Consider the following 57,151-nt stretch of genomic DNA (forward strand, 5'->3'; position numbering starts at 1 on the left):
AGCAACCTTCCTGGTAGAAATTTTCGACAACGCTCCAGACATTTCCCACAATTTGGGAGCGAGGAAAGCTTTCTCTCTGTACATCGAGTGCCTCTTTTTGAATCTTGAGTTCTTGGCGTTTCCGCTGAAGCTCCGCAGGAGGGTTGCGACCATATTCTTCTTGTGCTGCATGCAGCAAACTTGTTCTTTCCTCTACCGGAAGGTGGGCGTATAGCTTGTCGAAATCGTTCGTTTTCGGATATCCAGCCCAATCTAGTTTTTGTATCTCGTGTTCGAGATCACCAACTATCTGTGCGATTTCTTTCATGGCAGCAGATGCCTTGGTCTGTTGCTCCATTTCTTCTATGAGCTGTTGCTTTTTATCGCTCAAGATCTTTGGATCCTTGACCTTGAGACTGTAGGTGAATTCAACGGCGTAGTAGTCATTTTCTTCATAGCCATTTTTTTTTGCGACGTCCTTGACCACGATGTTTTTGCAGGATGCAAATGCTGCTTGCATGAAGTCTTCGACATCTCCTTCGCTAGGAGCGGAGCTGCAACCAGCCAAAAAAATGGCACAACAAAGAGTTAATTGCTTTTTCATAGTTGATTTCTTTAGGGTAGGCCTTCAGCGACGGTCGTTCACCACCTCAGCGATGGTGTTTGTATGCGTACGTGGGGGTTAAGGTGTGTGCTTGGTGAGCCCCGGCTGGAAGTAGGGTGCGAACCCATTCAAATGGAGATTGCCGCGCTGCACAGTGATATCTCGGAAGTGCTCATCCAAGGCGAGGAAGAACTCTGACGGTTTTATGTGCAGTGCGGCGATGATGCGTTCGATGTTGGCTAAAGTGATATTGCGTTCACCACGCTCCACGCTGCCCAGATAGCTGCGGTCTAAGCCGCAGTATTGGGCGAAGGTCTCCTGAGAGAAACCTCGCGCTTTGCGTAATTCCCGCACCGCTTGCCCAAAGGCCTGTAGCACAGGCTCAGAGCTGCATTGGGATGTCTTTTTATCCATGCCTGCTATGGTTACAAGAGCGATTGAACTTGGCTACAGACCATGAGCACACGGGCTATTGCCCCACTGGCTGCATGACCACGGACTGCGTGTCCACTGCCTATGTATTCACTGCCTTTGTGCACACGGACTATGCACACCATTACGTCGGCGATCACTGGCTGCCAAGCCTGATGTATCGGCTTTTGTCAGCGTAGGAGCTGTCGTAGATTCGGCCTCTTCTGGATAGAGCTCCTCGACGATCTGGGCCGCTTCCTCGGGCGCATCTTCGAAACAGCCATTCGTATAGCCTTTGCGTGCCGTCGCATCCAATGCTGTCTGATTGAACCCCGCCGCCAAGCGCTGTGCTGCCACATCCTTGGCGTGGACGATGGCTTCGTTTAGAGACATGCCACTGCGCACCACCAGATCGGCATAGTAGATTGCAGCCCTGTGTGATTGCATGGTGGATTTACCCCGCAGCTTGAGCTCCAGCGGCATGCCGGCTAGATGGTTGCCCGAGACGGCAGCAAAATAATGCAGTCGAGCCGTCAGCGTTCGAATGCTGTTGAAGCCCGTTGTTCTGAAGATAAAGCTGCCCAACTCATCGTTGTCACCAATCACTAGGTTCAAACGTCCGTAGGGCTTGCATGCCTGCTGGCCGAAGCCACAGGCGTTAGGGCCAGAGCAGGGCAATGATTCCAATCCCTGATCAGTAATCCGTTTGCAGCGCTCTCCATCACCAACGCACACCGGTTTAGCTGTTGTGCGGTCGAACAAGGTGTAGTGCGCCCGCAGATTCAAATCGGGCTCGTTGAACAGAACCCGCACAGGGATGCTGCGCAGCTTACGTCGAGCAGGTGTTCCTGGAGCTATTGCCTTGCTATCCGCAGCTTGCATTGCGTCCGTGGACACACCCATCTTTTCCTTCAGGGTGCGCTTGCTGGTTGGACGAGAGGAGACCGGTTTGGATGACGACTTCGACGGCGCAGTAGTTGCCGATACAGATACCGAATTGCCAACCACAGCACTATCCTCTGAGGGAGGCGACATGCCTTCTTTTATGCCGCTATGGATCGCTTGACGCAAGGCTTCATCCAAAGGGTGAAGCACCCACTGCCCACGCGATCGCACTTGCGTGGTGATGGTAAATTCATCGTCCTTTTCGGGAAGGCGCTTGCCATTGCGCTCGACCACCTTGCCGATGGCAATGCGGCCAATCACCGGTGGCGTGATCATCAAGCCCTTGATCATTGAATGCTCCAATAAAAATGTCCTCCAGGGCTAGGCCCCAGAGGACAAGGAGAGAAAGAGGTAAAACAAAGGAGGGGAGAGATCCTAGGACGGGCTGCGATGTTGCAAGCAGCCTGTTTTTTTCTGCTAGATTGGACTGGTAGCCAACTCATCAGGTCGAGATGAAACCCAAGATCAACTTCATTGAGAGGGGGCGTCTTTTCAGGCGCGAGCTCAAACGACGTCGTGTAAGGTTCTTGCCGATGCAGGTCTTACGCCGGATGTTTGCAGAAGCCGGCGTTTAACGCCTCTCTGATGAGGAAAGCACCTCCTGCTGCTTAATCCTCGGTTTCGGGCGGATAGACGCAAAAGCGCCGTGAGCCTGTGCGTGCGTTCAGGTAGCGCTGGGCCAACGTAGGATGGTCCTTGACAAACTGACTGGTGTTGAAGGTCTGGCTGTCTTTGGTGCGCTTCCAGGTGATGGAGCCACCGCTGGCAAACACCGCTTTGCTGGCTTCACCCATGTGGATCTGGATGTGCTGGCGCAAACATGCTTCCCGCTTTTGCGCAATGTCCAATTCGGAACGGGCATGCAGTAGCTCTTCGAAGCTGGCGTTCAGACCCACGTCATCGCTGAAATCTACTTGATCACCGGTATCTATGGGGTAGAGACAACGCAATGCCTTCTCGCTGCTCTCGGAACCATCGCCAGGTGGTGCTGTGCTGCTTTGGACCATGTCCCAGAAAGCCTGCTCCAAGGTAATTAGCCGGGCAATCATGGCCTCGTCTCGCTCGATGCGAAAAATCCGTAGCTCCTGCCCAGCCACTAGCACAGCTACATCGGCAGCGCGGTGGCCTGTGACTGCCAACTGGTGCATCACTTGCAATTGAACATACTCCGGCACGCCATCGCGCCAAAGCCGGGCACCATGGATGCCGGCGGTCTTGCATTCCAGCAATTGCACGTCGGAGTTTGCAATGACCTCCCGGTCTACATTCGCCAACATCCAATGATGCTTGGGGTGTTGCAATACCGCATTCACTCGACGCACTTTATTGCCCGTACGCCTGGTGTAATGGGCTGCCACGATGGGCTCCAGCAGCGTGCCCCAGAACATGGGGCTGGTGTCGTCGCTGGGATCGACCGCAGGCAATAGATCAGCCTTGCCGGTCTTGTGCATCCAGAGTTCCAACTGCGACAGATACGGATTCAGGCCCACGGCCGCAGCGGCATCTGAGCTGCCAATACCGGTGCGGCGCACTTCCAGCCAGTCCTCACGCCGCAGGTCTTTGGTGGACACCAGACGCAAGGCTGCGCCCTTGCGGGACGAACGACTCAGGGGCGCAGGTGCTGCTGAAGCAGCATGCCCCGAAGGACTTACCAAGTGCAAAGACATATCAGACTCCTTGGCCCGCCAGTATTGCGGGCATAAAAAAGCCGCCTCAGAAGGCGGCCCGTGGTGTTGGAGAAAAGTGAAGAGTGGGTGGGTGCAAAAAGACGCATTTGCTCCAAGTTGTCCAAAGGCTGAAGCGATCCGCCATGGTCAGGCCACCAGCTGCAAGGCATGGTCCAAAGCCCGTTGCTTGATTACAGAACCCTGGCCGAACCAAGCACTGTCCAGGCGGTTGTCCTGGCTGCGAGCCTGCTTCTCGTGATCCACGAACTCAGTCACGGCGCACAGCAGGCCCCAGGCGGTGTCCTTGGCGGCATGCATCTCGGCCCCACGGCCATGGCCCTCGTAGAGCATCTGTACCTTTTTGAGCGCCCGTTCGTTGGTCAGGCCCACCGACAGATCGGTGTGGCTGTCCGCATTGCAGATCACTTTCAGGAAATAGTTCATCGCCTCATGGGTCTTGACCTTGCGCTCAGACAGCGTCTTCATGCGGTACATGAAGCTGTCCCACTGGCCCACAGCCACCCCCAACTGGCGCTTGACTGCCTGGGCATCGAAAGTCGTGCTGTGCGGCACCTTGACGGCACCGACGCCATCTTTGAGGGCAATCGAGAGCGTGTTGTTGCACACCACCCGCACCGTCGTCGGCATTGCCACTGTGGCCAGGGTTCCATCGCAGGACGTGGCCAGCAGCAAGTAGCCGTTGACCACATCCTTGCCTTTGAGCGCTGCCGACTTGCCGGTACGAGCCAGAGCCCAGAACTTGCGGCCTGCCTTGAGCACGCCCGCGGTTTCCAACTCGAAACCAGCGACTTCCGTGAGATCACGATAGAACTCCAACACCTCCCTGGGCTGCACCACCTGGTAACGGTTGCTCACCACCGACAGAGGGGCCTGTGTGTCGCTGCGGTACAGCACCTTTTGCTCGGGGAACTCCTTGGGCTCGCCATATAGGCCGGAGAGCCCCAACTCCATATTTGCAGCCAGATACCGCACTGGTGCTTCTTGGATACGCCAGTCCATACCTGCGGCCTGGGCCCAGACGTCAATGCCTTGCTTGGCGGGCAGTGCGTGACCTAGTTCATGCCAGGGGGTTTGGCCGGTGTAGGCCATGGTTTCGATGAGGTGTGCCATCAAATCTCCACGAGAAATAAATGAGTCTTATTCAAATAAAAGTACCCGAAAGCACTGCAAAAGAACGATCGATTACAGGCAGATAAAGCTTCGCTTGCAGTTCGTACAAAAGCGATTTCCCAAGAGCATGCGGTCGAGTTGTGCACCGGCTTTGCAGCCAAGCTCACAACCCACGGCGCTGGCGCTAAGGGCTGCCAGTACTGCAACGGCAACCTTAGACAGTGCCAAGTCTGGTAGTGAGGTACCCCCTGTGGGCAGGTGTTTGAGCGAGGTTTTCAAAGCGCCTGCAGCACCAGCAAGCAGGCCTATGGCGCCAAACAGCTTGAGGCCCATAGTTCGAGGCACCACCTCATGGCTTTGGCAAAAAGGACACGTAGTAATACAGTTCATCAAGAGCTCCAGTCGAAAGCAAGATGCAAAAAGCCCGGGCAAAAGCCCAGGCTTGCATGGCTGGCTAAAGGCCCGATAGGTAGGCCAAGCTAGTGATGTGTGATTGAAAAGAAATGGAGTTGACCTGCAGCGGTGTTCCACAACCGTCCGAAGGAGTCCGATCCCGCTGGAACCAATCAGAAAAATAATGGTAGATAGGATGGTGGATGAAATAAAAAAGCGCCCCGAGAGGCGCTTGTTTTATAGTCATCTGGCGGAGGCTGTGAGATTCGAACTCACGGAAGGATCACTCCTTCGGCAGTTTTCAAGACTGCTGGTTTAAACCACTCACCCAAACCTCCGAAGGCGTCGATTCTACACAAAGCGCGGCGGCCTCCGGGGCCGCGCGGCGCAATCAGGCGGTCTGCAGCAGGCCCTGGCGTTCGATGAACTGCACCACCTCATCCAGTCCATCCAGGGTCTTGAGGTTGGTCATCACAAAAGGCTTCAGCCCCTTGGGGGTGGTGCGCTGTTTCACGGTGTCGCTGCGCATGATGTCCAGGTTGGCGCCCACATGCGGGGCCAGGTCGGTCTTGTTGATGACGAACAGGTCGCTCTTGGTGATGCCGGGGCCGCCCTTGCGCGGGATTTTTTCGCCGGCGGCCACATCAATCACATAGATCGTCAGATCCGACAGCTCGGGGCTGAAGGTCGCCGCCAGGTTGTCACCGCCGGATTCGATGAAGACGATGTCGGCGTCGGGGAAGTCCTTGAGCATGCGGTCAATGGCTTCCAGGTTGATGGACGCGTCTTCACGGATGGCCGTGTGGGGGCAGCCTCCGGTCTCCACGCCCATGATGCGCTCGGCCGGCAGCGCGCCGCTGATGGTCAGCAGGCGCTGGTCTTCCTTGGTGTAGATGTCGTTGGTGATGGCGACCAGGTCCCATTTGTCGCGCATGGCCTTGCAGAGCATCTCCAGGATCGTGGTCTTGCCCGAGCCCACGGGCCCGCCAATGCCCACGCGCAGCGGCGGCAGTTTCTTGGTGCGGTGGGGGATGTGGTGCAGTGCAGAGGTGGTCATGATCTGAAAAGGCGTGAATACAGGTGTTCATGCTGGGCCGACAGAATCGCCAGCATGGGGGAAAAGGCTTGCCGACCATGGTCTGGCAGGGCCAGGGCATGGTCAACCGCCTGCGGTATGTCCTGGGTCAGCTGCGCCAGGATGCGCTGGCCCGCGCTCTGGCCCAGCGGCACGGCCTTGATGGCGGCCTGCACCATGTTCTCGGCCCAGCCGAAGGCATAGGCCAGCAGCGCGTCGCGGCCTGTGGCGCCGGTGCAGTGTGCGGCGAATGAGAACGCAATCGGGTAGCTGGCATCCTGCGTGCCCAGCCAGGCGATGGCGGGCTGCAGCGCCGCATCACCGGCATGGCGGTTGCGCAGCCAATCCACCAGCGACCGGCCCATCTGCTCGGTCTGCAGCCGCAGCTCGCTGGTTTCGCGTGTGGTGCGCACCCACTGGTTGAGTGCGGCAATGCGCTCGCGGTCATCGCTCTGCCAGGCCGCTGCAGCCTGCGCAATCACCGCCATGTCGCCGCGGGACTGGGTCAGGTGCAGCTGCTGCACCAGCCAGTGTGCGGCTTCGCTTTCGTTCGTGACCAGCTCTGCCTGGATGGCGGATTCCAGGCCTTCCGAATAGGAAAATCCGCCGATCGGCAGGGCGGGCGAGGCCAGCCACATCAGCTGCAGAAAGCTGGCGGGCGCAAGCTGCAAAGGGGCGCTGCTGGTCATGCCGGCTCTCCGCGCAGGCTCAGGAATTTGAGGCCCACAATGCCCATCACGATCATGCCGAAACAGGCCATGCGGGCCAGACTGCGGTCTTCGTCCAGAAACAGCATGCCGTAGACGGCAGTGCCCACGGCGCCAATGCCCACCCAGACGGCGTAGGCCGTGCCCACGGGAATGCTGCGCGTGGCCAGCGACAGCAGGTACATGCTGGCCGCGATGAAGGCCACGCAGAACAGGCTGGGTCCCAGGCGGGTGAACCCTTCGGTGCGCGGCATGGTGGCTGCGTAGAAGATCTCGCACAGGCCGGCGGCGATCAGGAACAGCCAGTTCATTCGTGGTTGCACTTTCCATGGTCATGCCCGTGGCCATGATCGTGACCGTGCGCATGGCCGTGGTCATGGCTGTGCCCATGGGCGTGTTCATGCGCATGGCCATGGTGGTGGTGGCTGTGGCCGTCATTGGTCACATGGCCGCCGTAGGCTCCGCCTTCGGGTTCGAACGGCTGATCGGCTTCCACCACGGTCATGTGCATGCTGCGCAGCATGTCGGCCAGCACATGGTCGGGCTCGATCTTCAGATGGTCGGGTTGCAGCTCGATCGGCACATGGCGGTTGCCCAGGTGGTAGGCGGCGCGCATCAGGTCGAAGGGCGATCCGTGTACTGCGCAGGCGGTGATGTGCAGCACTTTCTGCGGCGCCGCCAGCACGCGGACCAGGGAGCCATCCTCGGCCACCAGCACGTCGCCGCCGCGCACGGCCTGGCCGCGTGGCAGAAAGATCGCCAGTTCGCGGCCCTGGCTGTCGGTGGCGGCAAAGCGGCTCTTCTGGCGCACATCCCAGTCCAGCTCCACGGTCGCAGCGCGTTTGAGCAGGGGGGCAGACAGGCCTTGGCCTTGGGGCAGCAGTTTGTTGGCGGTCAACATGGTGAATTCAGGTGCAAAAAGGACTTTGAAAGCGATAGCATGACATGCATGTCAAGAGACGATTTCCAGCCTTTTCCTGCGGCGATGCCGCCCTGGCACAGCTGCGGCGCAGACCATGTGGCGGTGTACGGCACGCTGCGTGAAGGCGGCAGCAATGACATCCGGCGCTTTCAGCCCGGCATCGCGCAGGTGGGCTCGACCTGGCTGCAGGGCAGCCTGTGGGACATGGGCCAGTGGCCCGGCCTGCAGCTGGATGGCAGTGGCCCGGTGCTGGCCGAGGTCTACCCCCTGCACGCCGCGCTGGAGCAGCAGCTGGACCGGCTGGAAGACATCTGGCCGCAGGATCTGGGCCAGTACCGCAAGCGGCTGCTGACCCAGGCCGTGCAGCACGGGGATGGACTGGTCGTGACCTGCCGCATGCTGGTGTACGAAGCCCTGCCGCAGGCCCTGGCCCACTGCCCGCGCGTGCCCGCCAACGACTGGCTGGCGTGGTTCAGGGCGGGCAAGCCGCAGGGCTAGGCAGGGCATGCGCGGCCCTCAAAACAGGAAATAGCGCTGCGCCATCGGCAGGCTGTGCGCAGGTTCGCAGGTCAGCAGGTCCCCGTTGGCACGCACGGCATAGGTCTGTGCGTCCACTTCCATGTGGGGGGCCAGATCGTTGTGGACCATGTGCTGCTTTTGCACGCCGCGAATGCCCTTGACGGCCGACAGCGTCTTGTGCAGGCCGAAGCGCTGGCCAATGCCTGCGGCCAGACCGGCCTGGGAGACAAAGGTGAGCGAGGTCCTGGCGATGGCGCCGCCAAAGCTGCCGAACATGGGCCGGTAGTGCACCGGCTGCGGCGTCGGGATGGACGCATTGGGGTCGCCCATGGCGGCCATGGCAATGAAGCCGCCTTTCAGGATGCAGGCGGGTTTGACCCCAAAGAAAGCGGGCTTCCACAGCACTATGTCGGCCCATTTGCCCACTTCGATGCTGCCCACTTCGTGGCTGATGCCGTGGGCAATCGCGGGGTTGATCGTGTACTTGGCAATGTAGCGCTTGACGCGGAAGTTGTCGTTGCGCGCGCCGTCACCTTGCAGTGCACCGCGCTGCAGCTTCATCTTGTGCGCGGTCTGCCAGGTGCGCAGGATCACCTCTCCCACACGGCCCATGGCCTGGCTGTCGGAGCTGAACATGCTGATTGCGCCGATGTCGTGCAGGATGTCCTCGGCCGCAATCGTTTCCTTGCGGATGCGGCTCTCGGCAAAGGCCAGGTCTTCGGCAATGCCCGCGTCCAGGTGGTGGCAGACCATCAGCATGTCGACGTGTTCGTCCAGCGTGTTGATGGTGTAGGGGCGCGTGGGGTTGGTGGAGCTGGGCAGCACATTGGCTTCGCCCACCACTTTCAGGATGTCGGGCGCATGGCCGCCGCCCGCGCCTTCGGTGTGGAAGGTGTGGATGGTGCGGCCCTTGAAGGCGGCCACGGTGTCTTCCACAAAGCCGGACTCGTTCAGCGTGTCGGTGTGGATGGCCACCTGCGTGTCGGTCTCCTCGGCCACGGTCAGGCAGTTGTCGATGGCTGCGGGCGTGCTGCCCCAGTCTTCGTGCAGCTTCAGGCCGATGGCGCCGGCGCTGATCTGCTCGTGTAGGCCCTGCGGCAGGCTGGCATTGCCCTTGCCCAGAAAGCCCAGGTTCATGGGAAAGGCATCGGCGGCCTGCAGCATGCGTTCCATGTTCCAGGGGCCGGGCGTGCAGGTGGTGGCAAAGGTGCCGGTGGCCGGGCCCGTGCCGCCGCCGATCATGGTGGTCACACCGCTGGTCAGCGCCTCTTCGATCTGCTGCGGCGCGATGAAGTGGATGTGGGTGTCGATGCCGCCTGCGGTGACGATCAGCCCCTCGCAGCTGATGATCTCGGTCCCCGGGCCGATGATGATGTCCACCCCGGGTTGCGTGTCGGGGTTGCCCGCCTTGCCGATGGCGGCAATGCGGCCGCCCAGCAGGCCGATGTCGGCCTTGACGATGCCCCAGTGCTCGATGATCAGCGCATTCGTCAGCACCGTGTCCATGGCGCCCTGCGCGCGGCTGCGCTGGCTTTGCGCCATGCCGTCGCGGATGGTCTTGCCGCCACCGAATTTCACCTCTTCGCCATAGCCGCCCGCGGCCAGCGTGAAGTCCTTCTCGACTTCAATCAGCAGCGCGGTGTCGGCCAGGCGCACACGGTCGCCCACGGTGGGGCCAAAGGTTTCGGCGTAGGCGCGTCGGTCCATCTGTGCCATCACAAGTCTCCCTGTACCAGGCCGCGAAAGCCGTAGATTTTGCGGTCGCCGCCCATGTCCACCAGCTCCACCGTGCGTTGCTGGCCCGGCTCGAAGCGCACGGCCATGCCGCTGGCGATGTTCAGACGCATGCCGTGTGCAGCGTCGCGGTCGAAGGACAGTCCCGCATTGGTTTCGGCAAAGTGGTAGTGCGATCCGACCTGGATCGGCCGGTCGCTTGCATTGCGCACCACCAGGGCCACGGTGCGGCGGCCGGGGTTGAGAGGGTGGGCACCTTCATCCAGTAGCAGTTCTCCAGGGATCATACGGGCCTCCGGTTTATGCCAGCTTGGTCAGCATGAAGGCACCCAGGGCCGCAGTGGCCCCGCCGCCGAGCTTGGCAGCCCACTGGTGGCGCTGCATCACGGCCTTGCCCAGCACCATGCCGCAGACATGCAGCAGGCCCGATCCCAGCGCAATCCCGGTCAGGGCGCCAACAGCAGCCCAGCCCGTGTCACCCGCCAGCTCAAAGCCATGGGCGGCGCCATGGAAGAAGGCGAACACGCCGGCCAGCGCAGCGGCCAGCACCCAGGGCATCTTCTTTTGTACCGCCACCAGCAGGCCCAGCACCAGCACGGAGGCGGCAATCATCGGCTCCACGCCCGGCACCCACAGGCCGGCAAAGCCGGCCAACGCGCCGGCCAGCAGCAGCGCGACAAAAGCCGCCGGCGCGCGCCATGCGGGCGTGACGGTCAGCGCGCTCCAGGCACCCACCGCCAGCATGGCAGCCAGGTGGTCGGCGCCGGTGAACGGGTGGGCAAAGGCATGGGTCAGGCTGTCCAGGAAATTGTGGTGACCGCCGCCGTCCGAGCCCACATGGGCCAGGGCGGACAGGGGCAGGGCAGCCGCTGCAGCGGTCAGGGTGGTGAGGAGGTGTTTGGTTTTCATGGCAGTCCGGGCAAGGAGGAGGGAGGCGGCAGGCGAAAGGGCATGGGGCTTAGCAATGTGCGGTGCAATGGGGGAGGCTGCGGCGACGCTCAGACGATGGGGTCGTGCACCGTGACCAGCTTGGTGCCATCGGGGAAGGTGGCTTCGATCTGGATGTCGGGAATCATTTCCGGCACCCCTTCCATCACATCGTCGCGCGTCAGCACCGTGCGGCCTTCGCTCATCAGCTGGGCCACGGTCTTGCCGTCGCGCGCGCCTTCCAGTACATAGGCGCTGATCAGGGCCACGGACTCGGGGTAGTTCAGCTTGAGTCCCCGTGCACGGCGCCGCTCCGCCAGAAACGACGCAGTGAAGATGAGCAGCTTGTCTTTTTCGCGAGGTGTGAGTTCCATGCCCACAGGCGATGCAAGCGCTGTGCCAAGTGCTGCACCGCTTTGGTCAGGCCTTTGTGCACAGAAAAGGTGCAGGCAAGGGGTTGCCTGTTTTTGGTGCATGCCTGTTTGTGGTGCATGCATGGGGTCGGGCATGCCGGGCGGGGCGTACTGCAGCGGCGCCAGAGAGCGGAGGCGGGCGTAAGCGGGCGCGCCTCTGCTGGGCGCCACGGCAGCAGCGGCGTGCGGTGCGGCATGAAAGCTGCAAGCGTGGGCTTTCATGGCCCGTCCCCCGCCGATCCCCGTTGCCGACAACCCCTCCGCAGCCGCCGCAGAGCAGGTAGTGGGGACGCCTGCCGCGCAGCAGGTGGTCAAGGTGCGCCGCGACTACAACACCTGGGTGGCCACGGAGACCCTGGAAGACTACGCGCTGCGCTACACCCCCCAGCGCTTTCGCAAATGGTCCCATGCGCGGGTGGCGCACACGGCCTTCGGTGCCGCCTCGTTCCTGATTCTGGAGGCCGTGGGGGCCACGCTGCTGGTGCAGTACGGCTGGGCCAATGCCTTCTGGGCCATCCTGGCCACGGGGCTGATCATTTTTGCGGCGGGCCTGCCCATTAGCATCTACGCCGCGCGCTACGGGCTGGACATGGACCTGCTTACGCGCGGTGCGGGGTTTGGCTACATCGGCTCCACCATCACCTCGCTGATCTACGCCAGCTTCACCTTCATCTTTTTTGCGCTGGAGGCGGCGGTCATGGCCTATGCGCTGGACCTGGCGCTGGACATCCCGCCCGCCTGGGGCTACCTGGTCTGTGCGCTGCTGGTGATTCCGCTGGTCACCCACGGGGTGTCCATCATCAGCCGGCTGCAGGTGTGGACCCAGCCGCTGTGGCTGGTGATGCTGGTGGTGCCGTTTGTCTATGTGGCGATCAAACAGCCCCAGGTGTTCAGCGAGGTGCTGCACTACGGCGGCGAGCGCAATGCCGGCGCCGGCTTCAGCCTGCCGCTGTTCGGCGCCGCGCTGACCGTGGGCATTGCGCTGATCACGCAGATGGGCGAGCAGGCCGATTACCTGCGCTTCATGCCCCAGCCCGTGCGGGGCCAGCGTGGGCGCTGGTGGGCGGGGGTGCTGCTGGGTGGGCCGGGCTGGGTGGTGCTGGGCGTGGCCAAGATGCTGGGTGGGGCGCTGCTGGCCTACCTGGCTATTTCCCATGCCGTGCCGGCCGAGCATGCGGTGGACCCGAACCAGATGTACCTGGCCGCCTACGAGAACGTGTTTCCCCATTACAGCTGGGCGGTGGCGGCCACGGCGCTGTTTGTGGTGATCTCCCAGCTCAAGATCAATGTGACCAATGCCTATGCCGGTTCGCTGGCGTGGAGCAATTTCTTCTCGCGCCTCACGCACAGCCATCCGGGCCGGGTGGTGTGGGTGGTGTTCAATACCTTCATCGCCTTCATGCTGATGGAGATGAATGTCTTTCGTGCGCTGGGCGAGGTGCTGGGCCTGTATTCCAACCTGGCCATCGCCTGGATCATGGCCGTGGTGGCGGATCTGGTGATCAACAAGCCGCTGGGCCTGTCGCCGCCGGGGATCGAATTCAAGCGCGCCCATCTGTACGACATCAACCCCGTGGGAGTGGGCGCCATGGCGCTGGCCTCCTGCCTGTCGATCGCCGCGCACCTGGGGGCGTTTGGTCCGCTGGCGCAGGCCTTCTCGGCCGTGATCGCCATGGTCGTGGCCCTGGTCAGCGCACCGTTGATCGCGTGGGCCACCAAAGGCCGCTACTACATCGCACGCAGCGCGCAGTCGGGTTGCGTCAGCTGCGCGCAGTGCAGCGCTGGCGGTACCGCCGCGGCCACGACCACCCTGCGCTGCACGGTCTGCGACCGCAGCTACGAAGCACCGGACATGGCGCACTGCCCGGCCTATGGTGGCTATATCTGCTCGCTGTGCTGCACGCTGGATGCGCGCTGCGGCGATGTCTGCAAGCCGCAGGCCCACCTGGCCGTGCAGTGGCGCAGCGCCTTGCGCTGGCTGCTGCCCCGGCCGCTGTGGCAGCTGCTGGACAAAGGCCTGGGCCATTTCCTGCTGTTGATGCTGGTGATCGCCCCGGTGTTGGCCGCCGTGCTGGGGCTGCTCTACCACCAGGAGCTGCAGACGCTGGAGCGCGCGGCATCGCCCGCCACGGTGCAGGCGGCGGCGGCTTCGGTGCGGGCCACCTTGCTCAAGGCCTATCTGGGCCTGCTGCTGATTGCTGGCATCGTGGCCTGGTGGCTGGTGCTGGCCCAGAAAAGCCGGCGCGTGGCGCAGGAAGAGTCCAATCGGCAGACCGGCCTGCTGGTGCGGGAAATCGCCCTGCACCAGCAGACCGATGCCGAACTGCAGGCCGCCCGTAAGCTGGCCGAAGAGGCGCGCGCCATTGCCGAAGCCGCACGCGAAACCGCTGACCAGGCCAACCAGGCCAAAAGCCGGTATCTGAGCGCCATCAGCCATGAGCTGCGCACGCCGCTCAACAGCATCCTGGGGTACGCGCAGCTGATGGGGGCGGACAACAGCGTGCCGCCGCACCGCCAGCATGCGGTGCAGGTGATCCGCCGGGGGGGCGAGCACCTGCTGTCGCTGATCGAAGGCACGCTGGACATCGCCCGCATCGAATCCGGCAAGCTGGCGCTGCAGGTCGCGCCCATGCGTTTTGCCGAAGGCATGCAGTCGCTGGCCGACCTGTTTGCGCTGCAGGCCCAGGCCAAGGGGCTGGAATTCCACTACGACGTGCAAGGCAGCCTTCCGTCGGTGGTGCGGGCAGATGAAAAGCGCCTGCGCCAGATCGCCATCAACCTGCTGGGCAATGCCATCAAATTCACCACGCAGGGCAGCGTGACGCTGCAGGTGCGCTATGCGCGCCAGATGGCCACGCTGCGTGTGATCGACACCGGCCCCGGCATGGAACAGGACGAGCTGGTACACATCTTCGAGCCCTTTGCCCGCGGCAGCAGCGCCGGTGGCACGGGTGGCGCCGGCCTGGGCCTGACCATGGCCAAGATGCTGACGGAGCTTATGGGTGGCGCGCTGACGGTCGAAAGCCGGGCCGGCGCCGGGGCCTGCTTCCAGGTGAGTTGGTTTCTGCCCTCAATCGACGATGTGGCCGCAGTCGCCGTGGCGCCCTTGCGGGTTCCGGTGGGCTATGTGGGGGAGCGCCGGCGCGTGCTGGTGGTGGACAACGAAGAAGCCGACCGGGGCGTGTTGCTGCAACTGCTGGCCCCTTTGGGGCTGGAGGTGCAACTGGCCGCCAGCGGCCATGCGGCGCTGGCCCTGGTGGCCGAGGGCTGGGTGCCGCATGCCGTGTTCATGGACCTGGCCATGCCCGGCATCGACGGCTGGGAAACGCTGCGCCGCCTGCGTGCCATGCACGGCAGCGCCATGGCCTGGGCCGTGGTCTCGGCCAACGCCTTCGACCGGGAACTGCCCAACGATGTGGGCATCACCCCGCAGGACTTTCACACCAAGCCGGTGCGCCACAGCGAACTGCTGCTGTGGCTGGGCCGCAGGCTGCAGCTGTCCTGGCTGTACGCAGATGAAACACAGCTTGCGCAGGCTGCTCCGGTTTCTGCCCCGGAAGGGGGCCGGACAGGCGGGGCGCCGACGGCCATGCCCCTGCCGGCTGCGGAACTGGGCATGGATATGGAAATCGGCATGAACGTGGACCTGTCTGCACTGCGCCAGGCTGTGGAACTGGGCTATGTGCGCGGGGTGCGCCAGGCCTTGCAGGCCCTGGACGCTGCCCACCCCCAGCATGCGGTGCTGTGGGCGCAGTTGCGCGGCATGGCCCGGCAATTCGATCTGGAAGGCATGGCGCAGCTGCTGGTGCAGCCGCCTCTGCAACGGAGGGCCGCCGCATGAATGCGCAGGACGATGTGGTGCTGATCGTGGACGATGTGCCGGACAACCTGGCCATGCTGCACGATGCGCTGGACGAAGCCGGCTACACCGTGCTGGTGGCCCTTTCTGGCGAGCAGGCGCTGCAGCGTGCCGTGCAGGCGCAGCCGGACATCGTCTTGCTGGACGCCATGATGCCGGGCATGGACGGCTTTGAGGTGGCCCGCCGCCTGAAGGCGGATGCGCGCACCGCACCGATCCCCGTGGTCTTCATGACCGGGTTGACGGAGACCGAGCATGTGGTGGCCGCCCTGGCCGCCGGAGGCGTGGACTATGTCACCAAGCCCCTGAAGCCGGCCGAGGTGCTGGCGCGCATGGGCGTGCACCTGGCCACCGCCCGCCGCGCACGGCAGCAGACACAGCAGGCCCTGCAGGCCCGCAGTGCCCTGGATGCCTTTGGCTATGCCAGCATGACGGTGCGCGTGGGCGACGGGCGGGTGCTGTGGCACACCCCGCTGGCGCGCACGCTGCTCCAGCGCTACGGCGGCCTGGGCCTGCCTGTGGTGCCGGCGGCCGTGCAGGAATGGATGGCGCGCCAGCATGCCGCCGTGGTGGCCGGCGGTGGCGAGCCGCCGCGCATGGCGCTGACCGCGGTACAGCCCGCGGCGGAGGGTGGGGCCGACGGCCGTCTGCTGCTGCACCTGCACCCGCCGATGGAAGAGGGCGAGGCGGGGGAACTGCTGGTGGTGATGCGCGAGGAATCCGGCAGCGCCGCCATCACCCTGCTGCGCGACGCCTTTGCCCTGACCGGCAAGGAAGCCGAGGTGCTGTACTGGGTGGCGCAGGGCAAGATCAACCGCGACATTGCCGACATCCTGGGCAGCAGCCCGGCCACGGTGAAAAAGCACCTGGAACGCATCCACACCAAACTGGGGGTGGAAACACGCACCGCGGCGGCGGCATCGGCGCTGGGACGGTTGCGCCAGGGCGGCTAGGCGGGCGAAGGGTCGTTGGGCGGCTATGGCGTACGCCATCCGGCGTATATACGCCAGCCGGGCGGATTTTTAGCATGCAGGTCATGGTGATTGCACTGGCCGCTGGCACAGGCAACACCACCCCCTTATCCAAGAGAGGAGTTCCTTCATGCCCCGTCGTTTCACCCTCAAGACCCTGGCCGCTGCCGCAGCAGTCGCCGGCATCGGCTTCACGGCCCTGTCCGCCCAGGCCGCCGACACCATCAAGGTGGGCGTGCTGCACGCGCTCTCGGGCACCATGGCGATTTCGGAAACCGCGCTGAAAGACATGGCCCTGATGACCATCGAGGACATCAATGCCAAGGGCGGCGTGCTGGGCAAGAAGCTGGAGCCGGTGGTGATCGACACCGCCTCCAACTGGCCGCTGGCAGCGGAGAAGGCAAAGCAACTGGTCAGCCAGGACAAGGTGGCGGTCACGTTCGGCTGCTGGACCTCGGTGTGCCGCAAGTCGGTGCTGCCGGTCTATGAAGAAACCAACTCCCTGCTGTTCTACCCCGTGCAGTACGAAGGCGAGGAACTCTCCAAGAACGTGTTCTACACCGGCGCAGCGCCCAACCAACAGGCCATTCCCGCAGTGGAATACCTGATGGGGGACGACGGCGGCAACGCCAAGCGCTGGGTGCTGCTGGGGACCGACTATGTCTACCCGCGTACGGCCAACAAGATCCTGCGTGCTTTCCTGAAGGCCAAGGGCGTGGCCGACAAGGACATCATGGAGGCCTACACCCCCTTCGGCCACAGCGACTACCAGACCATCGTGGCGGACATCAAGAAGTTCGCTGCCGGCGGCAAGACGGCGGTGGTCTCCACCATCAACGGCGACTCCAACGTGCCTTTCTACAAGGAGCTGGGCAACGCCGGCATCAAGGCCACCGATGTGCCCGTGGTGGCCTTCTCGGTGGGTGAGGAAGAGCTGCGCGGCCTGGACCCCAAGCCCCTGGTGGGCCACCTGGCTTCGTGGAACTACTTCATGAGCGTGAAGAACCCCACCAACGACGCCTGGATCAAGCAGTGGTCGGCCTACGCCAAGGCCAAGAAGCTGCCCGGCCAGTCCACCAAGCCGCTGACCAATGACCCGATGGAAGCCACCTATGTCGGCATCCACATGTGGAAGCAGGCCGTCGAGAAAGCCAAATCCACCGATGCGGACAAGGTGATCGCCGCCATGGCCGGCCAGACCTTCAAGGCACCCAGCGGCTTCACGCTGACCATGGACCCCAAGAACCACCACCTGCACAAGCCTGTGCTGATCGGTGAGATCAAGGCCGACGGCCAGTTCAACGTGGTGTGGAAGACCAAGGGCCCCATCAAGGCCCAGCCCTGGAGCCCCTACATCGACGGCAACGACAAGAAGAAGGACGAGCCCGAGAAGAAATAACGCGGCCGCCGCAGGGGTGCGTGCCTGGTGTGCACCCCCGGCGGACATGGCGCGGTTTCCTCCACGGCCCGTCCTGTGCGACGGGCCGTTGTCACAACCAGACAGGCAAGAGTTTCTATGCTGTTCAGAATTTTGCGCACGATCCGGCCCTTGCTGGCAGCCGCTGTGGCCTGCGGCGCGCTGTGGCAGGCACCGGCCCAGGCCCTGACGGCCGAGCAGGCGCTGGCCATGGCCGACGGCGACAACGCCGCGCGCGTGGCCGCCATGGCCGATGCCGTGGCCCATGGCGACGGCCAGCGCACTGCAGATTTTCTGCAGGCCATGCAGGACGGTGACGTCCAGATTGCCGTAGGCCGCGCATTCATCGTGCGTGCCGGGCAGGGCGTGGACCCTGTCACCGGCCAGCCCGTGCCCGTGCCCGAAGGGTCCGAAGACGTGGGCACCAACAACCGCATCCGCCGCGAAATCGGCAATGCACTGGCCTCCCTGAATCTGCTGGTGGGCGACGAGGCCACGCGCCTGGACGCGGCGCGCGCCATGCTCAAGGGCGCCACCCCCGACCGCCTGCCGCTGCTGGACAAGGCCATGGCCCAGGAGCGCAGCGCGGCCGTCAAGGCCGAGCTGGAGCTGGCCCGCTCGGCCGCCCAGCTGGGCAGCCAAGACCCCGCCCAGCGCATCAAGGCAGCGGCCCAGCTGGCGCAGCGTGCCACCCCGGCCACACGCCTGCTGCTGAACGAGCGGCAGGCCCAGGAAACCGATGAGAAGGTGCAGGCCGCGCTGCAGCGCGCACAGGCCGAAGTGGCCGACAAGCTGGCCTGGGGCGAACGCCTGGGCGTGGCCTTCACCGGCGTGAGTCTGGGCACCATCCTGCTGCTGGTGGCCCTGGGCCTGGCCATCACCTACGGCCTGATGGGCGTGATCAACATGGCCCACGGCGAGCTGATGATGATCGGCGCCTACGCCACCTACCTGGTGCAGGGCGTGTTCCGCAGCTACCTGCCTGAATTCTTTGACTGGTATCTGCTGGCCGCCGTGCCGGCGGCCTTTCTGGCATCGGCCCTGGTGGGCGCCATCATGGAACGCGGCGTGCTGCGCTTTCTGTACGGCCGTCCGCTGGAGACCTTGCTGGCCACCTGGGGCATCTCGCTGGTGCTGATGCAGCTGGTGCGCTCCACCTTCGGCGCACAGAACGTGGCCGTGGAAAACCCGGTGTGGATGAGCGGCGGCCTGCAGGTGCTGCCCAACCTCACCCTGCCGTGGAACCGGCTGGTCATCATCGTGTTCGCGTTTGCGGTGCTGGCCGGCGTGGCCTACCTGATCGCCCGAACCCGCATGGGCCTGTTCGTGCGCGGCGTCACGCAGAACCGTCCGATTGCATCGTGCATGGGCGTGAACACCGCACGGGTGGACACCATGGCGTTTGCCCTGGGCAGCGGCATCGCCGGGCTGGCCGGCTGCGCCCTCAGCCAGGTGGGCAATGTGGGGCCGGACCTGGGGCAGAGCTACATCGTGGACTCGTTCATGGTGGTGGTGCTCGGCGGTGTGGGCCAGTTGGCCGGCACCGTCTACGCCGCACTGGGCCTGGGCCTGCTGAACAAGTTCCTGGAAGGCTGGACCGGTGCGGTGCTGGCCAAGATTGCGGTGCTGGTGTTCATCATCGCCTTCATCCAGAAGCGTCCGCAGGGCATCTTCGCCATGAAAGGCCGCAGCGCGGAATGACCATGCAGCCATCTCCTGTACCGCTGTGCCGCTTCCCATGCTCCGCCAAGGACCACTGATATGACGACATCTTCCTTGAAAACGAATGTGCTGCTGCCGGCCTCGTCCCTGCCGGGGCGCAGACCGTTGCTGAGCAAGGCCGGCTGGTCGGCCTTCCTGCTGGCGCTGATCGCCGTGTGTGCGCTGGCGCCGGTGCTCAACCTGTGGGTGCCCGAAGGCAGCACCCTGCACCTGTCGGATTACGCCGTGCGCCTGCTGGGAAAGATCATGTGCTACGCGATCTGCGCCCTGGCCATGGACCTGATCTGGGGCTATACCGGCATCCTGAGCTTGGGACACGGCCTGTTCTTTGCGCTGGGCGGCTATGTGATGGGCATGTACCTGATGCGCCAGATCGGCACCGATGGCAGCTACCAGAGCAGCCTGCCCGACTTCATGGTGTTCCTGGACTGGAAGGAATTCCCCTGGCACTGGGCGCTGTCGGACAGCTTTGTGGCCACGGTGATCCTGGTGCTGGCCGTGCCCGGCGTGCTGGCCTTCGTGTTCGGCTGGTTCGCCTTCCGCTCGCGCATCAAGGGCGTGTATTTCTCCATCATCACGCAGGCCATGACTTATGCGGCCATGCTGCTGTTCTTCCGCAACGAAACAGGTTTTGGCGGCAACAACGGCTTCACCGACTTCAAGCGCATCCTGGGCATGCCGCTGGCCACGCAGGAAATGCGCATGGCACTGTTCGTCATCACCGGCTGCACCTTGCTGGGCTTCTTCCTGCTGGCGCGCTGGCTGGTGGGCAGCAAGTTCGGCAGGGTGCTGCAGGCCATCCGCGATGCGGAGACGCGGGTGATGTTCTCGGGCTACTCGCCGCTGCAGTACAAACTCACCATCTGGGTCATCAGCGCCATGATGTGCGGCGTGGCCGGTGCCTTGTATGTGCCGCAGGTGGGCATCATCAACCCCGGCGAAATGTCGGCCGCCAGCTCGATCGAGATCGCCATCTGGGCGGCCGTGGGCGGGCGCGGCACCCTGGTCGGCCCCATTGCCGGCGCGTTCGTGGTCAACGGTGCCAAGAGCTGGCTCACCGTGGTGGCGCCGGAATTCTGGCTGTACTTTCTGGGCGGCCTGTTCATTGTGGTGACGCTGTTCCTGCCCGATGGTATTGCCGGACTGGTGCGCAAGCTGCGCCGCCGCAAGCTGGCGGACAGCAGCAAAGAGGAGGGCCGCGCATGACGCCCGACCTGATGGAAGAAGGCACGCGCCGCATGCAAGCGGTCGCGGTCAAGGCGGCGCAGGACACGGAGTCCGGCGGGCGCAAGGCGGGCTATTCGCGCATCGCCACGCCGGGCGAGGTGGACACCACGCACGGCCGCATCCTGTACCTGGAAGACGTGCATGTCAGCTTTGACGGTTTCAAGGCCATCAACGGCCTGAACCTGGACATCGCCCCGGGCGAGCTGCGCTGCATCATTGGTCCCAATGGTGCGGGCAAGACCACGATGATGGACATCATCACCGGCAAGACCCGGCCCGACAGCGGCACCGTGTTCTTCGGCTCCACCATCGACCTGCTGCGCCACAACGAGCCCCAGATCGCCCAGCTGGGCATCGGCCGCAAGTTCCAGAAGCCCACGGTCTTCGAACAGCTGACGGTGTTCGAGAACCTGGAGCTGGCGCTCAAAACCCACAAGGGGGTCAAGCACAGCATGTTCTTCCGGCTCGACAGCGCGCAGAGCGACCGCCTGGCCGAGGTGCTGCACACCATCCACCTGGCGGGCAGCGTGCACCGCATGGCCGGCGAGCTCAGCCATGGGCAGAAGCAGTGGCTGGAGATCGGCATGCTGCTGATGCAGGACCCCAAGCTGCTGCTGCTCGATGAACCGGTGGCGGGCATGACGGACGACGAAACCGCGCGCACGGCTGAGCTGTTTCTGCGCCTCAAGGGCCAGCATTCGCTGATGGTGGTGGAACACGACATGTCGTTCATTGCCACCATCAGCGAAAAAGTGACCGTGCTGTGTGACGGCTGCGTGCTGGCCGAAGGTACCTTGGCCCAGGTGCAGGCCGATGAGCGCGTGATCGAGGTCTACCTGGGGCGCTGAGACGCTGCTATGAATATGGAGAGCGTGCAGACGCTCCGGAAATGGATGGAACCCGATGCTTGAAGTTCGCAACCTGCACCAGTACTACGGCGGCTCCCACATCCTGCGCGATGTGAGCGTGCAGGCCGTGCCCGGCAGCATCACCGTGCTGCTGGGGCGCAACGGCGTGGGCAAGACCACGCTGCTCAAGAGCCTGATGGGCCTGGTGCCGATCAAGAGCGGCACCATCAGCTGGAACGGCAAGCCCATCCAGGGCCTGACGCCGTATGAGCGCGCGCGCAGCGGCATCGGCTTCGTGCCCCAGGGGCGCGAGATCTTCGGCCGCCTGAGCGTGGAGGACAACCTGCGCATGGGCCTGGCCTACAAAAGCGGCCGTACGCCGATTCCGCAGGATCTGTATGCGCTGTTCCCGGTGCTCCAGCAGATGCTGCACCGCCGCGGCGGCGACCTGTCCGGCGGCCAGCAGCAGCAGCTGGCCATTGCCCGTGCGCTGGCGCCTGCGCCGGGGCTGCTGATTCTGGACGAGCCCACCGAAGGCATACAGCCCAGCATCATCAAGGACATCGGCCGCGTGATCCGCATGCTGGCCAAGGAGCGGGGCATGGCCGTGCTGCTGTGCGAGCAGTACTACGACTTTGCCGAGGAACTGGCCGACCACTACCTGGTGATGGAGCGCGGCGAGGTGATCGCCAGCGGGCCGGGCAGCGAGATGCAGGAAAAAGGCATCCAGAAGCTGGTGGCGATCTGATTGCCTGGCGCCGGGGAGCCCGCCGCGCCATGAAAAAAACGACCTCCATAGGAGGTCGTTTTTTGTCGGTCCGGGGTGCGGAGGAGGGTCAGTCCGCCGTGGCGCCCGAGGCCTTGACGGCGGCGCCCCACTTCTTGATGTCGGCGCTGATCAGCTTGGCGAACTCGCCGGTGGACATGCCAAACGCGTCGGCACCCAGCTCGGAGATCTTCTGCTTGACGCTGTCCTGCGCCAGTATGTCCTGCACGTACTTGTTCATGCGCTCGGCCAGATCCTTGGGCAGGCCCTTGGAGCCGATCATGCCGTACCAGGGTTCCACTTCGAAGTTGGTGAAGCCCAGCTCATGCAGGCTCTTGACACCGGGGAACTTGGGCGAGGCGTGTTTGCTGGTGATGGCCAGGGCCTTGAGCTTGCCGCTGTCGATCTGGGGCTTGAGCGGCACGGGATTGTCGATGGCGTACTGCACCTCGTTGGCCATCACTGCCACTACCAGCGGGGCCGAGCCCTTGTAAGGCACATGGGGCACCTTGATCTTGGCTTCGGTGTTGAACATCTCGGCAATCATGTGCTGGGGCGAACCGGCGCCGGCCGAGCCGAAGTTGATCTTGCCCGCCTTGGCCTGGGCCATCAGTTCCGGCACGCTGTGGATGCCCGACTTGGGGCTGGTCACCAGCAGGAACGGGGCCTTGGCGATGGTGGTGATGGGCGTCAGATCCTTCTCGGGGTGGTAGGGCACGCTCTTGTACAGCGAGGGCGAGATCACCACCGGGCTGCTAGATCCGACCAGGAAGGTGCCGCCATCGGGCTTGGCACGGCTGACATAGGCGGTGGCGATGTTGCCATTGGCGCCGGCCTTGCTTTCCACGATCACATTGGCGGTGATGCGCTTTTCCAGTTCGATGGCGATGATGCGCGCCAGCATGTCGCTGGTGCCGCCGGGGGCATAGGGTTGCACCAGGGTGATGGTCTTGACGGGCCAGGCGTCCTTGGCGTGGGCCAGGGGAGCCAGGGCGGCAGTCAGGCTCAGGGCGACCGTGGTGGCCAGGATGGTTCGGCGGAACATGTCCACTCCTTCTCACTCTGCCCGCAGAGGCGGGCGTTTTTTGGAAGCGCGGTGGCACCGCACAGGCCGCGTGGCAGGCTGGCACAGGGGCTGGCAGTGCGCCAGCCGGGAGTCAGTCGCCACAGCGGACAGGGGCAGCAGGCACCGCTCTGTCGGGGATCCCCAGAATGGGGCGGGCGCTTAACGCCAGTTTCATTTGGTTGTTATATGGTTATCCCTTAATTGTTAACCCTTGAGTTACCACTTTTCTGACAGAAACATGAAAGCGCTTGAAAAAAGGTGCTGCCGCGGAGTGAGTGCTTCGGTGGGCTTCGACGGGTGCTGTTGGAACGTGGGCGCCAGCGTGTGGCAGGGCGCTGCAGGGCTGGGCGCACTGCGCACCGCCGTGGGGAGCACGCAGGCATGCTCCAGCGCATCGGGCCGTGGGAGCGCAGCCGCCGTGGTGGTGGCCAGCCTGCAGCCGGTGTTGGATTCCGGTTTCAATGCTCCAGTCTTGCCTTGCATCAATTTCTATTCAGATGGAAATTCCATAGAATTTACAAATCGAAACTTTTGCGGATCAGCGCGCGTCCACCCGCCTTGGCGGCGGTGGGGCCGGGTGAGGAAGTGTGATGGAGTATTTCAGGGCACCCGCGTTCTGCCACCGTACCAGGGTGATGACGGACCCGGGAGGGATTGTGTGCCTGTGTGGCAAATCGCTGGACCTGCACCGTGCCTGGCAGCAGGGCATGCCGGGCGCAGATTCGCAATGCGTGCATTGCCGGCGCTGCTATGACAGCCGCGCGCAGCTGATTTCGGCCCGTCGCCAGCCTGGCTGCCAGCAGCTGCCCCAGGCGCCGCAGCAGCTGCAGGGGGCGGTGGCTGCCGGTGTGCGTTCGCGCCAGCTGTGGCGTGAGCGCGGCGCTGAGCTCCCAGGCCCTGCTGCACCGGTGTGCAGCCCTTTCGATACCGATTCCTCTTCTGCAGATCCCATGCAGCGCGCGTCCTGAAAGCTCTCTTTCCTTTTTTCCTCCCGCTGCTTCGCCTTCTTCTCTTCCCTGACACCATCCGGCGGGCTTTGCCGCGCCACTCTCTTTGCCATGCGCCAGAACCTGCCTGTCACCCTCCACGAGTTCCAGTTTCCCGATGACGAGCTGCTGATGTCCACCACGGACAGCCAGGGCAACATCACCCACTGCAATGCCGCCTTCGTGCGTGTCAGCGGCTTCAGCATGGAAGAGCTGATGGGCCAGCCCCACAGCCTGGTGCGCCACCCCGACATGCCGGCCGAAGCCTTCCGCGATATGTGGGCCACCATCGGCCATGGCCGCAGCTGGAAGGGCATCGTCAAGAACCGCCGCAAGGATGGCGGCTTCTACTGGGTCCAAGCCCACGTGACGCCCATCATGCAAGGCGGCAAGCCCGTGGGCTATATGTCGGTGCGGGCCAAACCCACGCGCGAACAGGTGCAGGCGGCCGAGCAACTCTATGCCCGCCTGGCGCAGGAGCGGGCCAAGGGCCAACCCGGCATGGTGCTGCATGCCGGCCATGCGCGCCTGCTGGGGCTGCGCAATCTGTTCGGAAAAATGCAGCGCGCCAACTTCACGCTGCGCATCGCCGCCGTGGTTCTGCCGCTGTTGCTGATGGGCAGCCTGCCCGCCGTGCTGGGCTGGACCGGCGCGTGGCAGGTGGGGCTGCAGGCCGCAGCCATGGTGCTGTGGAGTGCGCTGGGGCTGGGCTGGCTGCACCGCACCCTGACGCAGCCCTTTGCGCTGACCCACCGCTTTGCCAAGCAGCTGGCCAGTTGCGAGCTGGACCGCCAACTGCCACTGGTACCGGGCCGCCATCCGATGGCGCTGCTGATGGAGCACCTGCACCAGGTGCATTTCAATCTGCGGGCCATCGTGGGCGATGCGCGCCATGAGATCGACAGCTTCAGCCACCTCTCGCGCGATCTGTCCGGCAACGCCCGCAGCCTGTCCGAGCGCACCGAGCTCCAGGCCGAGCGCCTGCAGCAGACGGCCGCCGCCATGACGCAACTGGCCGGCAGCGTGGAGCAATCCCAGCAGACCACCGAAGAAGTGCTGCAGCAAAGCGGCAAGAGCGCCCAACTGGCGGAACGGGGCGGCCAGGCCATGCAGAAGGTGGAGGACATGGTGCACCAGCTGCGTGATTCGTCGCAGCAGATGGGCCAGATCATCACCACCATCGAAAGCATTGCCTTCCAGACCAATATCCTGGCGCTGAATGCGGCGGTCGAAGCCGCGCGCGCCGGCGAACAGGGGCGTGGCTTTGCCGTGGTGGCCGGCGAGGTGCGCACGCTGGCACAGCGCAGCGCCGAAGCGGCCAAAGAAATCAAGCGGCTGATCTCCGGCTCCAATGACCGCATCCACCAGGGGGCGGAGCGCATGCAGGAAGCCAGCGCCACCATCTCCCAGGCGGTGCAGTCGGTGGCACAGGTGAGCCAGCTGGTGCAGGAAATTGTGGAAACCTCGCGCGAACAGGCTCTGGGCATTGCACAGGTGGACCGTGCGATTGGCGAGCTGGATGCGGTCACGCAGGAAAACGCCCGCATGTCCGAGGTGTCGGCCCATTCCGCCGGCCACATGAGCAGCAACGCCGGCGTGTTGCACCGCACACTGGAAGTGTTCCGCATGCGTTGACGGCGGGCGGGCGGTGGCGTGGGACCATGCCGTCCCCCCTGTTTTTCTGCCGCCGTGCCCTGTCTGCGGCCGCTTCCTCCGATGTGTTGCGCCTTTCCTGTTGGACGACGGATGTTGTCGTCCAGGGGTTGCCGCACCGGGCACTGCCGAGGGCTGAAAACGTTTCGCTTCTTACATGGACCAGATGCGGGGCAGCGGCGCTTCCTGCTCCCACAGCAGCCGGCGCCACAGCGCCCAGACCTGCTGCCACAGCTGCATCAGCGGCTCCACCAATGGGGCCAGGCCGCGCAGCACCAGTACATGGTCGTTGGGGCTGGTGACCCCGCACCACGGGCCCTGGGGGTGGCTGGCCAGCAAGGCGTGTGTGGCTTCCTGCACCTGTTCCCGGCGGGCACGGGACAGGGCGCTGCCGCAGGCAAACACCAGGCTGCCCAGGCAGCGCTGGCCGGCCAGACCCAGCGGGCCATCCAGCAAGGGGGCATCGTTGGCGCGGATCAACCCGCGTTCCAGCCAGCGGCCGGGCCATTCCATGTGCTGCAGGAATTCACCGCGCAACCAGGGCGCATCGGCATGGGGCAGGCCCAGGGCCGTGATGTCCCAGGCCAGCAGTTCGGCGTCGGGGGCCAGGTCCAGTTCCAGCTGGTTGCGGGCCAGACAGCCGTTGTAGGCAATGGCTTCCAGCGGCAGCCATTCCAGGCGGGCACCGGCCTCCAGCCGCAGGCGCGTGCGTTGCAGTGCCGGTTCACCTTCGCTGCGGTAAAAGCGCGTGGCGCCCGGGGTGGTGACCAGGGCGTGGGCTCCCGGGCCGGCGTGCACCTGGATGTCCAGGGTGTCCCCGCCCACCAGCCCGCCAGGCGGATGGACCAGCACATGGTGGCAGATGGCAGGGCCTTCGGGGTAGAGGCTGCGCAGCACGCGCAGCGGGCCGTCGTGGGTGAAATGCGCGGCCGTGCGGCCGGCGCGGTGGTGGTAGTCGAGGGAGAGGTGGGCGTGCCAGGGCATGGTCAAGCTGCAAGCAGACACTGTGCCAACTTGGTGCGTATGCCCGTCAGCGCTGCACCATGGCGGCTGGACTGCTCACCGAAGCAGAGCATGGCCAGCTAGTGTGGATATCAGGAGGAGGGCGGGAACCAGCTGTCCTCGTACACCGCCAGGGCTTCGTTGACCAGGGCCGGGCCGATGCAGGTGATGGCATAGGTGGCGTTGTCGAACACAGTGTGGCAGTCCAGCGTGCTGCCGCGCAGGTCGGGCCGGATCTGCAGCAGCCGCGTATCGTCCAGGCCGAACACCACGCGGCCGATGCCGGCGTTGCAGATGGCGCCGGCGCACATGGCACAGGGCTGGGCCGACGCATAGAGCGTGGCGCCCGCCAGCAGTTCGGGTGCCACACGGGGGTTGCCCAGCTGGCGCACGGCGTTCATTTCCGCGTGGCCGGTGCAGTCGCCCGTCTCGCGGGTGTTGCTGAAGGCCTCGGCCAGGATGCGCCCATCGGCGGCCACCACCACGGCTCCGAAAGGCCGGTTGCCGCGGGTGCGGGCCGCATTCGCCCAGACAAAGGCCTGCCGCAGGTACTTGGCATCGGTCGCGGACAGAGGCTGTCCTTCGGGGGGGCGGTCATCCATCATGGGTGCTGCGAGCATGCGCGCCTCCTGGGCGGGTGCGGGTAACAAGGCCGCCTGGGCGCAGGCGGGGGTAGCAGAGCTATTGCATGTCGCATGCCAGAAACGACTTCTTACATCCGCGCCAGGAAGGGCGGCGGGACAGGAGGCGGGTGGCGGCCTTGGATGGGAGAGAGGGTGCGCCGTCGACGCAGTGCAGATACGCTGCGCCTGCTATGCAAATCAAAGCGTTAGCTGCGCCGGAGCGCGCTGCCGGCACACCGGCCGCACGCGGGCCTCATGCCGCTGCAGGCGCATCGACCTCGGTGGTGACAAACACTTTCTTCACGCGTTCGTCCACTTCCCAGTGGCCGCTGAAGCCGTCGGGCAAGACGAAGCTGTCACCCGCCTGGAAATGGTGCACGCTGCCATCCGGGTCCACCAGGCGGCAGCTGCCTTCGATGATGTGGCAGAACTCGATATAGCCCTGGATATGGGAGCGGAAGGCGCCGGCCGTGGCTTCCCAGACGCCGGCATTGGCTTTGCCGCCGTTGCCGCTGAACACGTCCAGTGTCTTGTAGGTGGTGTGACCGCGCAGCGGGCGGCTGGGCTGGCCGCTGCGGGCCTGGGACAGGTCGCTGGGGTCGATGCGCACCAGTTTGACGGGAGCGGTGGGGGCGGCGGAAAAGGGGGCAGAGACAGTCACGGCAGGCATCCAGAGCGGGGCAAGCTGCGCATGGTACAGAGTGCCGGGGGCACCCAAGACCGCCTGCCATGTGGGGGCATGCGGCTTTTGCCGTGCCCATGCAAAAAAGGCCTGCCACCGGGGCAGGCCTTTGCACGCGGCACGGGGCCGCTCAGTGGTTGTTGGCGCCGCGGTGGGCCCAGCCGGTGGTGCGCTTTTCCACCAGGCTGAACAGCTCGTACATCACCATGGCCATGGCCCCCACCACCAGCAGGCCGGCAAATGCCAGACCCATCTGCATGGACGAGCCGGCCGAGATCAGCAGGTAGCCAATGCCTTCGTTGGCCGCCGTCATCTCCGACACCGTGGTGCCCACAAAGGCCAGCGTGATGGCGACCTTGAGCGAGCCGTAGAAGTAGGGCAGCGAGCGCGGCATGCCCACCTTGATCAGCACATCCCAGCGTTTGGCCCCCAGCACGCGCAGCACGTCTTCCAGCTCGGGCTCCAGCGTAGCCAGGCCGGTGGCGATGTTGACCATGATCGGGAAGAAGCTGATCAGGAAGGCCGTCAGGATGGCCGGGCCGATGCCGATGCCGAACCACACCACCAGAATCGGCACGAAAGCCGCCTTGGGCAGGGCGTTGAAAGCGGTCATCAGCGGGTAGACGGCGGCATAGGCCAGGCGCGAGCTGCCGATGAGAAAGCCCAGCAGCACACCCACCACGATGGCGATGCCAAAGCCGGCCATCGTCACCCAGAAGGTGCGCCAGGCATGGCCGGCGATCACGGCGTGGAATTCCAGGAATTGCTGCAGGATCAGCCAGGGGCTGGGGAAGATGAATTCCGACACCTGGAAGGCCGAGCAGACCACCTGCCACAGCACGATCACGGCGAGCAGCAGCAGCCAGGGGGACCAGCGTTCCAGCAGTTTGTTGTTCAGTTTGTTCATGGCAATGTCCTGGGCGCTTATTGGTTGATCACGGCGCCGTCTTTGCGCAGCGCGCCGATGTGGCCACGCAGCTCCAGCACGATGTCGGTGAATTCCTTGGTGTAGGTCAGCTCTAGGTCGCGCGGGCGGGGAAAGTCGATATCGCGGCGCACCACAAAGCGGCCGGGGCTCTTGCTCATCACATACACGGTATCGGCCAGGAAGACCGATTCGCGCAGGTCGTGCGTCACCAGAATCACGTTGAACTGCTGTTCGGCATGCAGGTCGCGCAGAATGCACCACAGCTCTTCGCGGGTGAAGGCATCCAGCGCGCCGAACGGCTCGTCCAGCAGCAGCATCTTGGGTTCGTGGATCAGCGCACGGCAGATGCTGGCGCGCTGCTGCATGCCGCCCGACAGCTGCCAGGGGAACTTGTCTTCATAGCCGCCCAGACCCACTTTCTTCAGCAGGTTGCGGGCGCGTTCTTCGTATTCCTTGCGCTTGGCCTTGAACTGGCTGCGGTGGGGTTCCACGATCTCCAGCGGCAGCAGCACGTTGTCCACCGTGGTGCGCCAGGGCAGCAGCGAGGGCGACTGGAAGGCCATGCCCGAAATCTTCAGCGGACCGGTGACGGGCTGGCTGTCGATCAGGATCTTGCCCATGCTGGGCATGCGCAGGCCGGTGGCCAGCTTCATGAACGTCGATTTGCCGCAGCCCGAGGGGCCGACGATGGCGATGAACTCGCCACGGCGCACTTGCAGGTCAATGGCCTCCACCGCGAAATGGTTCTGTGCCAGCAACTCGTCGTTGTAGGCCAGCCAGACGTCACGGAAATCAACAAAGGCGGGGTCTTGGGAGGAAGCCGTCATAGGGGTCATTTCAAAGGGCGGTGCAGGGCGGCGCACGCATGGCCGCCCTGCATCCGGGTTTAGCGCTTGGGCAGCACGTCCAGTTCGGCGGCAGAGGGCAGGAAGCTGCCGTTCCACACCGCGTTGGCGGGCACCGGGTTCTTGGTGGCATAGGCCTTGGACACCTGCTCGGCCATCTGGGCCAGGCGTTCCTTGCGCAACTGGCCAAAGCCTTCGTCGCGTGCGCCCTTGCTGTCGATGGCGGTATCAATCGTCAGCTTCAGGCGCTTGACCTCGAGTGCGGTATTCACCAGACCGTCCTTGGCCTTCATCGAGGCGATGGCGGCTTCGGGGCTGGCAATGGCTTCCTTGGCGCCCTTCGCAAAGGCTTTCAGGAAGGCGCGCACGGCCTCGGGCTTTTCGGCGATCAGCTTGGGGCTGGCGATGATCACATTGCCGTAGAGCTGCACGCCATGGGTGGCATAGGGCAGCACCACAATGTCTTCGCGCTTGACGCCACGGGTCTCCAGATTCAGCAGGCTGGTGAAGGTGTAGCCGGTGACCGCATCCAGGTCGCCGCGCGCCAGCATGGTCTCGCGCAGCGGCGGGTCCATGGTGGTCCACTGCACCTCGCCCACGCCATTGGCCTGGGCGAAGATGGGGAAGGTGCGGCGGCCGGCGTCAAAGATGGGGGCGCCCAGCTTCTTGCCGGTCAGGTCGGCGGCCTTGGTGATGCCGGATTTCTTCAGCGCCATCACCGACGCCGGCGTGGTGTTGTAGATCACCATGATGGCCACGGGCTTGATGGGCGCGTCCGGGTTGTTGGCGTGGAACTCCATCAGCGCGGCCAGGTCGGCAAAACCCAGGTCGTGGGTGCCGGAGGCCACGCGCTGGATGGCGCCTGCACCGCTGGCGGCCTCGACGTTCACATCCAGGCCGGTCTCCTTGAAATAGCCTTTCTGTTCGGGGTGCACGAACAGGGCGGCCGGGCCTTCGAAGCGCCAGTCCAGCTGGAACTTGAGCGGGGTCAGCGCCGGGCTGGCGACAGCCCAGGTGGTGGCGGTGGTGGCCAGAACGGCCATGGCGCTACGCAGAAAGGAACGTTTGTTCACGGTGCAGATTCCAATGAGGGAGAGTCATTGCCCCTGGGCTGGCACCGCAGTGGCGCAGGCCCAGGGGGGCGTGGTTTACTTCTTGGGCAGCACGTCCAGGACGGCGGCGGAGGGCAGGAAGCTGCCGTTCCACACGTCTTCGGCCTTCACGCGGGTCTTGGTGGCGTAGGCGTCGGACACTTGCGAGGCCATCAGTGTCAGGCGGCTGTTGTCCAGGCGGCCAAAGCCTTCCTTGCGGGCGTCGGGGCTGTTGACCACGGTGTCGATGGCCAGCTGCAGGCGGCGGGTTTCCAGTGCCACATTGGCGATGCCGTCACGGGCCTTGACGGACTGGATGGCCTCGGCAGGGTGGGCCATCACGTCCTTGGCGCCTTGGGAAAAGCCGGTCAGGAATTTCTTGATGGCTTCGGGGTTTTCCTTGATCAGCTTGGGGCTGGCGATGATCACGTTGCCGTACAGCTTCACGCCGAAGTCGGCGTAGGGCATGACCACCACATCCTGGGCCTTGGCGCCACGCGCTTCCAGATTCAGCAGGCTGGTGAAGGTGAAGCCGGTGATGGCGTCCACATCACCGCGCACCAGCATGGTTTCGCGCAGCGGAGGGTCCATGGCCGTCCAGGCCACATTGCCCACCTTGTTGGCCTTCTCGAAGATGGGGAAGGCCTTGCGACCGGCGTCGAACACCGGAGCGCCCAGCTTCTTGCCCTTCAGATCGGCGGGGGTCTTGATGCCGCTCTTCTTGAGCGCCATGACGGACGACGGCGTGTTGTTGTAGACCACCATCACGGCCACGGGCTTGTTGGGCGCATCGGGGTTGTTGGCGTGGAATTCCATCACCGAGGCCAGGTCGGCAAAGCCCATGTCGTAGGTGCCCGAAGCCACGCGCTGCACGGCACCACCGGAGCCATTGCCTGCATCCACCGTCACATCCAGGCCCTGGCCCTTGAAGTAGCCCTTGGCCACCGGCTGCAGGAAGAAAGCGGCCGGGCCTTCAAAGCGCCAGTCCAGCTGGAACTTGATGGGCGTGTCGGCGGCATGGGCTGCGCCCCAGGCCAGGGTCACAGCAGCTGCGGCGGCTTTCAGGAAAGAACGTTGGTGCATGGATGCTCCTCACTTCATCGGTTGCAAAAGGGGTCTGCAGCCTTCAGTGCAAGATCGGTGCCATGTGTATACAAAATCGCCGAATGCGTTCTGCGGGGTGTGGTGCACGGATCTGGTGCCGGGTGGACCGAGGAAAACCTGGCCGTGGTGCACGCTTGCAAGTTCTTGGTGCGCCGGGCGACGAACGGCATCCCAGGCCTTTTGGCCCGCCCCGGCTCTGCACCAGCGCTGGGCATGGCATTTGCAAGAAAACAGGCCGACATGCGCCGTATGCCGCGCAGCCTGCTATCCCCCCTACCGGTGCCCGCAACGGCACAGAGAAACTGCAATGACCGAAATTGATTTTGCGCAGCTGGACACCTATGCCCGCTACAAGCTGATGGCCAGTCTGATCGTGCCGCGCCCGATTGCGCTGGTGACCACGCTGGGTGCCGACGGCACCGTGAATGCCGCCCCCTTCAGCATGTTCAACATGATGGGCGAGGACCCGCCCGTGGTGATGCTGAGCGTGAACAAGCTGCAGGATGCCGCGCAGAAAGACACCGCCACCAACATCCTGCGTGACCGGGAGTTTGTGGTGCACATCACCGACGAAGCCATGGCCGCCGCCATGCACCGCTGTGGCGACCGTCTGCCGCCGCACCACAGCGAACTGCTGCACACCGGGCTGACCGCCACGGCATCGCAGAGCGTGAAGCCGCCGCGCATTGCGGAGGCCCCGGTGGCCTTCGAGTGCGTGCTGCACGAGACGCTGGAGACGGAGAGCCGCTATGTCTTCATCGGCCGCGTGCAGTGGCTGGCGGTGCGCGATGGTCTGGTGGATACCGAGAAATGGCGGGTGCGCCTGCAGGACTTCTTCCCGGTGGGCCGCTTCGGTGCCAGCTTCTACGTTAACTGCCGCGACCGCTTTGCCATCGAAGCCCATGAAGGGCTGGCGCAGGCGCGGGACGGGGCCGCAAGCACGGCCATCGACGAAATGTGAGGCGCAGGCCTGCCGCTCTGCGGTGCGGCAGTGGCAATGACGGTGGATACCTGCCGGATTCCACGCTGAAGATCTGCAGCCCGGTGACAGACCGGGTATGCGCTGGGCATTGAAATGCCGGGCCTGCCGCCGGTCTGCCGGCGGCAGGGCTGCTGCGGCCACCGGCTCTGCACCGGCCCATGAAAAAAGCCCCCGGCCGGTGGCAGGGGGCTTGGCGGCAGTCCGCCAGGGACTGCAGGTGCGCGGAGGCTCAGGCCTTGCGGGTCTGGGCCTGTGCGGCGGCCAGGGCGGTCATGTTGACCACGCGGCGCACGGTGCTGGAAGGTGTCAGCACATGGGCTGCTGCGGCGCCGCCCAGCAGCATGGGGCCAATGGTGGTGCCGTGGGCTGCCGTGGTCTTGAGCACGTTGAACAGGATGTTCGCGGCGTCCAGGTTGGGGCAGATCAGCACATTGGCTTCGCCGCTGAGGGTGGCGTCCTGCACGGTGCGGCTGCGCACCACGGGATCCAGTGCCGAGTCGCCGTGCATTTCGCCATCGCATTCGATGCCGGGGTTGGCCGCGGCAAACAGGTTGCGGGCGGCGCGCATCTTCAGTGCCGACTTGCGGGTGGACGAGCCGTAGTTGCTGTGCGACAGGAAGGCGACCTTGGGCGGCAGACCGAAGCGGGCCACTTCGTCGGCGGCCATCTTGGCGATCTGGGCCAGCTCTTCGGCGGTCGGGTCTTCGTTGATGTAGGTGTCCGCGATGAACAGGGTGCGGTTGTCCAGCATCAGCGCGTTCACGGTGGCCATGCGGTCGGCGCCGGCCTGGTGGCCCAGCACTTCCTCGATGTGGGCCAGGTGCTTGTCGAACTTGCCGACCAGGCCGCACAGCATGGCATCCGCATCGCCCAGGTGCACCATCAGTGCGGCGATCACGGTGTTGGAGCGGCGCACGGTGGACTTGGCACCTTCCAGGGTGATGCCGTCACGGCCCATCAGCTGGTGGTAGGCCTCCCAGTACTGGCGGAAGCGGGGATCGTCCTCGGGGTCGCAGATTTCCACATCCACGCCGGGCTGGATGCGCAGGCCGGCCTTGGCAATGCGGGCTTCGATCACGGCAGGGCGGCCGATCAGGATGGGCTTGGCCAGGTTGTCGTCCACGGCCACCTGCACGGCGCGCAGCACGCGCTCGTCTTCACCTTCGGCATAGGCCACGCGCTGGACCTTGCTCTTGGCTGCGGCGAACACCGGGCGCATGAACATGCTGGTCTGGTAGACGAAGCGGCTCAGGCTTTCGCGGTAGGCCTCGATGTCCTCGATGGGGCGGGTGGCCACACCGGATTCGGCGGCGGCCTGGGCCACGGCCGGGGCGATGCGCAGAATCAGGCGCACGTCGAAAGGCGTGGGGATCAGGTAGTCGGGGCCGAACTTCAGTTCCTTGCCCTGGTAGGCGGCGGCCACTTCATCGCTCACATCCTGCTTGGCCAGGGCGGCGATTTCGCGCACGCAGGCCAGCTTCATGGCTTCGGTGATCTTGGTGGCGCCGCAGTCCAGCGCGCCACGGAAGATGTAGGGGAAGCACAGGACGTTGTTGACCTGGTTGGGGTAGTCCGAGCGGCCGGTGGCCATGATGCAGTCCGGGCGAACGGCCTTGGCCAGTTCGGGGCGGATTTCGGGCTCGGGGTTGGCCAGGGCCAGGATGATGGGCTTGTCGGCCATGGTCTTGACCATGTCGGCCGTCAGCACGCCAGGGGCCGAGCAGCCCAGGAACACGTCGGCACCGTTGACCACATCGGCCAGCGTACGGGCTTCGGTCTTCTGTGCGTACTGGGCCTTGGAGGCGTCCAGGCCGCCGGGGCGGCCTTCGTAGATCACGCCCTTGGAGTCGACCATGAAGACGTTCTCGCGCTTCACGCCCAGACCCACCATCACGTTCACGCAGGCAATGGCGGCCGCGCCGGCGCCGGAAACAGCGACCTTGACCTTGCCGATTTCCTTGCCCACCAGTTCCAGACCGTTGAGCAGGGCGGCGCTGGAGATGATGGCCGTGCCGTGCTGGTCATCGTGGAACACCGGAATGTTCATGCGCTTGGAGAGTTCCTGCTCGATGTAGAAGCACTCGGGCGCCTTGATGTCTTCCAGGTTGATGCCGCCCAGCGTGGGCTCCATCGACGCGATGATATCGATCAGCTTGTCCGGATCGCGCTCGGCCAGTTCGATGTCGAACACATCCACGCCGGCAAACTTCTTGAACAGGCAGCCCTTGCCTTCCATCACCGGCTTGGCGGCCAGCGGGCCGATATCGCCCAGACCCAGCACGGCGGTGCCGTTGGTGATCACGCCCACCAGATTGCCACGGGCAGTGAACTCGGCCGCCTGCGAGGGGTCGGCTTCGATGTCCAGGCAGGGGTAGGCCACGCCCGGCGAGTACGCCAGCGACAGGTCGCGCTGGTTGGACAGGGGCTTGGTGGGGGTGACGGAAATCTTGCCCTTGTTGGGGCTGCGGTGGTATTCACGGGCCGCGTCGCGCAAGGCTTGTTCAGCGGTGGACAGGTTTTGTGTCATAGAAAAAATCTCAACGAAAAAGCTCGGAGCTGTCTGGAAGCTTACCTGATGGCCGCGTTCCGTGGAGGGAAGTCGAACCCCGTGATCAGGCAAGGGATATCGGGTGCAGAGCGCTTTCAGAATGCCAAAGCCCCCTGGGAACGATTCGGCCAGGGGGCGCTAGCCCGGCGGTAGCCGGGACAGAGGCTGCAGGCAGGCGGGATGCCTTAGTGGGCATCGGCCTGGCGTGCGGCCCGGACGGCGGCTTCGGTATCACCCTTGGTGCCGTTGAAGAAAACGTTCAGCAGCACGGCGCAGAGCGAGGCGAGGAGGATACCGGATTCGATCAGGGGATGGATGGCGTGCGGCATCCATTGGCGGAAATTCGGTGCCACCAGGGGAATCATGCCCACGCCGATGGACACCGCCACGATCATGGCGTTGTTGCGGTTGCGCTGGAAATCCACGTTCGAGAGGATCCGGATGCCGGTGGCGGCCACCATGCCGAACATCACCAGGCCCGCGCCGCCCAGCACCACGGTGGGCAGGGATTCGATCAGGGCTGCCATCTTGGGCAGCACCCCCAGCACCACCAGGATGACGCCGCCGGCCACGCACACCCAGCGGCTCTTGACGCCGGTCACCGCCACCAGCCCCACGTTCTGGGAGAAGCTGGTGTAGGGGAAGGTGTTGAAGATGCCGCCAATCAGCGTACCCAGGCCGTCGGTGCGCAGACCGCGGGTCAGCTCGTCCTGCGAGATCTTCTTGTCCGTCATGTCGCCCAGGGCCAGGAACATGCCGGTGGACTCGATCATCACCACCACCATCACCAGCGACATGGTCAGGATCAGCACGGGGTCGAAGATGGGCGTGGCGATCTCGAACGGCAGGATCACGTCGAACCACTTGGCTTCGCTGACCTTGTGGAAGTCCATCAGGCCCATGGCGGCGGTGATGACGCCGCCCACCAGAATGCCCATCAGCACCGAGATATTGGCCAGAAAGCCTTTGCCGAAACGGGCGATCAGCAGGATGGTCAGCAGCACGATGCCGGAAATGCCCACACCGGTGAGGTCACCGTACTTGGGGTTGGGGATGGTGGGCACCACAGCAAAGCCCTTGGGCACGGGCGGCAGCGAGGTGCCGGGTGCGCCGGCCATTGCCTGGGCTTCGGACAGCCACTTCAGGTGCTCGGGGTTGGGCACGCTGGGGGCAGTGGGGCCCACGGGGTTGCCGAAGATCCAGTTGATGCCCACGCGCATCAGGCTGATGCCGATCACGGCAATGATGGTGCCGGTCACCACGGGCGGGAAAAAGCGCAGCATGCGGCTGATGACCGGGGCGATCAGGATGGAAATCACCCCCGCCCCGATGACCGAGCCGAAGATCAGCCCCGCACCGGCATGGCCGCCGGTGGACTGGGCCATGGAGATCATCGGACCCACGGCGGCAAAGGTCACGCCCATCATCACCGGCAGCTTGATGCCGAACCACTGCGTGGCGCCCATGGCCTGGATCAGGGTGACGATGCCGCAGACGAACAGGTCGGCGGAAATCAGGTGCGCCACCTGCTCCGGCGGCAGATTGAGTGCGCGGCCGATGATCAGCGGCACGGCCACAGCGCCGGCATACATCACCAGCACATGCTGCAGGCCGAGGGCACTGGCGCGCCCCCAGGGCAGTTTTTCGTCAACAGGGTGGACTGTCGTGGACATGGGGTCTTCCTTGAATCCTTGTGGTCTATCTGTACGGAGCGTGGCCGTGTGCGCAGCTGATTGCGCACAGCGATCCATACAAAAAGTGTATACAAAGTGCGTGCCAGTTTCTGCCCCGTGTTTGTCCGGGTTTGGGCCGGTTTGGCTAGGGATTTGCCCTTGATTGGTGCGTGTTGCGGCAAAAACGGTGCAATGCATTTTTGTGGTGCAAAAGCATTTTTTGCACTGTGAAATGCGCTGCCGCAGAAATGCGACCGGGCCTGCGCGGGCAGGACTCCATGGCGTGGCGTCTCCCGGGCCCGCAGCACTGCCGTCCCGGCTTTCGTTTGGGGCAACGGGCAGCGCAACGGGCAGCGCAACGGGCAGCGCGATGGGCGGGGCAACAGGGGTGCAGAGGGAATGGGGAAGAGGGCGGGTGCGCCACGCCACAAAAAACCCGGCCAAGGCCGGGTTCTGTGGGGGAGGTGTTGAGCCGCTCAGGCCAGCAGGTCCACCAGGCTGCGGGCAATCACCTGGGTGGCACGGCGCAGGTCTTCCAGCACCAGGCGTTCGTCGGAACGCTTGGCGTGGCTTTCCAGCACCGTGCGGGGGCCGGCGCCGTAGATCACGCCGGGAATGCCGCGCTCCACATACAGGCGCACGTCGGTGTACAGCGGCGTGCCCACGGCCGGGGGCTTCTCGCCGAACACGGCCAGTCCATGGGTCTGGATGGCATCCACCAGCGGCTGGTTGCCCGCCAGCGGCGTCATGGCACGGGCCAGCAGCAGGCGCTTGATGTCCACGCGCACGGCATCTTCACCGGCGTAGCCGCGCTGGCCGTTGAAGCCTTCCACCGCCTGTGCGATCACGGCGCGGATGCTGGCTTCCACCTCGACGGGGTTTTCCTCCGGAATCATGCGGCGGTCGAGCTTGAGCACCACCTTGCCGGGGATCACATTGGTGTTGGTGCCGCCTTCGATGCGGCCGATGTTCAGATAAGGGTGCTTGATGCCCGGCACCTGGGACGTCACCTGCTGGTACTTGGTGTTCTCGGCATACAGCGCCTGCATGATGGCCACGGCGGCCTGCAGCGCGTCCACGCCGGTGTGGGGCACGGCGGCGTGGGCCATCTTGCCGTGCACGGTCACTTCCATCTGCAGGCAGCCGTTGTGGGCGGTCACCACCTCGTAGCTGAAGCCGGCGGCCACCATCAGGTCGGGCTGGGTCAGCCCCTTCTTCAACAGCCAGCCCGGGCCCAGTTCACCGCCAAACTCTTCGTCGTAGGTGAAGTGCAGTTCCACATTGCCCTTGGCGGGTTTGGCCACGGCTTCCAGCGCGCGCACGGCAAAGGTGAAGGTGGAGAAGTCGCTCTTGCTCACGGCCGTGGCACGGCCGTACATCTTGCCGTCTTCGATCTCGGCGCCGTAGGGGTCCTTGCTCCAGCCTTCGCCGGGCGGCACCACATCGCCGTGTGCATTCAGCGCAATGGTCTTGCCGCCGCTGCCGTAGGGGCGGCGCACGATCAGGTTGGTGATGGACTCCATGCCGTAGTCCTGCACTTCCTGGGGCGGCACCACATGTTTTTCGGCGGTGAAACCAAAGGCCTGGATCAGATCGGCCGTGCGCTCGGCGTGGGGCGCGTTGTTGCCCGGTGGCGTATCGGTGGGCACCTGCACCAGGGCCTGCAGAAACTGCACCTGCTCGTCGAAATGCTGGTCGATCCAGGCGTCCAGGGCGGCGTAGGTGGCTTGGCGGTCTTGGGTCATGGTCTTGTCTCGGTGGTCGTGGACGTTATTCGGAGGCCAGTTGCTGCAGCACATGGCCGAAGGCGTCGACGGCCAGTTGCATGTCGTCGCTGGTGGTGGATTCGCGCGGGTTGTGGCTGATGCCGCCGTTCAGGCCGCGCGTGAACAGCATGGCCTGGGGCATGATTTCGTGCAGCTTCATCGCGTCATGGCCGGCGCCGCTGGGCATGCGCCAGACCGGAACGCCCAGCGCCGCCACAGCCTGTTCCCAGCGGGCCTGCCATTGCGGGGCGCTGGGGGCGGCGGCAGCCTGCATGGCCAACTCGGTCTTGTACTGCAGGCCGCGGCGCCGGGCGATCTCTTCCAGCTTGGCCAGCACGTCCTTGGCCATGGCGTCGCGCTGTGGGTCGGTGGGCGCGCGCATGTCCAGGCTGAACAGGCAGCGGCCGGGCACCACGTTGATGGAGCCGTTGGGCACCTGCAGCATGCCGATGGTGGCCACGCTGTCGCCGTCCTGCAGCGCGCGCTGCTCCATGTACAGGCCCAGCTCGGCCACGCCCAGGGCCGCGTCGTGGCGGCGGTCCATCGGCGTGGTGCCGGCGTGGCTGGCCGTGCCAAACATCTCGCAGGCATAGCGCACGCCGCCGTTGATGGAGGTGACCACGCCCAGCGGAATGTCCAGCTCGTTGAGCACCGGGCCTTGCTCGATGTGCACCTCAATGAAGCCCAGGTAGTCGGCGGCATCGCGCCGCAGCTTGGGGATGTCGTCGATGCACAGGCCGGCGTGCTGCATGGCTTCGCGCATGGTGATGCCGTCGGCATCCTTCTGGTCCAGCCATGCGGGCTGGAAGTCGCCGATCAGGGCGCCCGAGCCCAGGAAGGTTGCCTTGTAGCGCTGGCCTTCTTCCTCGGCAAAGCCCACCACCTCGATGCCGAAGGGCAGGCGCTTGCCGGCGCGGTGCAGTGCACGCACGCAGGCCATGGGCACAAAGATGCCCAGGCGCCCGTCGTACTTGCCGCCGTTGCGCACGGTGTCGTAATGGCTGCCGGTCAGCAGGTATTTGCCTTCGGGGGTGGCGGGCCTGTAGCGGCCGACGACATTGCCCACGGCATCGATCTCGACCTCGTCGAATCCGCAGTCGCGCATCCAGTGGCTGATGCGCTGGGCGCAGGCACGGTGGGCGTCGGTGAGGTAGGTGACGGTGAGCTGGCCTTTTTCGGCGTAACCCGGCTCGCTGTGCTGGGCCAGCTTTTCCTGCCAGTCCCAGACATCGTTGCCTTCGGTGGGTTCATAGCCGAACTTGTCGTTCAGGCGGATTTCGGCGATGCGGTGGATGTTGCGAATGGCCTCGGCCCGCTCGTAGTCCGGGAGGTTGAGGCTGCGGCGCGCGAAGGTCTCGATAATCTCCGCCTTGCCCAGGCCCAGGCCGCGCGGGCCTCGCACGGCCAGAATGAAGGGGAAGCCGAAGCGCGCGTTGTAGTCGGCATTGAGTTGCTGGATGCGTGCAAACTCTTCGGGCGTGCAGGCGGTCAGACCGGCCTTGTTCTGCTCGTTGGTGGATTCGGCGGTGAGCGACTTGGCCACCATGGCCTTGCCGGCCAGCTCCGGGTGGGCGCGGATCAGGTCCAGCTGGGGCTGCACGCCGGCCTGTGCCAGCACCTGCACCATGGCGTGCTTGAGGTGGGCCAGCGAGGTGAAGGGGCGCTGCGCCAGGGCGGCTTCGGCAATCCAGGGCGAGTGCTCGTACAGCCCGTCCAGCAGGGCGACGGCTTCGGCAACCGAAGCGGTGTTGAGTTGTTCCAGTGTCAGAGCCATGGTGCTTCTTTCAAAAAAGTGCGCAGCCCGACGCGGGCAGGGCGTTCGGGCGGCAGGACGGCTGCGATCCTCTTACAGGGCGGGCGCGGGAAAGCGCTGCGCCCAGTGGCGGGCCAGGTCGATGCGGCGGCACACCCAGACATCGCTGTGGCTTTGGACATGGTCCAGAAAGCGCTGCAGCGCGGTGATGCGGCCGGGGCGACCCAGCAGGCGGCAGTGCATGCCGATGCTCATCATCTTGGGCGCGTTCTCGCCGGCCGGATCACCCTCGGCGTACAGGGTGTCGAAGCTGTCCTTCATGTACTGGAAGAAGGGATCGGCGTGCGAGTAGCCCTGGGGCAGGGCAAAGCGCATGTCGTTCACGTCCAGCGTGTAGGGCACGATCAGCTGGTTGTGCTTGGCACCATCGGTCTTCTCGATCGTCATCCAGAACGGCAGGTCGTCGCCGTAGTAATCGCTGTCATAGCTGAAGCGGCCGGCGTCGGCCACCAGGCGGTGGCTGTTGGGGCTGTCGCGGCCGGTGTACCAGCCCAGGCCGTGGTCGCCGTCGTGGCCGTAGAGCTCTTCGAAAATCTCCAGGCACTGCACCATGTGGGCGCGCTCGACCTCGTCGGGAACGTTCTGGTAGTGGATCCACTTCAGGCCGTGGCAGGCCACTTCATGGCCCAGATCGGCAAAGGCCTGGGCCAGTTCGCGGTGCTTTTGCAGTGCGGTGGCCACGCCGAACACGGTCAGCGGCAGGCCGCGTTTTTCGAATTCGCGCAGGATGCGCCAGACACCGGCACGCGAGCCGTATTCGTAGATGCCATCCATGCTCATGTGGCGCGCCGGGTAGGCGGCCGGGTTGAACATTTCGGACAGGAACTGCTCGCTGGCCGGGTCGCCATGCAGCACGTGGTTCTCGCCACCTTCCTCGTAGTTCAGCACGAACTGCACGGCCACGCGCGCCTTGCCGGGCCACTGGGGCTGGGGCAGGTGGCGGCCGTAGCCGACCAGGTCGCGGGGATAGGGGGAGGTGGCGTCGTAAGTCATGGAAGGTTCCTGGATCAATCAGAGGGCAACGGAGGACAGTGCCATCGACAGGTCGCTGGTGGGCAGCTCGCGGTCGAAGGTCAGACCGGCTTCCACGTGCAAAAGATGTTCCTGCATCAGCCGCACGGCCGTGGTTTCATCTTTTTCAGCCAGGGCGGCGACGATGGCGGCATGCTCCTCGTGCGAGTGTTCGGCGGCGCTGGTGCTCTGGTACATCAGCGTGATCAGCGCGCAGCGCGAGATCAGATCGCCCAGCAGCTGGGCCAGCACCTGGTTGCCCATCAGTTCGGCCATGACCACGTGAAAGTCGCCCAGCAACTCGGTGCGCTGGCCCACGTCGTTGCGGTCCATGGCTTTTTTCTCGGCGGCGATATGGGCCTGCAGCGACTGGATCTGCCCGGGCGTGACCTGCTGCACAAAGGCGCGGGTCATCTCGCTCTCCAGCATGGCGCGCACGGCGAAGACCTGCTTGGCCTCGTCCACCGAAGGGGTGGCCACAAAGGCGCCGCGTGCCGGCTCCAGCGTGACCAGGCGGTTTTGCGACAGCTGGAACAGCGCCTGGCGCACCAGCGTGCGCGAGACACCGAAGTGGTCGGCCAGCTTCTGCTCGGCCAGCTTGGTGCCTGGCAGCAGCTTGTGTTCGACGATGGCGCGGGTCAGCGCGTCGGCAATGGTGCTGGTGGAAGAGGATTGCATGGGGTTCATCTCGATGCGATCTGGTGCAAAAATTGTATACACTTTTGGTGGACAGGAGATGGCGCGTTGCCACCCGCTTTTAAGGAGTTATCCCTATGGGCCTGAGTACCCACGTTCTGGACACCATGCATGGCGGCCCGGCTGCCGGCATGCAGGTCAAGCTGTTTGCCACACAGGGCGACAGCGCCACCTTGCTCAAGACGCTGACGCTGAACCACGATGGCCGCACGGATGCGCCGCTGTTCGACAACGCCAGCCTGCAGGTCGGGACTTACCGCCTGACGTTCGATGTGGCCGGCTACTTCAAGGCCAGGGGCGTGCAGCTGCCCGAGCCCAATTTCCTGAACCAGGTCAGCCTGGACTTCGGTGTGGCCCATGCCGACCAGCACTACCACGTGCCGCTGCTGGTCAGCCCCTGGAGCTACTCCACCTACCGCGGCTCCTGATCGGGAGCCTGCGGGGCCGCAGCAGTTGCGACTGCGCAGCGCGGCGGCATGCACCAGGGGAAAGGGCAGGCCGCCTTCGGGGAATTATTCTCCCCGCTGGCCTTCACTGAGCGTGTCCAGCTGGAAGCGCCCGGACTTGTCCCACAGCCAGGTGTCGGTGTAGCTGAGCTTGCCGCGCATGCCGGTGGGGTTGGGGAAAGGTGCTGCGGCGCGCACGGTGCGCTCGATCTCGGCCACCACCTCGGGCGCATGGGTGGGCGCGCGCAGCCAGTGCAGGCGGCGCACGCCGCCATTGCGGTCCAGCTCGACTTCCAGCACGCCGATCGCATACAGCATCGGGGGCAGCTTGCCCTGGTAGATGCGGTGCTGGTTGCGGGCATAGATATGCCGGGCCGCGTCCTGGCGGTATTCGCGCACCGCCGTGGGGCTGGAGGCTCCCGCACCCGAGGGCGTGGACGGTGGGGTGGAGCCGCAGGCGGCCAGCAGCGCCGTCACGGCGGCGGCCATGCCGCGCCACAACCAGTGGCGGCCGGGGCGGGCAGAAGAGGGGTTGGAGGAAGAGGATTCAGCCATGGTGCCAAGCGTATCCTGAAACCGCAGCCCCTGCTGGCAAGCAATGTGCATGGGTGCAGGGCGCACGAATGGCGCACACGGTGCCGATTCGCTGGCACCATGGCATTCCCATCACACAGGCAGACAAGGGCAGATTCTTTATGACGGTGCGCGATGCATGGACACAGCTGCAGGCCGCAGTGGCCCACGGCCCGGTGTGCCTGGTGCAGGTGCAGCAGGTGCAGGGTTCCGCCCCGCGCGAGGTGGGGGCCTGGATGGCCGTGCCTGTCGGACTGGCGCCGGGCAGCCTGCACGGCCTGGTGGGCAGCATTGGCGGCGGCCACCTGGAATACCAGGCCATGGCCCATGCCCAGCAGGTGCTGGCCGGGCGGCAGCCGCCCGGTGTGCAGCGCTATGCGCTGGGCCCCAGCCTGGGCCAGTGCTGCGGTGGTGTGGTGCACCTGGCGTACCGGGTGGTCGGGGTGCAGGATCTACCGTCGCTGCAACTGTGCCAGGCCCAGCGCCTGCCGGTGGCGGTGTTCGGTGCCGGCCATGTGGGCCAGGCGCTGGTGGCGGCGCTGCAGCGCCTGCCCTGCAGCATGGTCTGGGTGGACAGCCGCCCCGGTCTGTGGCCGGACAGCGCGGTGGCCGATGACTGCACCACGCTGGTGCAGTCCGACCCGGTGCAGGATGCCGTGGCCGACCTGCCCGCTGACAGCCGGGTGGTCATCCTTACCCACAGCCATGTGGAAGACTGGGACATCACCGCCGCCTGCCTGGCACGCCAGCGCGACGCGGGCGACCTGCCTTTTGTGGGCCTGATCGGCAGCGCCAGCAAATGGGCCAGTTTCCGCCGCCGGCTGCTGGAGCGCGGCTTCGATGCCGCGGCCGTGGACGCCGTGCAGTGCCCGGTGGGCATCCCCGGCATCGCCGGCAAGGAGCCCGAAGTGATTGCCGTGGCGATTGCCGCGCAGCTGATGCAGACCCGCGCCCTGGAGCCGAGCTGAGGCGCGGGCGGGCCGGGCATGGACTGTGCATCGGTAGTGCCGTGCTGCATTCAGGGTTTGCACGGGGGGCTGCGGCGGTGTTTTTTCGCAAGGCGGCGCAGAAATTGCATACACTTTGTGTTCACAAAAACTGGTCGCAGCGGTGCTCCGGCGTTCTGCCATGGTGCGCGACCATTTCTTCTGCCCAGAGCCTCCGCAGTGGTGGGCAGGTTGATCACACAAGGCGGCCCCCACGCCGCCAGGGTTGAGAGCTATGGAAAGCTACATTCTCGACTGGGCCAACCTGCTGCTGCGGTGGCTGCACGTCATCACCGCAATTGCCTGGGTCGGTTCCTCGTTTTACTTTGTCTTCCTCGACAGCAGCCTGACGCCGCCGGTCGATGAGGACCTGAAGAAGCAGGGCGTCAGCGGCGAACTCTGGGCCGTGCACGGCGGAGGCTTCTACCACCCGGTAAAGTTCGCGGTGTCCCCGCCCAAGCTGCCTGACCACTTGCACTGGTTCTTCTGGGAGAGCTACACCACCTGGCTTTCGGGCTTTGCGCTGCTGACGGTGTCCTATCTGTGGAACGCCAACATCTACCTAGTGAACCCGGCCAACCCCATCATGTCCAGCAACATGGCCATCGTGGCGGCGCTGGCCTTTCTGGTGGTGTTCTGGCTGCTGTATGACGGCATCTGCCGCATCTTCGGCCAGAAGCCCAATGGCGATGCCATCGTCGGCGGCCTGGTGCTGGTGCTGGTGTGCATTGCGGCCTATCTGGCCTGCCACATCTTCCCCGGTCAGGCGGCCTTCCTGCTGATGGGGGCGATGATTGCCACCTCGATGAGCGCCAACGTGTTCTTCTGGATCATTCCCGGCCAGCGCACCGTGGTGGCCGACCTGAAGGCCGGCAAGCCCGTGGACCCCATCCACGGCAAGCGCGGCAAGCAGCGCAGCGTGCACAACACCTATTTCACGCTGCCGGTGCTGTTCGCCATGCTGTCCAACCACTATGGCTGGCTGCACAGCCACCCGCAGAACTGGCTGGTGCTGATTCTGATGATGTTCGCCGGTGCAGCCATCCGCCAGTTCTTCGTGATGCGCCACGGCTACAAGCTGGGCCGCAACCCCCATCCCTGGAAGTACGCTGCCGTGGGCGTGGCGGTGCTGATCGGCACCGCCATCTGGCTCAAGCCCGCACCGCAGCCTGCGCCCGCCGCCGCCAACATCGCGCCGGTTGGCCAGGTGGTGATGCAGGGCGAGCAGCCGGCGGCACCGGCTGCGGCCGATCCGTCCCCCGCCGCCAGCGCAGCGCCCCAGGCCCCGGTGGGCAGCTATGAGAATGTGCACGCCATCATGCAAAAGCACTGCATGGTCTGCCACAGCGCCAACACCATCGCGCAGAAGAACGTGAAGTTCGACACGGCCGAAGAGATCAAGAGCCACGCCCAGCAGATCTACACCCAGGTGGTGCAGCTGCGCAAAATGCCGTTCGGCAACCCGGGTGCCCTGAGCGACGAAGAGCGCAGCAGCTTCAAGCAGTGGTTTGAAAGCGGTGCCGCCGTCCGGTAAGCGCTTCTTCGATTCCCCCCCAGCCCGCAGCCCGCAAGGCCTGCGGGCTTTTTCATGGCCGGCTGTGGAGGCCGGGGGGCTGGACCCTGGAAATTGCCGCCGGACGGCTTTCGCTACAGACTGCACCGGGATGAAGCCAGGGGGAGGCCTGCAGGGCATACCGCCGGGACGGCATTCCGCGCAGGCGCACACATCATTTGACCTTCCTCAACACCCGCAGCAGCCGGCCACGGCACAGTCCGGGCCATGTTCCACATTCCGACTTTCGACCCGTTCGCCCAGGCCGAGGTGGTCTCTGCAGGGCAGCTGCTGCGCCAGCGGCACGAACACCCCAATGAGGTCCTGTACATCGACAGCGGCCGGGTCCTGCTGGGCGTGCGCGATGAGGGACAGATGCGCCACCAGCTCGGGGTGGTCGAAGGCCCGGCCTGGCTGGATGCCGCCTTCGTGCTGACCGGACAGCCCTGCTGTGTGGACATGGTGGCCGACTCCCGGGTGCGGCTGCGGCGCGTGTCGCTGCTGGAGTTCCGCCAGGGGATCTCGGCGCTGCCCGGTTCGGTGCAGTCGCTGGTGCGGGACATGGCCCAGGGCTATTGCCAGCAGACGGAAACTGCGGTCAGCCGTCTGGCCCAGGATGCCGAAGCCCGTTGCGCCCAGTGGCTGCTGCGCCATGCCCAGCATGCCGACAACGGCACCATGCGCGTCACCTTGCACCAGCGCAAGCGCCTGATTGCCGCCCAGCTGGGCATTGCACCCGAGACCTTCTCGCGCGTGCTGCGCCACCTGCGCGAGCACGGCCTGATTGCGGGCACCGGTAATGTGCTGAACCTGCCCCATCCCACGGCCTTGCAGGTGGTGGCGGGCGGCTGAGGTCTGACCCTCTCAGGGTAAACCGGTCGCATACCAAGGGTTCCTCCTGCAATCGGGGGCGCCGTGGCTTTCCTATAGTGGGTGCTCTGTTGCAGCGAACGCCCATGTCTACATTGCCACCATCTTCTGGCGGCGGTTGGCGCTGGCCAACTATGCGCCGTACGACAGCGACCGAGCCTCTGGCCTGGTGGCCGGGTCCGCTGGTGCGCTCCTGGGGGCTGGTGGCGGTGGCCAGTCTGCTGCTGGCCTGCATGCTGTGCCTGGGGCTGCTGGCCCATTATTCCGATGCCCAGACCCTGCGCGACGAGCGCCGACAACAGGAAATGGTGGCCGGCTTCACCGCGCGCACGCTGGGGGTGCGCATCGAGTCCTACCAGCGCGTGCTGCAGTCCATGGGCCAGGGCATCCATTCCAGCATGCTCGACACCCCCTATCTGCTGGAGCTGCTGCTGCGGGAAGACGCGGGCTATGCCGGCATCTTCGACACCCTGGTGATGACGGCCAGCGACGGCAGCATGGTGTCCTATGCTCCCTCGGGCGGCACGCCGGCGGGCGGCAGTGCGCTGCGCGATGCGCTGCGCCGCACGTTGTCGGACGGCAAACCCCAGGTCACCCACATCACGGTGGAGGCAGCGGTCGAAGGCGCCACGCCCCAGCTGGGCCTGGTGCTGACCGTGCCGCTGCGCCAGGCCGGCGGTGCCGTGCGGGGTGCACTGGCCGGCCTGGTGCGCATGGGCCTGCCCAGTCTGCTGCCCCAGCCCGAGGAAGACGCGCCGACGCAGCGCTGGCTGCTGGTGGACCAGGAGGGCCTGCTGCTGGCCGATTCCCGGTGGGCACCGCAGAAGCGGGGCGACACGGCGGCCTCCCTGGACGCCGCAGCCCCGGCCGTACCCGCAGCGGGCCGCGTCCAGGCTGCGCTGGGGGTGAGCGACGCGCAATGGGCGGCCCTGTCTTCCAGCAGCACCGCCAATGCCGACAGCCAGCAGTGGGGCCACCTGCTGGTCACGCGGGTGGGCATGCCGCTGCCACGCTGGCAGGTGGTGGCGGTGCGTGATCTGTCCCCGCGCCTGCTGGGCATGCAGCGGCTCTCGCCCTGGCAATGGCTGGCGCTGGTGGCCACGGCGGTGGCCGTGGCGCTGGCCTTGCTGGGGGTGCTGTGGTGGCTCAGCCGCCCGCTGGTGGGCCTGCTGCGCCAGGGCACGCGACGGCGGGCCGAGGTGCAGGCCTTGCGCCCCCTGGCCGCGCCGGTCCAGCCCGGTGGACGCATGCCGGACAGCGCTGTGCCGGTGCCGCCGCTTGCAGCGCAGGAGGCGCTGTCACCGCTGGCGCTGGATGAGGCCTCGCACCTGCGGGAACACTGGCAGGCGCTGGAGCAGGATCTGCACCGCAGCCAGCAGCAGGCCGGCAGCATGGAAGCCGCTGTGGTCCAGCTGTTGGAGGCCATGCCCGGTGGCGCCGTGTGGGAGCAGGGGGAAGTGCTGCTCTACGTTTCGCGTCGTGCGGCGGCGCTGCTGGGGCGCGACGCCAAATCGTTGCAAGGCCTGCACCTGCACCAGCTGCTGCACAACCAGCCGGGGCTGCGGCAATGGGTTGTGCGGGCGAGCGACAGCCTGGCCAGCTTCGGCCATGTCCAGGGCGAGGTGCCGTGGAAGCTCCAGCCCGGCCTTACGCGCTGGCTGCAGGTGCAAGGCCAGTCCATGCAGCTGCCTGCCCTGGGCAATCTGTGGCTGCTGGACGATGCCGAAGTGCCACGCCAGCAGCGGCGGCTGGCACGCTGGCAGGATGCGTACGATGCGGGAACCGGTCTGGCCAACCAGTACACGCTCCAGATGCAGCTGCAGTCCTGGTGTGCAGCACCGCCCCAGGAGCCACAGGGCCAGGCGCTGCTGTGGCTGGATGTGGACTATTTCACCATCCTCAATGCCACGGCCGGGCGGGCGGCAGGGGACGAGGTGCTGCGGCAGGTGGCGTGGCTGCTGCAGCGCGAACAGGGCGCCCACGGCCTGGCGGCGCGGGTGGGGGCCGATGCCTTTGTGCTGTGGCTGCACCCGGCCGACACCGAAGCGGCCGTGCAAACCCTGGCCTGGCGCCTGTGCGCGGCGGTGCAGGAATGGGCCCCCCACTATGCCGGCCAGCGTTTTGTGCTGGGGCTGAGCGTGGGCTGGCTGTGGACCGATGCCGCCGATCTGGAGTCCGACCAGCTGCTGCGCACTGTGGAAGCTGCCTGCCGCGAGGCCAAGCGCAGCGGCCAGGGGCGGGCGGTGCAGGCCCGCCTGCCGCAGGGTGTTCCGGCAGTGAAGCCCCCTCAGGCAGGAGAGCGCGGTCTGTCGATTGACATCAGCTGACCGGTTGCCCTGGCGCCCAGGCGCTTCCGCAGCGCCTGGGGTGCACGTGCCGCGCTCAGGTGGACCGGGATTGGAGTGCGTTCAGCACATGCTCCGCCGTGGCCGGTGCTTCCAGCTGCACCGGTGCATGGGCATGGCCCTGCTTGGCATGGTGGCTGCCGATGGCGTGGCGCAGCGCCTCGTACACGCTGATGGCCAGCATGAAGGGCGGCTCGCCCACGGCCTTGCTGCCGCCCACGTTGTCCTCGTGGTTGGGTTCCTCGAACAGTTCCACCTTGAAATGGGCTGGCACATCGCCGGTCGCCGGAATCTTGTAGGTGCTGGGCGCATGCGTGGTCAGCTGGCCCTTGTCGTTCCACACCAGCTGCTCGGTGGTCAGCCAGCCCATGCCCTGGATGAAGCCGCCTTCCACCTGGCCGATGTCGATGGCCGGGTTGATGCTGCGACCGGCGTCGTACAGCACGTCGATGGCCAGCACCTTGGATTCGCCGGTCAGCGTGTCGACGGCCACTTCGGTGCAGGCCGCGCCATAGGCAAAGTAGTAGAAGGGTCGGCCGGTCAGCGTGGTCTTGTCGTAATGGATCTTGGGCGTGCGGTAGAAACCATCGCTCCACAGCTGGATGCGGTTGGCATAGGCGGCCTGCACCACGTCGGTGAAGGCGCGCTCGCCCTTGGGCGTGCGGACCACGCCGCCGGCAAAGCCGACGGCGCCCGCGCCGCAGTGGTCCAGCCCGGCCACGAAGGCGGCCAGGTTGTCGCGCACGCTCCGCGCGGCGTACTGGGCGGCACGGCCGTTCAGGTCGGTGCCGCTGCTGGCGGCGGTCGCGCTGGCATTGGGCACCTTGCTGGTGTCGCTGGCGGTCACCTTGACCTGGGCCAGCGGCACGCCCAGCTCGTCGGCCACGATCTGGGCCACCTTGGTGTGCAGGCCCTGTCCCATTTCGGTGCCGCCATGGTTCACCTGCACCGTGCCGTCGGTGTAGACATGGACCAGGGCCCCAGCCTGGTTGAACAGCGTGGCGGTGAAGCTGATGCCGAACTTGACCGGTGTGATGGCAATGCCGCGCTGGATCACGTCGTTGCTTGCATTCCAGTCCGCAATCGCTTCCAGCCTTTGCTGGTAGCGCGCAGACTGCTCCAGCTTGTGGGTGATGGGTAGCAGGATGTTGTCTTCCACCCGCATCTGGTAGTGCGTCACGTCACGGCCGGCGGCGGGGTTCGCGTCGTAGTAATTGCGGCGGCGCACGGCCAGGGCATCCAGGCCCAGGGTACGGGCAATGTCGCCGAGGATGGTTTCGATGACGATCACCCCCTGCGGCCCACCAAACCCGCGAAACGCCGTGTGGCTTTGCGTGTGGAGCTTGCAGCGGTAGGAACTGATGGATACGTCCGACAGGAAATAGGCGTTGTCCGCGTGAAAGATGGCGCGGTCAGCCACGGGGCCGGACAGGTCGGCGGAAAAGCCGCAGTTGGCCAGCATCTCCAGCTGCAGGCCGGTGATGCGGCCCGTATCGTCAAAGCCCACATCCCAGTGGTAGGCAAACGGGTGGCGCTTGCCGGTGACCATGAAGTCGTCGTCCCGGTCCAGCCGCAGCTTGACCGGGGCGTTGAACTTGCGTGCCGCCAGCGTGGCCCACACGGCCAGATGGCCGGACTGGGTCTCCTTGCCGCCAAAGCCGCCGCCCATGCGCCGGCACTGCACGGTGACGGCGTGGTTGCCGATGTCCAGGGCATGGGCCACCCAGTGCTGCACCTCGCCCGGGTGCTGGGTGCTGGAGTAGATCCACCACTGATCCTGCTCCATCGGCAGGGCGTAGGCGATCTGGCCTTCCAGATAGAAATGCTCCTGCCCCCCGACTTCCAGCGCACCTTGCAGCCGGTGACCGGCACGGGCCAGGCCGGCCGCCGCATCGCCACGCTTCACATGTACCGGGGGCAGCACATAGCTTTGGGCCCGGTGGGCGTCGTGCACGTTCAGGAGGGCGGGCAGGGGTGTGATATCGCACTGCACCTTGCGCGCGGCGCGGCGGGCGGCCATCACGCTGTCGGCCACGACCAGGCCGATCACCTGGCCGATATGCTGCACCGTGTCCTGGGCAAAGATGGGCTCGTCATGGCCGAAGGCTGCCAGGATGGGGTCGCCAGGAATGTCGGCGGCCAGCACCACGCCGCGCACCCCGGGCAGGGCCAGGGCAGCGCTGGCATCCACCCCGTGCAGCTGGCCGTGGGCGACCTGACTCAGGATGGGGGCCGCATAGAGCGTGCCGCGCACTTCGGGCACATCGTCCACATACTGGGCTTCGCCCTTCATCTGGGCGACGGCACTTTCGTGGAAGGCGGACTGGCCCACGGCCTGGGCGGTGGCTGCCGTCAGTGCGGCTTCATGGGGGGCGTTCATGGCAGAACCTCCACGGCAATCTGTTCCAGGGTGGTGGCGCGGTGGCCTTGGCTTTCGTTCCAGAAACGCGTCACCAGGCTGGCCAGCAGCTGGCGGCGGTAGGCGCCGCTGGCGCGCATGTCGGAAATCGGGCTGAACTGGGCCTGCAGCGCAGCGGCCGCAGCCTGCGCCGTGGCGGCATTCCAGGGCTGGCCGTGCAGTGCGGCTTCGGCCTGGGTGGCGCGCACCGGGGTGGCGGCCACCCCACCGGCGCCGATCGTGGCTTCGGTGACGATGCCGCCTTGCACGGCCACGCGCAGCACCAGGCAGACCGCGGAAATGTCATCGTCCTGGCGTTTGCTGACCTTGTAGGCGCGCAGCAGGTGCAGGTCTCCCGCCTGTGCCGTGGCCTGGGTGGCGTGCAGGGGCACGTCAATGCGCACCAGCAGCTCGTCCGCCGCCATCACGTTCTGGCGGTAGCCGGTGTACAGGTTTTCCAGCGGCAGGCTGCGTTCGCCCCGCACGCTGGCCAGCACGACCTGGGCGTTCAGTGCGATCAGCAGCGGCATGGAGTCGCCAATGGGCGAGCCATTGGCCACATTGCCGCCCAGCGTGCCGCTGTTGCGCACCGGCAGGCCGGCAAAGCGGGCGGCAAAGCGGTGCAGCTCGGGGTAGTGCTGTTCCAGGGCGGCAAAGGCCTCGGTCAGTGTGGCGGCGGCGCCAATCTGCAGCAGGCCGTCTTGCCGTGTGATCTGGCGCAGGGTGGTCACCCGGGTCAGGTCCAGCACGGCGGGGAAGCGCTTGTGCTGCTTGGTCACCCACAGGCCCACGTCGGTACAGCCCGCCACCACCTGGGCCTGCGGCTGGGCGGCGCGCAGCCGGAGCAGTTCCTGCACATCGGTCGGGGACTGGTAGGCGGAATCACTGTCTGCGGCTGTGCGCGCGCGCTGCAGCTGTTCCAGCTTTTGCAGCACCGCGGACTGGTTCAAGGGGGCCGGGGGCAGATCCCCCATCTGCTGGGCTGCCTCCAGGATGGGGCGGTAGCCGGTGCAGCGGCACAGATTGCCGGACAGTGCCTCCTGCGCCTGGGTGCGGTCCACCGGGGCACCCTGCAGGGTGTGGTTCTCGTACAGACCGAACAGGCTCATCACGAAGCCGGGGGTGCAGAAGCCGCATTGCGAGCCATGGCACTGCACCATGGCCTCTTGCGCCGGGTGCAGCGGGTGGCCGGCTGCATGGGCTATCAGCGGATCGCGGGCCAGGTCTTCCACCGTCCACAGGGCCAGGCCGTCCACGGAGTGCGCCAGGCGGATGCAGCTGTTGATGGCGCGCAGCTGCAGCACCGGGTCTTCCCCGGCCTGCTGCATGCGCTCGCCCAGCACCACGGTGCAGGCACCGCAGTCGCCTTCGCCGCAGCCTTCCTTGGTGCCGGTGCAGTGCAGGTCTTCGCGCAGCACCTCCAGCAGCGTGCGGTCGGGCGGGATGTCGTGCAAGGTGACCGGCTGGCCCCTGCGCAGGAATTGGATGGTGCGGGTGGTCATTTTTTCGGTGGTCCTCGTGGGCATAGGCCGCATAGGAAAGCAGGGTACGCCAGTGCCAGGGCACTTGCATATGTCAGAACGTATGTGCGGCATCCAGGCGTACAGATAGCCAGAGCTTCAAACTTGGGAGCATTGCAAGCAATCCTTGTGCCGTTTTCGATGCGCAAGCAGGGGATATACGTGAACCGCCGGCCGCCCGCGCTTGGTAGACTTGGGAGTGATGACCTGTCTGTGCGTGCCTGCCGCCCCATGAAGCTGCCCTCCTTTTTCCGACGAGCCAAGAACGCCCTGAAGTTCTGGTCCGCCGCTCCTGCTGTGGAGGCTGCAACGTCCCCCATGCCCACATTCGATGTGGAGGAAGCGAAGGAGAGATTGGCCAAGCTGAAGCTGCCTGAAGCCAACGCCCCGCTGCGCATGCATGCGGTGGTCAAGCTCGCGCCGATTCCGCTGCCCCGCGCGGTCCGCTATGAGAGCCAGGTCATCTACACCTTGGCACTGGCGGGCACGGCGCTGCTGGTGTGGGGCGGTTTCCAGGTGCCGGTGGACTGGCTGCTGTGGTATGGCATGGCAGCGCTGCTGGTGTTTGCCGGCCTGTTTCGCATCGAAGGGCCGCTGACCCGGGCCGAGCACAAGGCCCGCAGCATGGAGGTGCGGCTGCGCCATGAAGACTATTTGCAGGCAGAGGCCAGGCTCAAGCAGGTGCTGAGCGAGCGCTTCAACGAGCGCATGGCCGAGTTCCAGACCATGCAGAACCTGTACGAACAGGCCAAGAAGGCGGTCACGACCATCGAGCAGACCAAGGGCAGCAGCTTCCTGAACGCGTTGTCCAACCCCTTCCGTACCGAAAAGACCGAGGCCGAGCTGCTGGCCGACGAGGTGGAGCGGCTGGAGCAGCGCATGGCATCGCTGGTGTCGGAGCTGGAGGATTTCTCCGACATCCACAAGGAAGAGATCGACGCCGCCATCATGGCCCGCCACAATGCGCGCCTGGCGTACTGGCAGGCCAAGCTGGACGAGGCCGTCATGACCGGGGAGGCGGTGCAGCAGCACTGAGGACCCGGCGCAGGCCGCCCTGCGGGTGGCCTGGCATTGCAATTGCATGGCGTACACCCCGCCCGGGGCGGTGGTCCGTGGGCGGGACTTCCCCGGGGCTGCGGGCCTGCGCCGCCCATGCATACTGCGCAGCAGCTTTTACACATCCGTAACCCGTTCCCTTTTTCGCATTTCCAGCTTCCATGCGCGAGCAAGCCCTGTTTGACAAGATTGACCTGCACCTGATCCGTGTGCTGCACACGGTGCTGGTGGAGCGCAATGTCTCGCGGGCGGCGGTGCGCCTGGGCATGTCGCAGCCGGCGGTGTCCACTGCGCTGCGCCGGCTGCGGGAGCTGGCGGGCGATCCGCTGCTGGTGCGTTCCGGCGCGGCCATGCAGCCCACCGATGCGGCGCTGCACATGATCGAGCCTGCGGCCGCTATCCTGCGTGCGGCCGAAGGGCTGTTCTCGCAGGCGCGCAGCTTTGACCCGGCCCAGGCCAGCCGCACGTTCCGCATCGCGGCCAGCGACTACCTGGATCCGTTGTTCCTGCCCCAGCTGGTGGCCTATCTGAAGGCCCAGGCCCCGGGCTGCCCGGTGGAGGTGATGGCGCTCAGCCACGAGGTGCACTACCAGGCCCAACTGGCCCAGGGCGAGGTGGATGTGGTGATCGGTAACTGGCCGGCACCCCCGATGGAGCTGCACCAGAGCCCCCTGTTCGACGACGAGGTGGTGTGTCTGGTCAGCAACCGCCACCCGGCCGTGCGCCGGGGCTGGGACGAGTCCGCCTGGCTGGAGGCCGAGCACATTGCCCCCATGCCCACCTACCCGGGCGCACGGGGCGTGATCGACCTGCAGCTCGAACAGCTGGGCCTGCAGCGCAACATCACGGCGCGCTGCGCCCATTTCAGCCTGATGCCCGACATCGTGGCCGGCAGCCTGCTGGTGCTGACCACCGGCCGCCAGTTCTGTGAGCGCTTTGTGCCGCGGCTGCCGTTGCAGATACTGCCGTGTCCGGTGCCCCTACCACGACTGACGTACTACCAGCTGTGGCATGCCCGCACCCACCATTCGGCAGCGGCCATCTGGCTGCGAGAGGCGGTGAAAGACGTGGCTTTGATGCTCTCCAAATGATAGCGTATAGCCCAGTAGCAGTCAGCGGTTAACCCCAATTCATCCCAGTGACAGAAACAATCTGAGAGAAAATCCCGGCATGAATCCCCCCGATACAACCCCCACGCCCGGTGTCGCACCACCGCGTTTGCAGCTGGTGGGCATTACCAAACGATACCCGGCCGTGGTGGCCAACAGTGGGGTGTCGCTGACGGTGCAGCCAGGCGAAGTGCATGCTGTGCTGGGTGAAAACGGCGCTGGCAAGTCCACGCTGATGAAGATCATCTATGGCACGGTCAAACCCGACGAGGGTGCCGTGCACTTCGACGGCAAACCCGTGTCCATCCGCAACCCGCAGGAAGCGCGGCAACTGGGCATCGCCATGGTGTTCCAGCATTTCAGCCTGTTCGACACGCTCACCGTGGCCGAAAACGTCTGGCTGGGCCTGGACAAGGGCATGCCGCTGGCCGACGTGACGCGCCGCATCACCGAAGTGGGCAGCGAATACGGCATGGACATCGATCCGCTGCGCCCGGTCCACACCCTGTCGGTGGGCGAGATGCAGCGCGTGGAAATCATCCGCGCCCTGCTGACCAACCCGCGCCTGCTGATTCTGGACGAGCCGACTTCGGTGCTGACGCCCCAGGCGGTGGAAAAGCTGTTTGTGGTGCTGAAAAAACTGGCATCCGAAGGCTGCTCCATTCTCTATATCAGCCACAAGCTGCACGAAATCCGTGAGCTGTGCTCCGCCTGCACCGTGCTGCGCGGCGGTGTGGTCACCGGCGTGTGCAACCCGCAGAACGAGAGCAATGCCTCGCTGTCGCGCCTGATGATCGGCTCGGAGCCACCGGCGCTGCAACGCCAGGCGCCAAAGACCGGCGACGTGGTGCTGAAGGTGCAAGGGCTGAGCCTGGGCAAGACCGACCAGTTCGGCGTGGACCTGATCGACATCGGGCTGCAAGTGCGCGCCGGTGAAGTGGTGGGCATTGCCGGCGTGTCCGGCAACGGCCAGAAAGAGCTGCTGTACGCCCTGTCCGGCGAAGACACCCGCGCCGCGCCGGCCATGGTGCAGGTGCTGGGCCAGGACGCAGGCCGCATGGGCCCGCGCCAGCGCCGTGCGCTGGGCCTGCATTTCGTGCCGGAAGAACGCCTGGGCCGGGGCGCTGTCCCCACCATGGGGCTGGCGCACAACCTGCTGCTGACCCGCAGTGACGCCGTCGGCTCCGGCGGCTGGTTGCGCATGGGCCAGTTGCAGGCGCATGCGGCCGATATCATCCGCCGCTTCGGCGTGAAGGCCGGCGGGCCGAATGCAGCGGCCAAGTCGCTGTCGGGCGGCAATCTGCAGAAATTCATCGTGGGCCGCGAGATCGATGCCAAGCCCAGGCTGCTCATCGTCTCCCAGCCCACCTGGGGGGTGGACGTGGGCGCGGCAGCGCAGATCCGGGGGGCGATGCTGGCGCTGCGGGACGCGGGCTGCGCCGTGCTGGTGCTCAGCGAGGAGTTGGACGAATTGTTTGAAATCAGCGACCGCCTGCACGTGGTGGCCAAGGGGCGCCTGAGCCCTTCCGTGGACCGGGCCGATGCCTCGGTGCAGAAGATTGGCGAATGGATGAGCGGCCTGTGGCATGC

General features: G+C 65.3%; 48 protein-coding genes and 1 tRNA gene (2 of these 49 only partly in view). 18 read left to right on the top strand and 31 right to left on the bottom strand.

All coding sequences use genetic code 11. The features are described from left to right. The 10 genes from B3349_RS17395 to ureE form a co-directional block, all read right to left on the bottom strand. Window positions 1-583: the 5' portion of a hypothetical protein gene (locus B3349_RS17395; protein ID WP_291590631.1), read on the bottom strand. It extends 167 nt beyond the left edge of the window; only the first 583 of its 750 coding nucleotides appear in the window; it begins with the start codon at window positions 581-583; its stop codon lies beyond the left edge, outside the window. Window positions 584-661: 78 nt separating this feature from the next. After that, window positions 662-997, bottom strand: a complete 336-nt coding sequence (locus B3349_RS17400) for a helix-turn-helix domain-containing protein (RefSeq protein ID WP_291590632.1) — start codon at window positions 995-997, stop codon at window positions 662-664. 108 nt (window positions 998-1,105) lie between these two features. Beyond that, a complete protein-coding gene (locus B3349_RS17405; protein ID WP_291590634.1) occupies window positions 1,106-2,230 on the bottom strand; it encodes a recombination directionality factor in 1,125 nt (374 codons plus the stop codon). A gap of 317 nt (window positions 2,231-2,547) precedes the next feature. After that, window positions 2,548-3,606, bottom strand: coding sequence for a YqaJ viral recombinase family nuclease (locus tag B3349_RS17410; RefSeq protein WP_291590635.1), 1,059 nt, complete (start codon window positions 3,604-3,606; stop codon window positions 2,548-2,550). 147 nt (window positions 3,607-3,753) lie between these two features. Further along, window positions 3,754-4,737, bottom strand: a complete 984-nt coding sequence (locus B3349_RS17415; RefSeq protein WP_291590636.1) for a TIGR03299 family phage/plasmid-derived protein — start codon at window positions 4,735-4,737, stop codon at window positions 3,754-3,756. Window positions 4,738-5,378: 641 nt separating this feature from the next. Then, window positions 5,379-5,468 (bottom strand) — tRNA-Ser (locus B3349_RS17420). 53 nt (window positions 5,469-5,521) lie between these two features. Then, window positions 5,522-6,187, bottom strand: coding sequence for an urease accessory protein UreG (gene ureG / locus B3349_RS17425; RefSeq protein WP_066536813.1), 666 nt, complete (start codon window positions 6,185-6,187; stop codon window positions 5,522-5,524). After that, on the bottom strand, window positions 6,184-6,894 hold the full coding sequence (locus B3349_RS17430; RefSeq protein WP_291590638.1) for an urease accessory protein UreF: 711 nt from the start codon (window positions 6,892-6,894) through the stop codon (window positions 6,184-6,186). The genes ureG and B3349_RS17430 overlap by 4 nt, the downstream gene beginning before the upstream one ends. After that, a complete protein-coding gene (locus B3349_RS17435; protein WP_291590639.1) occupies window positions 6,891-7,223 on the bottom strand; it encodes a DMT family transporter in 333 nt (110 codons plus the stop codon). The genes B3349_RS17430 and B3349_RS17435 overlap by 4 nt, the downstream gene beginning before the upstream one ends. After that, the gene (gene ureE / locus B3349_RS17440) at window positions 7,220-7,813 is read right to left on the bottom strand and encodes an urease accessory protein UreE (RefSeq protein WP_291590640.1); all 594 of its coding nucleotides are present in this window, start codon (window positions 7,811-7,813) and stop codon (window positions 7,220-7,222) included. Before ureE ends, B3349_RS17435 begins: the two co-directional genes overlap by 4 nt. A gap of 48 nt (window positions 7,814-7,861) precedes the next feature. On the opposite strand from ureE, the gene B3349_RS17445 reads away from it, so the two are divergent. Further along, window positions 7,862-8,332, top strand: coding sequence for a gamma-glutamylcyclotransferase family protein (locus B3349_RS17445; protein WP_291590645.1), 471 nt, complete (start codon window positions 7,862-7,864; stop codon window positions 8,330-8,332). A gap of 18 nt (window positions 8,333-8,350) precedes the next feature. Here B3349_RS17445 and ureC read toward each other — a convergent pair whose 3' ends face one another. The 4 genes from ureC to B3349_RS17465 form a co-directional block, all read right to left on the bottom strand. Further along, window positions 8,351-10,069, bottom strand: a complete 1,719-nt coding sequence (gene ureC, locus B3349_RS17450; RefSeq protein WP_291590647.1) for an urease subunit alpha — start codon at window positions 10,067-10,069, stop codon at window positions 8,351-8,353. Continuing rightward, complete coding sequence (locus B3349_RS17455; RefSeq protein WP_066536775.1) at window positions 10,069-10,374, bottom strand: urease subunit beta; 306 nt, start codon at window positions 10,372-10,374, stop codon at window positions 10,069-10,071. Before B3349_RS17455 ends, ureC begins: the two co-directional genes overlap by 1 nt. Before the next feature lie 13 nt (window positions 10,375-10,387). After that, complete coding sequence (locus tag B3349_RS17460; RefSeq protein ID WP_291590649.1) at window positions 10,388-10,996, bottom strand: HupE/UreJ family protein; 609 nt, start codon at window positions 10,994-10,996, stop codon at window positions 10,388-10,390. Window positions 10,997-11,085: 89 nt separating this feature from the next. Then, entirely contained in the window at window positions 11,086-11,388 is a 303-nt protein-coding gene (locus B3349_RS17465) for an urease subunit gamma (protein ID WP_066536769.1), read from the bottom strand. A 259-nt stretch (window positions 11,389-11,647) separates the two neighbouring features. On the opposite strand from B3349_RS17465, the gene B3349_RS17470 reads away from it, so the two are divergent. From B3349_RS17470 to urtE, 7 genes are all read left to right on the top strand, one after another. Then, the gene (locus B3349_RS17470) at window positions 11,648-15,268 is read left to right on the top strand and encodes an ATP-binding protein (RefSeq protein WP_291590652.1); all 3,621 of its coding nucleotides are present in this window, start codon (window positions 11,648-11,650) and stop codon (window positions 15,266-15,268) included. Beyond that, window positions 15,265-16,239 (top strand): response regulator transcription factor, encoded by a 975-nt coding sequence (locus tag B3349_RS17475; RefSeq protein WP_291590654.1) that lies wholly within the window; start codon window positions 15,265-15,267, stop codon window positions 16,237-16,239. The genes B3349_RS17470 and B3349_RS17475 overlap by 4 nt, the downstream gene beginning before the upstream one ends. Before the next feature lie 148 nt (window positions 16,240-16,387). Further along, window positions 16,388-17,656: an urea ABC transporter substrate-binding protein gene (gene urtA / locus B3349_RS17480; RefSeq protein WP_066536757.1), complete on the top strand. Its 1,269-nt coding sequence runs from the start codon at window positions 16,388-16,390 to the stop codon at window positions 17,654-17,656. Between the two features lie 117 nt (window positions 17,657-17,773). Next, on the top strand, window positions 17,774-19,375 hold the full coding sequence (urtB, locus tag B3349_RS17485) for an urea ABC transporter permease subunit UrtB (protein ID WP_414646930.1): 1,602 nt from the start codon (window positions 17,774-17,776) through the stop codon (window positions 19,373-19,375). A gap of 60 nt (window positions 19,376-19,435) precedes the next feature. After that, window positions 19,436-20,602, top strand: coding sequence for an urea ABC transporter permease subunit UrtC (gene urtC / locus B3349_RS17490; protein ID WP_291590655.1), 1,167 nt, complete (start codon window positions 19,436-19,438; stop codon window positions 20,600-20,602). Next, on the top strand, window positions 20,599-21,471 hold the full coding sequence (urtD, locus tag B3349_RS17495; RefSeq protein ID WP_291590656.1) for an urea ABC transporter ATP-binding protein UrtD: 873 nt from the start codon (window positions 20,599-20,601) through the stop codon (window positions 21,469-21,471). Before urtC ends, urtD begins: the two co-directional genes overlap by 4 nt. 55 nt (window positions 21,472-21,526) lie before the next feature. Further along, window positions 21,527-22,219 carry an urea ABC transporter ATP-binding subunit UrtE gene (gene urtE / locus B3349_RS17500; RefSeq protein ID WP_066536735.1) on the top strand — a complete coding sequence of 231 codons (693 nt, stop codon included), beginning with the start codon at window positions 21,527-21,529 and terminating at the stop codon, window positions 22,217-22,219. A gap of 88 nt (window positions 22,220-22,307) precedes the next feature. On the opposite strand, the gene B3349_RS17505 is transcribed toward urtE, so the two are convergent. Then, window positions 22,308-23,282, bottom strand: coding sequence for a Bug family tripartite tricarboxylate transporter substrate binding protein (locus tag B3349_RS17505; protein WP_291590657.1), 975 nt, complete (start codon window positions 23,280-23,282; stop codon window positions 22,308-22,310). Window positions 23,283-24,361: 1,079 nt separating this feature from the next. Between B3349_RS17505 and B3349_RS17510 the strand changes: the two genes are divergently transcribed. Then, window positions 24,362-25,924, top strand: coding sequence for a methyl-accepting chemotaxis protein (locus B3349_RS17510; RefSeq protein ID WP_291590658.1), 1,563 nt, complete (start codon window positions 24,362-24,364; stop codon window positions 25,922-25,924). A 171-nt stretch (window positions 25,925-26,095) separates the two neighbouring features. Here B3349_RS17510 and B3349_RS17515 read toward each other — a convergent pair whose 3' ends face one another. From B3349_RS17515 to B3349_RS17545, 7 genes are all read right to left on the bottom strand, one after another. Beyond that, window positions 26,096-26,926 carry an urease accessory protein UreD gene (locus B3349_RS17515; protein ID WP_291590659.1) on the bottom strand — a complete coding sequence of 277 codons (831 nt, stop codon included), beginning with the start codon at window positions 26,924-26,926 and terminating at the stop codon, window positions 26,096-26,098. A 110-nt stretch (window positions 26,927-27,036) separates the two neighbouring features. After that, window positions 27,037-27,564, bottom strand: coding sequence for a nucleoside deaminase (locus B3349_RS17520; RefSeq protein ID WP_225608723.1), 528 nt, complete (start codon window positions 27,562-27,564; stop codon window positions 27,037-27,039). Between the two features lie 256 nt (window positions 27,565-27,820). Continuing rightward, window positions 27,821-28,228, bottom strand: coding sequence for a cupin domain-containing protein (locus B3349_RS17525; RefSeq protein ID WP_291590661.1), 408 nt, complete (start codon window positions 28,226-28,228; stop codon window positions 27,821-27,823). A 151-nt stretch (window positions 28,229-28,379) separates the two neighbouring features. Next, on the bottom strand, window positions 28,380-29,156 hold the full coding sequence (locus B3349_RS17530; RefSeq protein WP_291590662.1) for an ABC transporter permease: 777 nt from the start codon (window positions 29,154-29,156) through the stop codon (window positions 28,380-28,382). Between the two features lie 17 nt (window positions 29,157-29,173). Further along, window positions 29,174-30,004, bottom strand: a complete 831-nt coding sequence (locus B3349_RS17535) for an ABC transporter ATP-binding protein (protein WP_291590663.1) — start codon at window positions 30,002-30,004, stop codon at window positions 29,174-29,176. 59 nt (window positions 30,005-30,063) lie between these two features. After that, window positions 30,064-31,095: an ABC transporter substrate-binding protein gene (locus tag B3349_RS17540; RefSeq protein ID WP_291590664.1), complete on the bottom strand. Its 1,032-nt coding sequence runs from the start codon at window positions 31,093-31,095 to the stop codon at window positions 30,064-30,066. A 75-nt stretch (window positions 31,096-31,170) separates the two neighbouring features. Continuing rightward, the gene (locus B3349_RS17545) at window positions 31,171-32,196 is read right to left on the bottom strand and encodes an ABC transporter substrate-binding protein (RefSeq protein ID WP_218333667.1); all 1,026 of its coding nucleotides are present in this window, start codon (window positions 32,194-32,196) and stop codon (window positions 31,171-31,173) included. Between the two features lie 328 nt (window positions 32,197-32,524). Here B3349_RS17545 and B3349_RS17550 point away from each other — a divergent pair, with 328 nt between their 5' ends. Further along, window positions 32,525-33,178 carry a flavin reductase family protein gene (locus B3349_RS17550; protein ID WP_291590666.1) on the top strand — a complete coding sequence of 218 codons (654 nt, stop codon included), beginning with the start codon at window positions 32,525-32,527 and terminating at the stop codon, window positions 33,176-33,178. Window positions 33,179-33,428: 250 nt separating this feature from the next. On the opposite strand, the gene B3349_RS17555 is transcribed toward B3349_RS17550, so the two are convergent. From B3349_RS17555 to B3349_RS17580, 6 genes are all read right to left on the bottom strand, one after another. Next, window positions 33,429-35,726 (bottom strand): NADP-dependent malic enzyme, encoded by a 2,298-nt coding sequence (locus B3349_RS17555; protein ID WP_291590667.1) that lies wholly within the window; start codon window positions 35,724-35,726, stop codon window positions 33,429-33,431. A gap of 206 nt (window positions 35,727-35,932) precedes the next feature. Then, window positions 35,933-37,420: a nucleobase:cation symporter-2 family protein gene (locus B3349_RS17560; RefSeq protein ID WP_291590668.1), complete on the bottom strand. Its 1,488-nt coding sequence runs from the start codon at window positions 37,418-37,420 to the stop codon at window positions 35,933-35,935. Between the two features lie 476 nt (window positions 37,421-37,896). Continuing rightward, window positions 37,897-39,165: a M20 family metallopeptidase gene (locus tag B3349_RS17565; protein ID WP_291590669.1), complete on the bottom strand. Its 1,269-nt coding sequence runs from the start codon at window positions 39,163-39,165 to the stop codon at window positions 37,897-37,899. A 25-nt stretch (window positions 39,166-39,190) separates the two neighbouring features. Then, the gene (gene uraD, locus B3349_RS17570; RefSeq protein WP_291590671.1) at window positions 39,191-40,960 is read right to left on the bottom strand and encodes a 2-oxo-4-hydroxy-4-carboxy-5-ureidoimidazoline decarboxylase; all 1,770 of its coding nucleotides are present in this window, start codon (window positions 40,958-40,960) and stop codon (window positions 39,191-39,193) included. A 72-nt stretch (window positions 40,961-41,032) separates the two neighbouring features. Further along, window positions 41,033-41,992 (bottom strand): allantoinase PuuE, encoded by a 960-nt coding sequence (puuE, locus tag B3349_RS17575; RefSeq protein ID WP_291590672.1) that lies wholly within the window; start codon window positions 41,990-41,992, stop codon window positions 41,033-41,035. Between the two features lie 18 nt (window positions 41,993-42,010). Further along, complete coding sequence (locus tag B3349_RS17580) at window positions 42,011-42,688, bottom strand: GntR family transcriptional regulator (protein WP_291590673.1); 678 nt, start codon at window positions 42,686-42,688, stop codon at window positions 42,011-42,013. 95 nt (window positions 42,689-42,783) lie between these two features. On the opposite strand from B3349_RS17580, the gene uraH reads away from it, so the two are divergent. Then, window positions 42,784-43,134: a hydroxyisourate hydrolase gene (uraH, locus tag B3349_RS17585; RefSeq protein ID WP_066536681.1), complete on the top strand. Its 351-nt coding sequence runs from the start codon at window positions 42,784-42,786 to the stop codon at window positions 43,132-43,134. 84 nt (window positions 43,135-43,218) lie between these two features. Here uraH and B3349_RS17590 read toward each other — a convergent pair whose 3' ends face one another. Next, window positions 43,219-43,707, bottom strand: coding sequence for a hypothetical protein (locus B3349_RS17590; protein WP_291590674.1), 489 nt, complete (start codon window positions 43,705-43,707; stop codon window positions 43,219-43,221). A 140-nt stretch (window positions 43,708-43,847) separates the two neighbouring features. Here B3349_RS17590 and xdhC point away from each other — a divergent pair, with 140 nt between their 5' ends. The 4 genes from xdhC (at window position 43,848) to B3349_RS17610 (ending at window position 49,460) form a co-directional block, all read left to right on the top strand. Continuing rightward, window positions 43,848-44,693 (top strand): xanthine dehydrogenase accessory protein XdhC, encoded by an 846-nt coding sequence (gene xdhC / locus B3349_RS17595; protein WP_291590676.1) that lies wholly within the window; start codon window positions 43,848-43,850, stop codon window positions 44,691-44,693. A gap of 253 nt (window positions 44,694-44,946) precedes the next feature. After that, on the top strand, window positions 44,947-46,245 hold the full coding sequence (locus B3349_RS17600; RefSeq protein WP_291590677.1) for a urate hydroxylase PuuD: 1,299 nt from the start codon (window positions 44,947-44,949) through the stop codon (window positions 46,243-46,245). Window positions 46,246-46,491: 246 nt separating this feature from the next. Next, window positions 46,492-47,115 carry a Crp/Fnr family transcriptional regulator gene (locus B3349_RS17605; RefSeq protein WP_066536675.1) on the top strand — a complete coding sequence of 208 codons (624 nt, stop codon included), beginning with the start codon at window positions 46,492-46,494 and terminating at the stop codon, window positions 47,113-47,115. Between the two features lie 152 nt (window positions 47,116-47,267). Next, on the top strand, window positions 47,268-49,460 hold the full coding sequence (locus B3349_RS17610; RefSeq protein ID WP_291590680.1) for a sensor domain-containing diguanylate cyclase: 2,193 nt from the start codon (window positions 47,268-47,270) through the stop codon (window positions 49,458-49,460). A gap of 55 nt (window positions 49,461-49,515) precedes the next feature. Here B3349_RS17610 and xdhB read toward each other — a convergent pair whose 3' ends face one another. Both xdhB and xdhA read right to left on the bottom strand, forming a co-directional pair. Then, on the bottom strand, window positions 49,516-51,858 hold the full coding sequence (gene xdhB, locus B3349_RS17615; protein WP_291590682.1) for a xanthine dehydrogenase molybdopterin binding subunit: 2,343 nt from the start codon (window positions 51,856-51,858) through the stop codon (window positions 49,516-49,518). Continuing rightward, the gene (xdhA, locus tag B3349_RS17620) at window positions 51,855-53,378 is read right to left on the bottom strand and encodes a xanthine dehydrogenase small subunit (protein WP_291590684.1); all 1,524 of its coding nucleotides are present in this window, start codon (window positions 53,376-53,378) and stop codon (window positions 51,855-51,857) included. The genes xdhB and xdhA overlap by 4 nt, the downstream gene beginning before the upstream one ends. A 249-nt stretch (window positions 53,379-53,627) precedes the next feature. Between xdhA and B3349_RS17625 the strand changes: the two genes are divergently transcribed. The 3 genes from B3349_RS17625 to B3349_RS17635 form a co-directional block, all read left to right on the top strand. After that, window positions 53,628-54,431 carry a hypothetical protein gene (locus B3349_RS17625; protein ID WP_291590686.1) on the top strand — a complete coding sequence of 268 codons (804 nt, stop codon included), beginning with the start codon at window positions 53,628-53,630 and terminating at the stop codon, window positions 54,429-54,431. Window positions 54,432-54,613: 182 nt separating this feature from the next. Further along, entirely contained in the window at window positions 54,614-55,543 is a 930-nt protein-coding gene (locus tag B3349_RS17630; protein WP_291590687.1) for a LysR family transcriptional regulator, read from the top strand. 79 nt (window positions 55,544-55,622) lie between these two features. Then, window positions 55,623-57,151, top strand: partial view of an ABC transporter ATP-binding protein gene (locus tag B3349_RS17635; protein ID WP_291590689.1) — the 5' portion only. 61 nt of this gene lie beyond the right edge of the window; 1,529 of the gene's 1,590 nt are visible here — the first part of the coding sequence; its start codon is at window positions 55,623-55,625; the stop codon falls past the right edge of the window.

The sequence above is a fragment of the Comamonas sp. UBA7528 genome (genome assembly GCF_002479375.1).
Lineage (GTDB): Bacteria > Pseudomonadota > Gammaproteobacteria > Burkholderiales > Burkholderiaceae_C > Comamonas.

Bases quoted from the DNA above. Each gene is read 5' to 3' on its own strand.
- B3349_RS17400 (WP_291590632.1), bottom strand. From the start codon at position 997: ATGGATAAAAAGACATCCCAATGCAGCTCTGAGCCTGTGCTACAGGCC.
- B3349_RS17405 (WP_291590634.1), bottom strand. From the start codon at position 2,230: ATGATCAAGGGCTTGATGATCACGCCACCGGTGATTGGCCGCATTGCC.
- B3349_RS17410 (WP_291590635.1), bottom strand. From the start codon at position 3,606: ATGTCTTTGCACTTGGTAAGTCCTTCGGGGCATGCTGCTTCAGCAGCA.
- B3349_RS17415 (WP_291590636.1), bottom strand. From the start codon at position 4,737: ATGGCACACCTCATCGAAACCATGGCCTACACCGGCCAAACCCCCTGG.
- ureG (WP_066536813.1), bottom strand. From the start codon at position 6,187: ATGACCACCTCTGCACTGCACCACATCCCCCACCGCACCAAGAAACTG.
- B3349_RS17430 (WP_291590638.1), bottom strand. From the start codon at position 6,894: ATGACCAGCAGCGCCCCTTTGCAGCTTGCGCCCGCCAGCTTTCTGCAG.
- B3349_RS17435 (WP_291590639.1), bottom strand. From the start codon at position 7,223: ATGAACTGGCTGTTCCTGATCGCCGCCGGCCTGTGCGAGATCTTCTAC.
- ureE (WP_291590640.1), bottom strand. From the start codon at position 7,813: ATGTTGACCGCCAACAAACTGCTGCCCCAAGGCCAAGGCCTGTCTGCC.
- B3349_RS17445 (WP_291590645.1), top strand. From the start codon at position 7,862: ATGTCAAGAGACGATTTCCAGCCTTTTCCTGCGGCGATGCCGCCCTGG.
- ureC (WP_291590647.1), bottom strand. From the start codon at position 10,069: ATGGCACAGATGGACCGACGCGCCTACGCCGAAACCTTTGGCCCCACC.
- B3349_RS17455 (WP_066536775.1), bottom strand. From the start codon at position 10,374: ATGATCCCTGGAGAACTGCTACTGGATGAAGGTGCCCACCCTCTCAAC.
- B3349_RS17460 (WP_291590649.1), bottom strand. From the start codon at position 10,996: ATGAAAACCAAACACCTCCTCACCACCCTGACCGCTGCAGCGGCTGCC.
- B3349_RS17465 (WP_066536769.1), bottom strand. From the start codon at position 11,388: ATGGAACTCACACCTCGCGAAAAAGACAAGCTGCTCATCTTCACTGCG.
- B3349_RS17470 (WP_291590652.1), top strand. From the start codon at position 11,648: ATGGCCCGTCCCCCGCCGATCCCCGTTGCCGACAACCCCTCCGCAGCC.
- B3349_RS17475 (WP_291590654.1), top strand. From the start codon at position 15,265: ATGAATGCGCAGGACGATGTGGTGCTGATCGTGGACGATGTGCCGGAC.
- urtA (WP_066536757.1), top strand. From the start codon at position 16,388: ATGCCCCGTCGTTTCACCCTCAAGACCCTGGCCGCTGCCGCAGCAGTC.
- urtB (WP_414646930.1), top strand. From the start codon at position 17,774: ATGCTGTTCAGAATTTTGCGCACGATCCGGCCCTTGCTGGCAGCCGCT.
- urtC (WP_291590655.1), top strand. From the start codon at position 19,436: ATGACGACATCTTCCTTGAAAACGAATGTGCTGCTGCCGGCCTCGTCC.
- urtD (WP_291590656.1), top strand. From the start codon at position 20,599: ATGACGCCCGACCTGATGGAAGAAGGCACGCGCCGCATGCAAGCGGTC.
- urtE (WP_066536735.1), top strand. From the start codon at position 21,527: ATGCTTGAAGTTCGCAACCTGCACCAGTACTACGGCGGCTCCCACATC.
- B3349_RS17505 (WP_291590657.1), bottom strand. From the start codon at position 23,282: ATGTTCCGCCGAACCATCCTGGCCACCACGGTCGCCCTGAGCCTGACT.
- B3349_RS17510 (WP_291590658.1), top strand. From the start codon at position 24,362: ATGCGCCAGAACCTGCCTGTCACCCTCCACGAGTTCCAGTTTCCCGAT.
- B3349_RS17515 (WP_291590659.1), bottom strand. From the start codon at position 26,926: ATGCCCTGGCACGCCCACCTCTCCCTCGACTACCACCACCGCGCCGGC.
- B3349_RS17520 (WP_225608723.1), bottom strand. From the start codon at position 27,564: ATGCTCGCAGCACCCATGATGGATGACCGCCCCCCCGAAGGACAGCCT.
- B3349_RS17530 (WP_291590662.1), bottom strand. From the start codon at position 29,156: ATGAACAAACTGAACAACAAACTGCTGGAACGCTGGTCCCCCTGGCTG.
- B3349_RS17535 (WP_291590663.1), bottom strand. From the start codon at position 30,004: ATGACGGCTTCCTCCCAAGACCCCGCCTTTGTTGATTTCCGTGACGTC.
- B3349_RS17545 (WP_218333667.1), bottom strand. From the start codon at position 32,196: ATGCACCAACGTTCTTTCCTGAAAGCCGCCGCAGCTGCTGTGACCCTG.
- B3349_RS17550 (WP_291590666.1), top strand. From the start codon at position 32,525: ATGACCGAAATTGATTTTGCGCAGCTGGACACCTATGCCCGCTACAAG.
- B3349_RS17555 (WP_291590667.1), bottom strand. From the start codon at position 35,726: ATGACACAAAACCTGTCCACCGCTGAACAAGCCTTGCGCGACGCGGCC.
- B3349_RS17560 (WP_291590668.1), bottom strand. From the start codon at position 37,420: ATGTCCACGACAGTCCACCCTGTTGACGAAAAACTGCCCTGGGGGCGC.
- B3349_RS17565 (WP_291590669.1), bottom strand. From the start codon at position 39,165: ATGACCCAAGACCGCCAAGCCACCTACGCCGCCCTGGACGCCTGGATC.
- uraD (WP_291590671.1), bottom strand. From the start codon at position 40,960: ATGGCTCTGACACTGGAACAACTCAACACCGCTTCGGTTGCCGAAGCC.
- puuE (WP_291590672.1), bottom strand. From the start codon at position 41,992: ATGACTTACGACGCCACCTCCCCCTATCCCCGCGACCTGGTCGGCTAC.
- B3349_RS17580 (WP_291590673.1), bottom strand. From the start codon at position 42,688: ATGCAATCCTCTTCCACCAGCACCATTGCCGACGCGCTGACCCGCGCC.
- uraH (WP_066536681.1), top strand. From the start codon at position 42,784: ATGGGCCTGAGTACCCACGTTCTGGACACCATGCATGGCGGCCCGGCT.
- B3349_RS17590 (WP_291590674.1), bottom strand. From the start codon at position 43,707: ATGGCTGAATCCTCTTCCTCCAACCCCTCTTCTGCCCGCCCCGGCCGC.
- xdhC (WP_291590676.1), top strand. From the start codon at position 43,848: ATGACGGTGCGCGATGCATGGACACAGCTGCAGGCCGCAGTGGCCCAC.
- B3349_RS17600 (WP_291590677.1), top strand. From the start codon at position 44,947: ATGGAAAGCTACATTCTCGACTGGGCCAACCTGCTGCTGCGGTGGCTG.
- B3349_RS17605 (WP_066536675.1), top strand. From the start codon at position 46,492: ATGTTCCACATTCCGACTTTCGACCCGTTCGCCCAGGCCGAGGTGGTC.
- B3349_RS17610 (WP_291590680.1), top strand. From the start codon at position 47,268: ATGCGCCGTACGACAGCGACCGAGCCTCTGGCCTGGTGGCCGGGTCCG.
- xdhB (WP_291590682.1), bottom strand. From the start codon at position 51,858: ATGAACGCCCCCCATGAAGCCGCACTGACGGCAGCCACCGCCCAGGCC.
- xdhA (WP_291590684.1), bottom strand. From the start codon at position 53,378: ATGACCACCCGCACCATCCAATTCCTGCGCAGGGGCCAGCCGGTCACC.
- B3349_RS17625 (WP_291590686.1), top strand. From the start codon at position 53,628: ATGAAGCTGCCCTCCTTTTTCCGACGAGCCAAGAACGCCCTGAAGTTC.
- B3349_RS17630 (WP_291590687.1), top strand. From the start codon at position 54,614: ATGCGCGAGCAAGCCCTGTTTGACAAGATTGACCTGCACCTGATCCGT.